General features: G+C 42.9%; 58 protein-coding genes, 1 pseudogene and 1 riboswitch (1 of these 60 running past the window's edge). Of the genes and pseudogenes, 52 read left to right on the forward strand and 7 right to left on the reverse strand.

What is annotated here, in order from left to right; genetic code table 11:
* Positions 1 to 154: 154 nt before the first annotated feature.
* The gene (locus AB5706_RS12775) at positions 155 to 751 is read right to left on the reverse strand and encodes a cytidylate kinase-like family protein (protein WP_173735170.1); all 597 of its coding nucleotides are present in this window, start codon (positions 749 to 751) and stop codon (positions 155 to 157) included.
* A gap of 318 nt (positions 752 to 1,069) precedes the next feature.
* On the opposite strand from AB5706_RS12775, the gene AB5706_RS12780 reads away from it, so the two are divergent.
* From AB5706_RS12780 to AB5706_RS12865, 18 genes and pseudogenes are all read left to right on the forward strand, one after another.
* Positions 1,070 to 1,888, forward strand: coding sequence for an FAD binding domain-containing protein (locus AB5706_RS12780; protein ID WP_173735169.1), 819 nt, complete (start codon positions 1,070 to 1,072; stop codon positions 1,886 to 1,888).
* A complete protein-coding gene (locus AB5706_RS12785) occupies positions 1,878 to 2,363 on the forward strand; it encodes a (2Fe-2S)-binding protein (protein ID WP_173735168.1) in 486 nt (161 codons plus the stop codon). Before AB5706_RS12780 ends, AB5706_RS12785 begins: the two co-directional genes overlap by 11 nt.
* Positions 2,360 to 4,648: a xanthine dehydrogenase family protein molybdopterin-binding subunit gene (locus tag AB5706_RS12790; protein ID WP_173735167.1), complete on the forward strand. Its 2,289-nt coding sequence runs from the start codon at positions 2,360 to 2,362 to the stop codon at positions 4,646 to 4,648. Before AB5706_RS12785 ends, AB5706_RS12790 begins: the two co-directional genes overlap by 4 nt.
* A 3-nt stretch (positions 4,649 to 4,651) precedes the next feature.
* Positions 4,652 to 5,659: a DUF6077 domain-containing protein gene (locus AB5706_RS12795; RefSeq protein WP_173735166.1), complete on the forward strand. Its 1,008-nt coding sequence runs from the start codon at positions 4,652 to 4,654 to the stop codon at positions 5,657 to 5,659.
* 11 nt (positions 5,660 to 5,670) lie between these two features.
* A complete protein-coding gene (locus AB5706_RS12800) occupies positions 5,671 to 6,447 on the forward strand; it encodes a hypothetical protein (RefSeq protein ID WP_148462282.1) in 777 nt (258 codons plus the stop codon).
* A 61-nt stretch (positions 6,448 to 6,508) separates the two neighbouring features.
* Positions 6,509 to 6,727: riboswitch (Lysine riboswitch) on the forward strand.
* Positions 6,728 to 6,885: 158 nt separating this feature from the next.
* Entirely contained in the window at positions 6,886 to 8,508 is a 1,623-nt protein-coding gene (locus AB5706_RS12805; protein WP_368366121.1) for a Na+/H+ antiporter NhaC family protein, read from the forward strand.
* A gap of 316 nt (positions 8,509 to 8,824) precedes the next feature.
* Positions 8,825 to 9,478 (forward strand): annotated as a pseudogene (locus AB5706_RS12810) (pseudouridine synthase); the annotation flags it as partial.
* 259 nt (positions 9,479 to 9,737) lie between these two features.
* The gene (ligA, locus tag AB5706_RS12815; protein ID WP_368366122.1) at positions 9,738 to 11,693 is read left to right on the forward strand and encodes an NAD-dependent DNA ligase LigA; all 1,956 of its coding nucleotides are present in this window, start codon (positions 9,738 to 9,740) and stop codon (positions 11,691 to 11,693) included.
* Between the two features lie 190 nt (positions 11,694 to 11,883).
* The gene (gene metA, locus AB5706_RS12820; RefSeq protein ID WP_118584044.1) at positions 11,884 to 12,825 is read left to right on the forward strand and encodes a homoserine O-acetyltransferase MetA; all 942 of its coding nucleotides are present in this window, start codon (positions 11,884 to 11,886) and stop codon (positions 12,823 to 12,825) included.
* A gap of 435 nt (positions 12,826 to 13,260) precedes the next feature.
* Entirely contained in the window at positions 13,261 to 13,434 is a 174-nt protein-coding gene (locus tag AB5706_RS12825; RefSeq protein ID WP_173719018.1) for a hypothetical protein, read from the forward strand.
* Entirely contained in the window at positions 13,410 to 13,973 is a 564-nt protein-coding gene (locus AB5706_RS12830) for a hypothetical protein (RefSeq protein ID WP_215661302.1), read from the forward strand. The genes AB5706_RS12825 and AB5706_RS12830 overlap by 25 nt, the downstream gene beginning before the upstream one ends.
* A 114-nt stretch (positions 13,974 to 14,087) precedes the next feature.
* Entirely contained in the window at positions 14,088 to 15,035 is a 948-nt protein-coding gene (locus AB5706_RS12835; RefSeq protein ID WP_177968944.1) for a ParM/StbA family protein, read from the forward strand.
* Positions 15,032 to 15,382 (forward strand): hypothetical protein, encoded by a 351-nt coding sequence (locus tag AB5706_RS12840; RefSeq protein ID WP_177968943.1) that lies wholly within the window; start codon positions 15,032 to 15,034, stop codon positions 15,380 to 15,382. Before AB5706_RS12835 ends, AB5706_RS12840 begins: the two co-directional genes overlap by 4 nt.
* A 17-nt stretch (positions 15,383 to 15,399) precedes the next feature.
* Positions 15,400 to 15,795, forward strand: coding sequence for a zinc ribbon domain-containing protein (locus tag AB5706_RS12845; RefSeq protein WP_347161073.1), 396 nt, complete (start codon positions 15,400 to 15,402; stop codon positions 15,793 to 15,795).
* A 382-nt stretch (positions 15,796 to 16,177) separates the two neighbouring features.
* Complete coding sequence (locus tag AB5706_RS12850) at positions 16,178 to 16,609, forward strand: sigma factor-like helix-turn-helix DNA-binding protein (protein WP_173719708.1); 432 nt, start codon at positions 16,178 to 16,180, stop codon at positions 16,607 to 16,609.
* A 2-nt stretch (positions 16,610 to 16,611) separates the two neighbouring features.
* On the forward strand, positions 16,612 to 16,794 hold the full coding sequence (locus AB5706_RS12855) for a helix-turn-helix domain-containing protein (RefSeq protein ID WP_173719710.1): 183 nt from the start codon (positions 16,612 to 16,614) through the stop codon (positions 16,792 to 16,794).
* A gap of 272 nt (positions 16,795 to 17,066) precedes the next feature.
* Entirely contained in the window at positions 17,067 to 17,288 is a 222-nt protein-coding gene (locus AB5706_RS12860) for a hypothetical protein (RefSeq protein WP_347161074.1), read from the forward strand.
* A gap of 76 nt (positions 17,289 to 17,364) precedes the next feature.
* Positions 17,365 to 18,372 carry a phosphoadenosine phosphosulfate reductase domain-containing protein gene (locus AB5706_RS12865; protein WP_368366123.1) on the forward strand — a complete coding sequence of 336 codons (1,008 nt, stop codon included), beginning with the start codon at positions 17,365 to 17,367 and terminating at the stop codon, positions 18,370 to 18,372.
* Positions 18,373 to 18,405: 33 nt separating this feature from the next.
* Here AB5706_RS12865 and AB5706_RS12870 read toward each other — a convergent pair whose 3' ends face one another.
* Positions 18,406 to 18,654 carry a helix-turn-helix domain-containing protein gene (locus AB5706_RS12870; protein WP_173719716.1) on the reverse strand — a complete coding sequence of 83 codons (249 nt, stop codon included), beginning with the start codon at positions 18,652 to 18,654 and terminating at the stop codon, positions 18,406 to 18,408.
* A gap of 172 nt (positions 18,655 to 18,826) precedes the next feature.
* Between AB5706_RS12870 and AB5706_RS12875 the strand changes: the two genes are divergently transcribed.
* From AB5706_RS12875 to AB5706_RS12940, 14 genes are all read left to right on the forward strand, one after another.
* On the forward strand, positions 18,827 to 19,327 hold the full coding sequence (locus tag AB5706_RS12875; protein WP_347161076.1) for a hypothetical protein: 501 nt from the start codon (positions 18,827 to 18,829) through the stop codon (positions 19,325 to 19,327).
* Between the two features lie 246 nt (positions 19,328 to 19,573).
* Complete coding sequence (locus AB5706_RS12880; RefSeq protein WP_227199209.1) at positions 19,574 to 19,957, forward strand: hypothetical protein; 384 nt, start codon at positions 19,574 to 19,576, stop codon at positions 19,955 to 19,957.
* Positions 19,958 to 20,029: 72 nt separating this feature from the next.
* Positions 20,030 to 22,402, forward strand: coding sequence for a hypothetical protein (locus AB5706_RS12885; RefSeq protein WP_347161077.1), 2,373 nt, complete (start codon positions 20,030 to 20,032; stop codon positions 22,400 to 22,402).
* A 3-nt stretch (positions 22,403 to 22,405) separates the two neighbouring features.
* Entirely contained in the window at positions 22,406 to 24,469 is a 2,064-nt protein-coding gene (locus AB5706_RS12890) for a transglycosylase SLT domain-containing protein (RefSeq protein WP_347161078.1), read from the forward strand.
* A gap of 11 nt (positions 24,470 to 24,480) precedes the next feature.
* Positions 24,481 to 25,305, forward strand: coding sequence for a hypothetical protein (locus AB5706_RS12895; protein ID WP_347161079.1), 825 nt, complete (start codon positions 24,481 to 24,483; stop codon positions 25,303 to 25,305).
* A 22-nt stretch (positions 25,306 to 25,327) separates the two neighbouring features.
* The gene (locus AB5706_RS12900) at positions 25,328 to 25,822 is read left to right on the forward strand and encodes a hypothetical protein (RefSeq protein WP_177968933.1); all 495 of its coding nucleotides are present in this window, start codon (positions 25,328 to 25,330) and stop codon (positions 25,820 to 25,822) included.
* Positions 25,719 to 28,544 carry a TraG/VirB4 family ATPase gene (locus AB5706_RS12905; RefSeq protein WP_347161080.1) on the forward strand — a complete coding sequence of 942 codons (2,826 nt, stop codon included), beginning with the start codon at positions 25,719 to 25,721 and terminating at the stop codon, positions 28,542 to 28,544. The genes AB5706_RS12900 and AB5706_RS12905 overlap by 104 nt, the downstream gene beginning before the upstream one ends.
* A 211-nt stretch (positions 28,545 to 28,755) precedes the next feature.
* Positions 28,756 to 29,313, forward strand: coding sequence for a DUF5697 family protein (locus tag AB5706_RS12910; protein ID WP_118580531.1), 558 nt, complete (start codon positions 28,756 to 28,758; stop codon positions 29,311 to 29,313).
* 73 nt (positions 29,314 to 29,386) lie between these two features.
* Complete coding sequence (locus AB5706_RS12915; protein WP_347161081.1) at positions 29,387 to 30,025, forward strand: DUF6100 family protein; 639 nt, start codon at positions 29,387 to 29,389, stop codon at positions 30,023 to 30,025.
* 141 nt (positions 30,026 to 30,166) lie between these two features.
* Entirely contained in the window at positions 30,167 to 31,237 is a 1,071-nt protein-coding gene (locus tag AB5706_RS12920) for a hypothetical protein (RefSeq protein WP_347161082.1), read from the forward strand.
* Between the two features lie 27 nt (positions 31,238 to 31,264).
* Positions 31,265 to 32,281: a DUF6017 domain-containing protein gene (locus AB5706_RS12925; protein ID WP_347161083.1), complete on the forward strand. Its 1,017-nt coding sequence runs from the start codon at positions 31,265 to 31,267 to the stop codon at positions 32,279 to 32,281.
* Positions 32,274 to 34,190, forward strand: coding sequence for a VirD4-like conjugal transfer protein, CD1115 family (locus tag AB5706_RS12930; RefSeq protein WP_347161084.1), 1,917 nt, complete (start codon positions 32,274 to 32,276; stop codon positions 34,188 to 34,190). The genes AB5706_RS12925 and AB5706_RS12930 overlap by 8 nt, the downstream gene beginning before the upstream one ends.
* The gene (locus tag AB5706_RS12935; RefSeq protein ID WP_215661291.1) at positions 34,180 to 34,476 is read left to right on the forward strand and encodes a hypothetical protein; all 297 of its coding nucleotides are present in this window, start codon (positions 34,180 to 34,182) and stop codon (positions 34,474 to 34,476) included. Before AB5706_RS12930 ends, AB5706_RS12935 begins: the two co-directional genes overlap by 11 nt.
* A gap of 598 nt (positions 34,477 to 35,074) precedes the next feature.
* Positions 35,075 to 35,437, forward strand: coding sequence for an MmcQ/YjbR family DNA-binding protein (locus AB5706_RS12940; protein ID WP_118580540.1), 363 nt, complete (start codon positions 35,075 to 35,077; stop codon positions 35,435 to 35,437).
* Positions 35,438 to 35,522: 85 nt separating this feature from the next.
* Here the strand turns inward: AB5706_RS12940 and AB5706_RS12945 are convergent, their stop codons facing one another.
* The 3 genes from AB5706_RS12945 to AB5706_RS12955 are packed head-to-tail and all read right to left on the reverse strand — an operon-like array spanning position 35,523 to position 38,187.
* Positions 35,523 to 35,948 carry an aspartate carbamoyltransferase regulatory subunit gene (locus tag AB5706_RS12945; RefSeq protein ID WP_118580543.1) on the reverse strand — a complete coding sequence of 142 codons (426 nt, stop codon included), beginning with the start codon at positions 35,946 to 35,948 and terminating at the stop codon, positions 35,523 to 35,525.
* Positions 35,948 to 36,889 (reverse strand): aspartate carbamoyltransferase, encoded by a 942-nt coding sequence (pyrB, locus tag AB5706_RS12950; protein WP_173718695.1) that lies wholly within the window; start codon positions 36,887 to 36,889, stop codon positions 35,948 to 35,950. Before pyrB ends, AB5706_RS12945 begins: the two co-directional genes overlap by 1 nt.
* Entirely contained in the window at positions 36,886 to 38,187 is a 1,302-nt protein-coding gene (locus tag AB5706_RS12955; protein ID WP_173718696.1) for an adenylosuccinate synthase, read from the reverse strand. The genes pyrB and AB5706_RS12955 overlap by 4 nt, the downstream gene beginning before the upstream one ends.
* A 139-nt stretch (positions 38,188 to 38,326) precedes the next feature.
* Here AB5706_RS12955 and AB5706_RS12960 point away from each other — a divergent pair, with 139 nt between their 5' ends.
* The 8 genes from AB5706_RS12960 to AB5706_RS12995 all read left to right on the forward strand — a co-directional run bounded on the left by AB5706_RS12960 (position 38,327) and on the right by AB5706_RS12995 (position 44,495).
* The gene (locus tag AB5706_RS12960) at positions 38,327 to 39,220 is read left to right on the forward strand and encodes a LysR family transcriptional regulator (protein WP_118580549.1); all 894 of its coding nucleotides are present in this window, start codon (positions 38,327 to 38,329) and stop codon (positions 39,218 to 39,220) included.
* Positions 39,221 to 39,276: 56 nt separating this feature from the next.
* Positions 39,277 to 39,750 carry a DUF2284 domain-containing protein gene (locus AB5706_RS12965; RefSeq protein WP_117849756.1) on the forward strand — a complete coding sequence of 158 codons (474 nt, stop codon included), beginning with the start codon at positions 39,277 to 39,279 and terminating at the stop codon, positions 39,748 to 39,750.
* A 166-nt stretch (positions 39,751 to 39,916) separates the two neighbouring features.
* A complete protein-coding gene (locus AB5706_RS12970) occupies positions 39,917 to 40,723 on the forward strand; it encodes a DUF4866 domain-containing protein (protein ID WP_215661288.1) in 807 nt (268 codons plus the stop codon).
* Positions 40,724 to 40,750: 27 nt separating this feature from the next.
* Positions 40,751 to 42,082, forward strand: coding sequence for a threonine/serine exporter family protein (locus AB5706_RS12975; protein WP_118580555.1), 1,332 nt, complete (start codon positions 40,751 to 40,753; stop codon positions 42,080 to 42,082).
* Positions 42,083 to 42,276: 194 nt separating this feature from the next.
* Positions 42,277 to 42,786, forward strand: a complete 510-nt coding sequence (locus AB5706_RS12980; protein WP_118580558.1) for a Uma2 family endonuclease — start codon at positions 42,277 to 42,279, stop codon at positions 42,784 to 42,786.
* Between the two features lie 212 nt (positions 42,787 to 42,998).
* On the forward strand, positions 42,999 to 43,784 hold the full coding sequence (locus AB5706_RS12985) for a transglutaminase-like domain-containing protein (RefSeq protein ID WP_215661282.1): 786 nt from the start codon (positions 42,999 to 43,001) through the stop codon (positions 43,782 to 43,784).
* A 124-nt stretch (positions 43,785 to 43,908) separates the two neighbouring features.
* Positions 43,909 to 44,175: a type II toxin-antitoxin system prevent-host-death family antitoxin gene (locus AB5706_RS12990; RefSeq protein WP_173718699.1), complete on the forward strand. Its 267-nt coding sequence runs from the start codon at positions 43,909 to 43,911 to the stop codon at positions 44,173 to 44,175.
* Positions 44,176 to 44,177: 2 nt separating this feature from the next.
* The gene (locus AB5706_RS12995; RefSeq protein ID WP_118580564.1) at positions 44,178 to 44,495 is read left to right on the forward strand and encodes a type II toxin-antitoxin system RelE/ParE family toxin; all 318 of its coding nucleotides are present in this window, start codon (positions 44,178 to 44,180) and stop codon (positions 44,493 to 44,495) included.
* A 228-nt stretch (positions 44,496 to 44,723) separates the two neighbouring features.
* Here the strand turns inward: AB5706_RS12995 and AB5706_RS13000 are convergent, their stop codons facing one another.
* Both AB5706_RS13000 and AB5706_RS13005 read right to left on the reverse strand, forming a co-directional pair.
* A complete protein-coding gene (locus AB5706_RS13000) occupies positions 44,724 to 45,059 on the reverse strand; it encodes a type II toxin-antitoxin system RelE family toxin (protein WP_118580567.1) in 336 nt (111 codons plus the stop codon).
* The gene (locus AB5706_RS13005) at positions 45,056 to 45,379 is read right to left on the reverse strand and encodes a type II toxin-antitoxin system Phd/YefM family antitoxin (RefSeq protein WP_173718701.1); all 324 of its coding nucleotides are present in this window, start codon (positions 45,377 to 45,379) and stop codon (positions 45,056 to 45,058) included. The genes AB5706_RS13000 and AB5706_RS13005 overlap by 4 nt, the downstream gene beginning before the upstream one ends.
* A gap of 451 nt (positions 45,380 to 45,830) precedes the next feature.
* On the opposite strand from AB5706_RS13005, the gene AB5706_RS13010 reads away from it, so the two are divergent.
* From AB5706_RS13010 to AB5706_RS13065, 12 genes are all read left to right on the forward strand, one after another.
* Positions 45,831 to 46,790, forward strand: coding sequence for a S1 RNA-binding domain-containing protein (locus tag AB5706_RS13010; RefSeq protein WP_118580573.1), 960 nt, complete (start codon positions 45,831 to 45,833; stop codon positions 46,788 to 46,790).
* An 83-nt stretch (positions 46,791 to 46,873) separates the two neighbouring features.
* Positions 46,874 to 47,335, forward strand: a complete 462-nt coding sequence (locus AB5706_RS13015) for a zinc-finger-containing protein (RefSeq protein ID WP_215661278.1) — start codon at positions 46,874 to 46,876, stop codon at positions 47,333 to 47,335.
* Complete coding sequence (locus tag AB5706_RS13020) at positions 47,332 to 48,006, forward strand: hypothetical protein (protein WP_252210595.1); 675 nt, start codon at positions 47,332 to 47,334, stop codon at positions 48,004 to 48,006. Before AB5706_RS13015 ends, AB5706_RS13020 begins: the two co-directional genes overlap by 4 nt.
* A 13-nt stretch (positions 48,007 to 48,019) precedes the next feature.
* Complete coding sequence (locus AB5706_RS13025) at positions 48,020 to 48,712, forward strand: hypothetical protein (protein ID WP_195700036.1); 693 nt, start codon at positions 48,020 to 48,022, stop codon at positions 48,710 to 48,712.
* Positions 48,675 to 49,181 carry a hypothetical protein gene (locus AB5706_RS13030; RefSeq protein ID WP_195700035.1) on the forward strand — a complete coding sequence of 169 codons (507 nt, stop codon included), beginning with the start codon at positions 48,675 to 48,677 and terminating at the stop codon, positions 49,179 to 49,181. The genes AB5706_RS13025 and AB5706_RS13030 overlap by 38 nt, the downstream gene beginning before the upstream one ends.
* A 94-nt stretch (positions 49,182 to 49,275) precedes the next feature.
* A complete protein-coding gene (locus tag AB5706_RS13035) occupies positions 49,276 to 49,506 on the forward strand; it encodes a cold-shock protein (RefSeq protein WP_173718706.1) in 231 nt (76 codons plus the stop codon).
* Between the two features lie 355 nt (positions 49,507 to 49,861).
* The gene (locus AB5706_RS13040; protein WP_255610563.1) at positions 49,862 to 49,993 is read left to right on the forward strand and encodes a hypothetical protein; all 132 of its coding nucleotides are present in this window, start codon (positions 49,862 to 49,864) and stop codon (positions 49,991 to 49,993) included.
* A 17-nt stretch (positions 49,994 to 50,010) separates the two neighbouring features.
* Positions 50,011 to 51,126, forward strand: a complete 1,116-nt coding sequence (locus AB5706_RS13045; protein ID WP_118580588.1) for a hypothetical protein — start codon at positions 50,011 to 50,013, stop codon at positions 51,124 to 51,126.
* Positions 51,127 to 51,175: 49 nt separating this feature from the next.
* On the forward strand, positions 51,176 to 51,859 hold the full coding sequence (locus AB5706_RS13050) for a hypothetical protein (RefSeq protein WP_215661276.1): 684 nt from the start codon (positions 51,176 to 51,178) through the stop codon (positions 51,857 to 51,859).
* A 20-nt stretch (positions 51,860 to 51,879) separates the two neighbouring features.
* Positions 51,880 to 53,160, forward strand: coding sequence for an ERF family protein (locus tag AB5706_RS13055; protein ID WP_237925507.1), 1,281 nt, complete (start codon positions 51,880 to 51,882; stop codon positions 53,158 to 53,160).
* 48 nt (positions 53,161 to 53,208) lie between these two features.
* Positions 53,209 to 54,465 carry a hypothetical protein gene (locus AB5706_RS13060; protein WP_237925508.1) on the forward strand — a complete coding sequence of 419 codons (1,257 nt, stop codon included), beginning with the start codon at positions 53,209 to 53,211 and terminating at the stop codon, positions 54,463 to 54,465.
* A gap of 156 nt (positions 54,466 to 54,621) precedes the next feature.
* Positions 54,622 to 57,671, forward strand: partial view of a SpaA isopeptide-forming pilin-related protein gene (locus AB5706_RS13065; protein ID WP_368366124.1) — the beginning only. Its footprint extends 3,337 nt past the window's final position; 3,050 of the gene's 6,387 nt are visible here — the first part of the coding sequence; its start codon is at positions 54,622 to 54,624; the stop codon falls past the right edge of the window.

Consider the following 57,671-nt stretch of genomic DNA (forward strand, 5'->3'; position numbering starts at 1 on the left):
TTAGTCGCAGTTAGCGATTAGTTCGCTGGAGCGTTGCGCCGGCGAGTGAGTAATACACATTGTCCAAATGCGTCCCTTCTGAAGAACTTTTCAACCAATTAAATAGCAAAAAATCACAGCCCCGCCAAAAACGGGGCTGCCTTTAATATACACTTTAGATCAACTTCTTCACCATCTCCACAATCTCTTCCTTCGTCACCCTGCTGCTGTTAATACACAGATCATACTGCAGCATATCCAGCCAGTTAGTATCCGTAAAATACTCATAATAAGCCCGGCGTTCCTTATCCGTACGTTTCACCAGCTTCCTTACACTCTTTTCCTCCCGGCCGGTACGTGCAATCACCGTCTTCACACGGTCCTCAAACGGAGCATAGATAAACAGACTCAGATGCTTATCCTTATTATCCTGTAAGATATAATTGCCACATCGCCCGACAATCACGCAATTCTCTTTTTCGGCTGTCTCCAAAATGATCTTCTTCTGCAGATCGTAAAGCACATCATTCATGGGAACGAAATGGTACTCCGGATTCATCTGCAGCTCGTAATCCACCGGATACAGCCACTGGCTGGCTTTTCTCTCATCTACTCTGGCAAACTCATCAAAAGGAATATTCTTCTCCTTGCTGGCCATTTCGATCAGCTCCTTATCATAGAACTTAAATCCCAGTTCCTCCGCAAGAGCCTTTCCAATAATACGTCCGTTACTTCCAAACATACGATTGATTGTTATAACACGGTTACTCATAAACGGCGCCTCCTTTTGTGGTGGATTTGTAAATAATTTTGTTATAAAATAGTTTATGAGAACTATTTTCTGTTCTTTTTAGCATTATAACACAATTGTATGAAAATATCTATATAATTTGCATAAAATCAAAATAAAAAAATATTCTGAATACGTCATTTCGCTGGAAATTTGAACCCTTTCTTGTTATACTAAAAATAGCAATACGATTGCTGTTCACTGTATGTACAGATTGCAGAAAGCCTTTTTCAAACACGCTCTGGAAAAGCGCATTTGGAAAACGATGAACAGTGATACAATATGAGAAAGGAATTGAACATGCTCAAAATAAAAAATTATATGAAAGCAGAATCTCTGGAACAGGCTTATGAGTTGAACCAGAAGCGGACTGCCTGTGTGCTTGGCGGCATGGTGTGGTTGAAAATGGGTAACCGTATTGTAACCACAGCCATTGATCTTTCCGGGCTTGGTCTGGATACCATCACAGAAACAGAAAGTGAATTTGTGATCGGCTGTATGACCCCATTGCGGGACCTGGAACTCCATCAGGGACTTCATACATATACGAAAGGTGCCATAAGAGAAAGCCTGCGCCATATTGTAGGCGTACAGTTCCGCAACTGCGCTACTGTAGGTGGAAGTATCTGGGGACGCTTTGGCTTTTCTGATGTACTCACCATGCTTCTGGCACTTGATACGGAGGTAGAACTTTTTAAAGGCGGCAGAGTCTGTCTTTCTGATTTTGTGAAAATGCCAAAAGACAGAGATATTCTGGTACGCATTATTATAAAGAAAACTCCGTTGAAGGTTGTCTATTTAAGCCAGCGTAATAGCAAGACTGATTTCCCGGTACTGGCATGCTGTATCAGGCTGTCTGAGAATGGTGTGAGAGCAGTTTACGGCGCCCGTCCGGCGAAGGCATTTCTTCTGGAAGACGAAGAAGGTCTCCTTGCAGGCATGGAAACCATGTCTTCGGAAGAGAAGAAGACAGCGGTTCAGAAATTTGCAGACTATGCAGCCCGGAAGGTTCCTACCTTTGGAAACATGCGAGGCAGCGCAGAGTACAGAACCCTTCTTGTGAAGGTTCTCACAAGAAGAGCATTAGAAGCAGTGGGAGGTATGACAGATGAAAATTAATTTCTGGCTGAACGGAGCCAAAAAGGAAGCGGAAATCAGTCCTGACACCATGCTTCTGGAGTTTCTTCGAAGCCTTGGCTGCTACAGTGTAAAAAGAGGCTGTGAAACTGCCAACTGCGGTCTTTGCACTGTTTTGGTAAATGACAAACCAATGCTGTCCTGCAGTGTCCTTGCAGCACGTATTGACGGCAAAAAGGTCATCACTATGGAGGGACTTCAGGCAGAAGCAGAAGAATTTGGAACTTTTCTTGCCAATGAAGGTGCAGAGCAGTGCGGATTCTGTAATCCGGGATTTATCATGAATGTACTTGCGATGACAAAAGAACTGGAAGATCCGACTGAAGAAGAGATTAAGGAATATCTGGCCGGCAATCTTTGCCGCTGTTCCGGTTTTGTGGGACAGACCAGAAGTATCCTGAAATATCTGAAATATAAGAAGAACGAAAACAGCCAGGAGAAGGAGGTGCAGGCATGAGCTATGTAAATAAATCTTTGCAGAAAAAGGATGCCATGGCTCTGGTGACTGGAAAGCCAGTCTACACAGACGACCTGGCACCAAAGGACTGCCTGATCATCAAGATCTTAAGGAGTCCCTATGCCAATGCCTGGGTGGAAGAAATCAAGACGGACACAGCCATGAAGGTAGAAGGAATGGCACTGATCCTTACCTGGAAAGATGTTCCCAAGAGACGTTTCGCCTCTGCCGGACAGACCTATCCGGAGTTCAGTCCATATGACAGAATGATCCTGGATCAGCATCTTCGTTTCATAGGGGATGCAGTGGCAATTGTGGCAGGAGAAACAGAAGCTGCCGTAGACCTTGCCATGAAGCGCATTAAAGTGAAATACCGCGTGGAACCTCCGGTTCTGGATATGCATACAGCAAAGGATAATCCGGTTCTGGTTCACCCGGAAGAAGACTGGGAATCCAAGTTCCCGGTTGGTGCAGATAACAAGCGGAACCTTGCAGCAAAAGGCCATGAGGAAATGGGAGATATTGACAAGGTTTTGTCAGAATGCAAATACACAGTAGATGAAGTTTATCACACAAAGGCCAATCAGCAGTGTATGATGGAGACCTTCCGCACATATTGTACCAAGGATTATTTCGGCAGGCTGAATGTGGTTTCCTCCACACAGGTACCGTTCCATCTTCGCCGAATCCTTGGAAATGCTCTTGGAATTCCATCCTCCAGGATCCGCGTGATCAAGCCTCGTATTGGCGGCGGCTTTGGAGCCAAGCAGACAGAGGTCTGCGAAATTTATCCGGCAATTGTTACCTGGATGACAGGACGTCCATCCAAAATCGTTTACAGCCGTTACGAATCCTTAATCTGCGCTTCTCCCCGTCATGAGATGGAAGTACATGTAAAAGTTGGCGCAGATGAGAAGGGAATCGTAAAAGGAATTAAAGTAGAGGCGCTTTCCAATGCTGGTGCATACGGAGATCACAGTCCTACAACCATCGGACTTACAGGTCATAAGGCAATTGCCCTGTACCGGAATCTGGAAGCCTATGCTTTTGACTATGAGGTTGTTTATACCAACGTGCAGGCATCCGGCGCATACCGTGGATATGGTGCTACACAGGGAATTTATGCAGTGGAATCCGCTGTCAATGAGCTGGCTCATAAGATGAATATGGATCCTGCAAGAATCCGTGAGTTGAATATGCCAATTGAAGGCGAGCCAATGTATGACTATGATGGAAACCTGACTCATACAGCAAGCTGTACGATGGATCGCTGCCTTGCCCGTGCCAAGGAGATGATCGGCTGGGATGAGAAATATCCATGCCGTGATATGGGAAATGGAAAAGTCCGCGGCGTAGGTCTTGCCATGGCGATGCAGGGCTCCTCTATTGCCAATGTAGACGTGGGAGGCGCAACCCTGAAGCTGAATGAGGACGCATCCTATACACTTTCCCTTGGATGTGCAGATATGGGTACAGGCTGTGATACCATTCTTTCCCAGATGGCAGCCGACTGTCTGGAAACAGAATTTGAGAATATTGTTGCATTTGGTGTGGATACGGATGTTTCTCCATATGACTCCGGTTCTTATGCATCTGCCACTACTTACGCTACAGGCAATGCAGTTATTAACGCCTGCAATGAGCTGAAAAAGAGGATTATCCGGCTGGGTGCTGAAATGCTGGGTGTAAGTCCTGAGGAAGCAGACTTTGATGGAAAGAAAGTCTACGCAGGGGAAAAAGAGGTCAGTCTTCAGGAGGTTGCTTATAAGGGAACCTGCGGAAATACCCTGGAAATGCAGGTGACTGCCTCCTATTCTTCCCAGATTTCTCCGCCGCCTTATATGGTTGGGGCAGCAGAGGTTGAAATAGACAAAGAGACAGGAAATATTGACCTGATCGATTATGTGGCAGTTGTAGATTGCGGAACTCCTATTAACCCCAATCTTGCCCGTGTGCAGACAGAGGGCGGTGTTGCCCAGGGAATCGGTATGGCACTTATGGAGAATGTACAGTATTCCAAAGAAGGTAAGATTCGTGAGAATTCTTTCATGCAGTACAAAATCCCAAGCCGTGAGGATATTGGAAATATCCGGGTTGAGTTTGAGAGCAGCTATGAAAAGAGCGGTCCTTTTGGCGCCAAGTCCATCGGTGAGCTGGTAATCGATACCCCTTGTCCTGCAATTGCAGATGCGGTTTACAATGCTTCCGGTGTCCGGGTAAGAGAGCTGCCGATCACATCGGAGAAGGTTGCCATGGGAATTCTGAAAAAAGAACTGGAGAAATAATATATGGGATTTATTTTTAAGGGGATACTGGCAGTGATCTGGCTGCTGGTGGTTCCCTGCCTGGCAGGGGGATTCTATTTCCGCAGGGAAAAAAGAACCTGCAGTGAATATCTTCTGGCCGGTTATACACTGTTGTTTGCCATTACAGAGCTGCTTTCCCTTACCATGATTTTTACAAAGCAGCCACTTCATGTGCTGACCGTTACATATGGCGTGGTAGCTGGTGTACTAGCATTTCTGGGTGCCCGGAGTTTTTATAAGAAAAGGCAGAAGAATGGAATTTCCCCGGAGCTTGTGGTGGCAGGAATTCTGATTCTGATCCAGCTTGTCGTTGTGGTGCTTTATGCCCATATGGATGAAGATGATGCTTTTTATGTAGGAACAGCCACTACCGCGGTGGAAACCGATACCCTTTATGCATATAACCCATACACCGGGGCCGCTTACAATGTATTGCCAAGCCGTTACATTCTTTCCCCGTTTCCTGCATTTCTTGCCGTGACCAGCCGGTTATGCGGAGGACTTCATCCAGCCATTGTGGCACATACTGTTTTTCCGGCGGTATTTGTTTTTCTGGCATATGTGGTGCTTTTTCAGTACAGCCGCATATTCTTCCGGGGAAAGGCAGGAGAACAGGGGATTTTTATGATCCTTTGTGCCGTGATCCTGTGGTTTTGCGGATATTCGGTATACAATTCAGAAATTTTTACAATGGGCAGGATCTGGCAGGGAAAAGCTGTGCTGGCAGGGGTATTTTTACCATTTTTATTTCTGCTCTGTATGGAGATTTTTATGCAGGAAAAACCGGAATATCCATGGAGCCTGGCTTTTCTGGCAAATGGAGCCTGCTGTCTGTTTTCCTCAATGGGAATCATGCTTGCCCCTCTTCTGATGGGAGTATTTGCTCTGCTTAGTCTGGTGAAATTCAGAGACGGAAGAAGATTCTTAAAGAGTGTAGTCTGCTGTCTGCCATCCCTGATACTTGGCGTGGTATACATTCTGGTATTTTAGGAGGTGGAGAGATGAAACGAGCACTTTTGGCTTCACTGGATGCCTGGCAGAAATACTGGGGGAACGGATTTTATGTCTATTTACTGCTGGCTGCATGTTTGTATTTCCTGGTATTCGGAAGAAAAAAAGAACGATCCAGAATTTTATCCGGCTATATTGTAGTTTTTCTTGCTGTGTTTTTCTGTCCGGTGACTGCTTATATTATACAGAAATGTATAGGACGGTCGGTTTACTGGAGAGTATTATGGATTCTTCCGGCAGTGCCGCTTATAGCTTATGCAGGAACCTGCCTGATAAAAAAGGTGGGAGCTTCCAGACCACGGCAGTACATACTTCTGATTTTTATTGCGGCAGTGCTGGCTTTTTGCGGAACTGGCCTGAATAAAGATGGTTTTTACAAAAAGGTTCAGAATGTACAGAAGATCCCTGATGAGGTAGTAAGCATCTGCAATCTGATCAATGAGCAGAAGGAAGAAAATGAAGAGATTTACCTGGCAACGGATGACAAAATAGCTTCCTATGTGAGAGTTTATGATCCGTCTATCAAAATGCCTTACGGAAGAGGCGGTAAAGGAGCCTCTGGAAAAAAAGCTGCAAGATGGCTCCATAAACAGCTTGTGGCAGAAGTACCGGTGATCAAAAAGGTAGTAAAAAATGCAAAAAGACTGAAATGCAATTACCTGGTTTTTCCGGTTCCAAGCAAAAAGAAGCAGCTGTATATGGAAACAAAAGGGTTCTACCTGATTGGTCAGGTAAATGAGTACGGTATTTTCAAATATTATGAATAAAAGGGTTGCATTTACAGGGAAAAGCTGATACATTGAGTTTGTGAATAAACTGAATATGGGAAGTTATGATAGAGGCGCAGGCTTCATCAGTAATTTCAGCTGCAGAGACAGGTTGTGTGCAGATTATGGGCATACGCAGATACACGCTCTGGGTCGTATGGCGGACTGGTTGGAATGAAAGGGGAGACTGCCGAAGGATTTTTTCTCAGCCAGGAGAGAAGTTCTGGGCTGACGCAGAATATGCGGCAGACTGTCACTGTTGTGGAGCGCTATCTAAGGTATAGATCCTGTGAAGAATAAATGCCATGAATGTGTCCCCATAATGGGAGTACATTCATGGCTTTTTGCGTTAAAGAAGAGGAGGCTTTTAAGAAAACGCTCTGACCGGTTTGTGACTGGTCATCTGGTATTCAGGAAAAAAGAGGGAGGAAATCAATAATGAAGTACAATTGTAAAAAATTATCTGTTCTTTTTGCAGCTGTTATGATGTTTGTCCTGGCATGTCCGGCGACTGTTCTGGCAGCGGCAGAAGAGGAGGCTGGCACACCTGCTGTGTACGCTACTTTCTGGTCATTGATACCGCCAGTTGTGGCAATCGTTCTGGCATTGATCACAAAAGAGGTTTACAGTTCCCTGTTCCTTGGAATTTTAGTTGGAGCACTTTTGTACTCTGGCGGTAATTTTGAGGGAACGGTTAACCATATTTTTTCAGGCGGAATGATCAGTGTGTTATCATCCAGCAGTAACGTAGGTATTCTGGTGTTCCTGGTAATTCTTGGAACTATGGTCTGCCTGATGAACCGGGCTGGAGGATCAGCCGCTTTTGGCCGCTGGGCCGGCAAACACATCAAGACAAGAGTTGGGGCAGAACTGGCAACCATTTTGCTTGGAGTGCTGATTTTTATTGATGATTACTTCAACTGTCTGACGGTAGGCAGTGTTATGAGGCCGATTACAGATCAGCACAATGTATCCCGCGCAAAGCTGGCATATCTGATCGATGCCACAGCTGCGCCGGTATGTATCATTGCACCAATCTCATCCTGGGCAGCTGCTGTTAGCGGTTTTGTTCCGGGAGAGGATGGAATGTCTGTGTTTGTAAGAGCTATTCCCTATAACTATTATGCACTTCTTACGATTGTAATGATGGTATCCATGGTTTTGATGAAAGAAGAGTTTGGTGCTATGGGTGTGCATGAGTCCAATGCGTTAAAAGGGGATCTGTTTACCACAGCAGCTCGTCCTTATGCTTCAGGCGAAGGTGATGGACCGGTGAACCCAAGAGGAAAGGTTATGGATCTTCTGATCCCTATCATCTCTCTGGTTATCTGCTGTGTAATTGGTATGATCTATACTGGAGGGTTTTTCAGCGGTACAGATTTTGTAACTGCTTTTTCACAGAGTGATGCTTCTGTCGGACTGGTGCTTGGAAGCTTCTTCGGTCTGGTGATCACCATTCTTCTTTATATGGTGCGCAGAGTGCTGTCCTTCCGCGATTGTATGGCATGTATTCCGGAGGGCTTTAAGTCCATGGTACCGGCGATCCTGATCCTCACTTTTGCATGGACCTTAAAGAGTATGACGGACAGTCTGGGCGCTGCTGAGTTTGTTGCGGAAATGGTGAAGTCTTCAGCAGAAGGACTGGTAAATATGCTTCCGGCTATTATATTCCTGGTAGCCTGCTTCCTGGCATTTGCTACTGGTACTTCATGGGGAACCTTTGGTATTCTGATCCCGATTGTGGTTCATGTATTTGAAAACACACCGGGAGACTTGATGATCATTTCCATCTCTGCCTGTATGGCTGGTGCTGTTTGCGGTGACCATTGTTCTCCGATTTCGGATACGACGATTATGGCCTCCGCGGGAGCTCAGTGTGATCATGTAAATCATGTGTCAACCCAGCTGCCTTATGCCATTGTGGCAGCAGTGGTATCCTTTGTAACTTACATTTTCGCCGGCTTTATCCAGAGCCCACTGTGCCTGGTCATCGGTGTAGCACTGATGATGGGAGCTATGTGTGTTGTGAAAATGAAGTTTTCAGATCTGAAAACGGAATAAAGAGGTTTTTCTTATTGGAAAAATAAGAAAAGAATGTGGAAGCCGGGATGGATTTTCCTGTGTAATGCCTGCGGCAGTGTGGAAGAATTTACAGTGTCTGCAGAGTATTGACGGGGAAATTGTCCTGGCTTTTTTGCATGCTTCTATCTTCTTTATTGGCTGCTTAATATTTGCTTTGGAGCGTGTGTGGAGAAGGTTTTTTGCAAGATGTGCATTACACTTTGCGGGAAAGCTTTTTTTAATGTGTTCTGGAGCTTTTGGAGCTTGGGGCAAGGTTTGCCTTGCATATGCCCGGGAAAAACTATATAATGGAAAAATGGACGAAAAAATCAGAATCAACAAATACTTAAGCGAAGCGGGATTCTGTTCAAGACGTGAGGCTGACAGCCTGATCCGGAACGGACGGGTGACTGTGGAAGGTCATAAGGCAGAACCGGGAGAAAGGATTACAGCAGATACAGTTGTATTTGTGGATGGTAAGCCTGTGAAAAAAGTAGAAGAAAAAGTTCTACTTTTATTTCACAAGCCCAGAGGTGTGGTGTGCAGCACAAAAAAACAGCGCCAGGAGACTACAGTTACGGAGTATCTGAATTATCCGGTTCGAATTTATCCCATAGGACGTCTTGATAAGGAATCCGAAGGGCTTTTGCTTTTAACAAACCAGGGAGATCTGGTAAATAAGATCATGCGTGCGGGGAACTACCACGAGAAGGAATATCTGGTAACTGTAAATAAGCAAGTTGACAGTGACTTTGTGAAAAAAATGTCATCTGGAATTCCTATTCTGGATACCATTACCCGTCCGTGTTTTGTGGAAAAAACAGGGAGAAATTCTTTTCGGATTATTCTTACCCAGGGATTGAACCGGCAGATCCGCCGAATGTGTGAATATCTGGGATATCAGGTGCTTAGTCTGAAGCGCGTACGAATCATGGAACTGACAATAGATGGCTTGAAAGAGGGCGAGTACAGAGAAGCCACCCAGGAGGAGTGGAAGAAGCTGGAACGTGGAATTGCAGATTCCTCCCAGCTTCCCGCAGCCAGAAGGCAGGACAGTGTGCCTGTATTTTCCAAAAAACAGGGAAGAGACAGCATTCCCTTTTCTTCAATTCCAGAAGAAAAAAGGCAAAATAAGCCAGCTGCTTCCCGCACTATTTCAGAAAAAAGGCAGTCTGTTTCACAGAGGAAGTCTGCTTGCAGTAATTATAACAGTAAAACAGGAGGACATCATGGAAAATTCTCTACAGCGAATGAAAGAACTGGTAGAAAAGCTGGATCAGGCCGCGAAGGCATATTACCAGGAAGACAGGGAAATCATGAGCAATCAGGAGTACGACAGCCTGTACGACCAGCTGGAGCAGCTGGAAAAAGAAACCGGCACCGTACTCACAAATAGTCCTACTGTCCGCGTAGGATACGAGGCAGTTAATGAACTTCCGAAGGAAGAACATCCAAGCCCCATGCTATCCCTTGATAAGACAAAAGACAGGGAAGTGCTTCGTGGATTTATAGGAAATCACAAATGCCTTTTATCCTGGAAACTGGACGGCCTGACCATTGTTCTTACTTATGAGAACGGTGAGCTTGTGAAAGCGGTAACAAGGGGGAATGGAATTGTAGGTGAGGTTATTACCAACAATGCCAGAGTGTTTAAGAATATTCCTCTTCGCATCCCTTATAAAGGTCAGCTGGTGCTTCGGGGTGAAGCGATTATCACTTATTCTGAGTTTGAGCGGATCAACGAGACTATAGGTGATGCAGATGCCAAATATAAGAACCCGCGGAATCTTTGCAGTGGTTCCGTGCGTCAGCTGAATAACGAGATTACGGCGAAACGAAATGTGCGTTTTTATGCCTTTGCCCTGGTAAGTGCACAGGATGTGGATTTTTCTAATTCCAGGGAGCAGCAGTTTATCTGGCTGAAGAAACAGGGCTTTGAGGTGGTGGAATATAAGGTGGTTACCTCTGAAAGTCTGGATGAAGCCATGGATTATTTTTCCAAGACAATTGTAAACAACGATTTTCCATCAGACGGACTGGTTGTGACCTATGATGACATCGCCTATGGGGAGTCTTTGGGGAGTACTGCGAAATTTCCGCGAAATTCCTTTGCTTTTAAATGGGCGGATGAAATGCGGGAAACCAGGCTGGTGGATATGGAATGGAGTCCGTCAAGAACCGGACTGATTAATCCGGTTGCAATTTTTGAACCAGTGGAGCTGGAAGGTACTACAGTAAGCCGCGCCAGCGTGCACAATATCAGCATTGTGAAGGAACTGCAGCTTGGAATTGGAGATACCATTAAAGTGTACAAAGCCAATATGATCATTCCCCAGATTGCAGAGAATCTTACAAGAAGCGGCAATCTGGTAATTCCGGATAAATGTCCGGTGTGTGGTCAGGAGGCGCGTATCCGCAAGGAAAACGATGTGGAGACATTATACTGCATGAATCCGGACTGTGTTGCCAAGAAGATTAAGTCCTTCAGCCTTTTTACCAGCCGTGATGCCATGAATATTGACGGACTTTCAGAGGCAACTCTGGAGAAGTTTATTGCAATGGGATTTATTCATAATTTTGGTGATATTTTTGAAATTGGAAAATATAAAGATCAGATCGTAGAAATGGAAGGATTTGGTCAGAAGTCTTTTGATAATCTGATGGTGAGTCTGGAGAAAGCGAAAAAAACTACTCTTGCCAAGGTGATCTACAGTCTTGGGATTACAGGTATCGGTCTTGCAAATGCCAAGGTGATCTGTAAATATTTTGACGATGATATAGAGAAAATCCGCCATGCGGATGAAGAAGAGATCAGCGCGATTGAAGGAATCGGTCCGGTAATCGCCGGAAGTATGGCTGATTATTTTAAGAGCGCAGAGAATAATCAGAAGCTGGATCATCTGCTCAGTCATCTTCATCTGGTTCATGAGGAGACTTCAGCAGAACAGGTTTTTGCAGGGAAAACCTTTGTTATTACAGGCAGTGTGGAGCATTTTTCCAACCGGTCTGAAGCAAAGGAATTTATCGAAGCCCGCGGCGGTAAGGTGACCGGCTCTGTAACAAAGAAAACAGACTATCTGATTAATAACGATAAAACATCTGCTTCTTCCAAGAACAAGAAGGCTCAGGAACTGGGAATCCCGATTTTGTCGGAGGAGGATTTCCTGGAGCTGGCGGGTGTTTAAAAGAAAATTTGGGTTTTCTGTGAACTTTGTTCACAAAAAACACCTCGCGGAACGTTACCAGTGAACTGTATTGAATATATTTTTACAGAAGAGAAGAGTGGAAGGACACAACATTTTTATAACTTGTTTGTGCCTTGAGCGAAGCGAAAGGAATGACAAAAAGTATGTATAATAGTAGGAGGAAATTGCAATGCCAATTAAAATACAAAGTGATCTCCCGGTAAAGGAGATTCTGGAAAAAGAAAACCTGTTTGTTATGGACGAGAACCGTGCTATGCACCAGGATATCCGTCCGATTTATATTCTGATCTTAAATTTAATGCCACTGAAAGAGGAAACCGAGCTTCAGCTTCTTCGCTCTCTTTCCAATACTCCTCTGCAGGTTGACGTAAGCTTTATGGCAGTGGAGTCCCATCAGGCGAAAAACACTTCCAGGAGTCATCTGAACAAATTTTATCAGACTTTTTCTGAACTGAAAGATAAGAAGTTTGATGGAATGATCATTACAGGAGCACCGGTAGAGCAGATGGAGTTTGAAGAGGTTGATTACTGGGAGGAAGTTACCCAGATCATGGACTGGTCAGAGACTCATGTGACATCTACCATTTTCCTGTGCTGGGCTGCTCAGGCTGCGCTCTACCATTTCTATGGACTGAAGAAACGCAAGCTGGATAAGAAAATGTTTGGCCTTTTCTGGCACAAGGTAATGAACCGCAAAATTCCGCTGGTCAGAGGGTTCGATGATATATTTCTGGCACCTCATTCCCGACATACAGAAGTTCCTATTGAAGCTGTACACGCCTGCAAAGACCTTACTGTCCTTGCAGAATCCGACGAAGCAGGCCTTTTTCTTGCCATGGCAGAAGACGGTCGCAAGATTTTTGTAATGGGTCACCCGGAATACGACCGTGTCACCCTGGACGGCGAGTACAAACGTGATCTTGGCAAAGGGCTCCCTATTGAAATGCCTGAAAACTACTACCGCGACAACAACCCTGAAAACGGTCCGCTTCTGATGTGGAGAGCCCATGCCAACAATCTGTATACAAACTGGCTGAATTATTACGTCTACCAGAGCACCCCGTATGACCTGTACGGAACACCTGATTTTTCCAGTATTTCCAGGGGTTAAGAGAGTTGCGCATTTCACGTAAATTATTATAATTTCACGCTATTTATTACGAAAATGGAGTAAAAATGGAGTACTAGAGGTGTGAAAATGGGGTATCAAAATAAGAATGTAAAAGGTGTGTAAATGAATATTTTTTATAAATTTTGATGAATAAAAATACATGAATAAGTCCATGGGTTATTTGATAACTTATGGGCTTATTTTAGTGTTTGGGACAATTTTTAGCCCAGATATTATTGGGCTTTGTTTTTAGAAAAAGAGAAGATGCATTATTGGTGCGATTGTATTTCAATGTGGTTCTTATTTCAAATCAAAAAAATCTTAAAAAAATCGCATTTTTTTTCCATTTTTTTACACATTTCGACAAGTAATTCCATTATTTATAATAGGAGAGTATAGTACCACTCCATAAAATTAGAAACGGAGGAATCAAAAATGTGGCATTTTTGGCTTTTTTTCTGGATCCTGCTGGCAGTGGTAATTATACTCATGTATTGCTGCCTTGTTAGAGCTGGAAAAATGGACGACGAAATGGAGAAGGCGTTTAGAAAATTAAATGAAAAGAGAAAGGATGAGACAGAGCTGTGGCAAGGGGAAGATCAGGAGTAATTTCAAAGGAATATAAGGGGGAAGAAAATACTGCCTATCATGACGTTATTAAATTATTCAAAATTTATCGGGCTGTAAACTGGCAGATGCAAATTAAAATTAATCAGGTTAAACGTCGATTCCATATGGAGTATGGTACAGACGTGGATGAATTCTTAGAAAGCATTTATCAAGCGGGAATGGACGTGGAAAGAGATTTGGCATCTGAGAAAGAGCGTGTAGAGGCCATCAACCGATCAAACCAATATTTGCGTTTAATTGATGAAGCCGTTGATCTTATGCGAAGGTACCATCCGCAGGGGGAGCGGTATTATTGGGTACTTTATTACAGTTATTTATCGTCAACAAAACCAGAGAACATTGATGAAATCCTGGACAAGCTGGAACCACATTTTCCGCAATATGCAAGAGTTCACAGGACTACATATTTTCGTTGGCGTGAACAGGCTTTTGAAGCTGTAGGAAGCATATTATGGGGCTATGAGGGAGAAAGTGAACGTGTACTGAAGCTGGTTTGTGAAGATTACGTAGAAAAATAATTATTTCCAAAATCCTATTGACACAGATTTTCCAAAATCTCTATAGTGAAATTGCAAGGACGCAAAAAAGGCGTATAGCAATACTATATTTGGATTTTGAAAGGAGAAATACATATGATTATTTCAGTGGATACCGGTAACAAACACATGAAAACAGAGAACTGTGAGTTCAATTCCGGGGTGGAAATTTTGGATACACTGCCAGGAGATATGGAAGAGGTGATTGAGTACGAGGGGAAATATTATGTGACAACCAACAGACGAATTTCGTATATGGAAGATAAAATTGCTGACGAACGATATTTCATTTTGACGTTATTTGCTATTGCAAAAGAGTTATCTTATCGAGAAAAAAACGAAGGCTTACTTTCACAAAATTTACAGGAGATTGAGCTTCTGGTAGGACTGCCGCCTGCGCATTATGGGAAACAGCGGAAAAAATTCAGGGAGTATTTTTATCGGAATGGTGAAGTGATTGAATTTGCCTATAAAGGAATTCCATACCGAATTGTTTTTAAAGAGGTAAAAGTCTACATACAGGCATATGCAGCTTATTGTCTTCTGGCGGTGAAGAAACAGTTATCGGTAGTACCGAAGGTCTTACTGATTGATATTGGTGGGTTTACCGTCGATTACATGGTTTTAAGGTTCGGACAGCTTGAAATGGAGTATGTCGATTCTTTAGAAAACGGCATAATCCGGTTGTATAACACTATAAAAGCTGCGATACGACAAAAATACAGTATTCTTTTAGATGAAGAGGACATTGATAATATCATTCTGGAAAGAGGCGGTGTCTATAAAACAGAACTAAAAGAACGTGTACGTGAGATTGCAATTGGTTACGTGACAGAATTGCTTGGCAGGTTTCGTGAGCTTGGAATTGACTTTAATACCACGCAGACCATATTTCTTGGTGGTGGCTCTATCTTAATGGCAGAATTTATTCAAATTGTATGGAAACGATATGGTGGGGAATACAGCGTTATTAATGATACAAAGGCAAATGCAAAGGGATACCGCCTACAGTATCAGGTTGAGAAAAAGGAGGAGCGTAAATGAGTAAGAAAAATGAGTACCGTTTCAATTTACGCTTTGATGAAACAGATGAAGACCATCGGAAAGTCTGCCAGTTTTTGAATGACTATTGTGGTAGCAGAAAGAAAGCGCGTTATATTGTTAAAGCGGTATTGGCTTACTGGAAATTAGAAAATAAGTCAATTGAATTGACATCAAAACCACAAGTTATCTCTGCTTTGCCAAAGGAACAGTCAGTTCCTTTGGCGGTAGAAGAGGAAAATAATAAGGAAGATCACTTTGTAAGCATAGACGGAGACTATGAAGCGGATGAAGCAGAGGTATCATTGATGCTGAAGAACTACCAGATGTTTAATAATTCGGAAGAATAAGAAAGAAGGTATGTGTAGTGCTGAATCTTAAAATATTAAGTGTTATTTGCGGTATCGAACTTGTTGGAGCAATAGGGAATGTTATGGGGGTTGTAGCAGCAAATGAAATTTTGCTTGGAGGCACCTGCTTACTGGCAGGTTATACTGTTTATTTAGGAACTGAAAATTTTCAAAAGAAAACATGCCCGGAGTGTAAAAGTAAAATTAGAAAGGCATATAGAATTTGCCCGGAATGTGGACATCTTTTTCAGAAAGGGCTGTCAGAAGAACAATTGACAGATGTTATTGAAAAGGAAAAAGAAGACGATATGAGCTCCGAGCAGATTGATAGGGTATTTGAAAAAGTAGACACTCTTTCAATAGAAGAAATCAAGGCCTATGATTCAGAACTGGATGATTTTCTAAGAAAATAGTATTTTGGGTGTTTGGCTTGGCTGTAAAAGAAAGTGTTAAATTGCATAAATTAATTATACAAAAATTGTGAAAATTCTATGAAATAATGATACCAAAGATTTTTTGAATCGTATTATATATGGAATGTAAAAGAAAATATAATTCCTGGTTTCATGTTAATGTTTGCGATTATCACTATTGCGGCATGGATCAATCAGGCAGGAGGAAACAAAAAATTCATAAAACGCAGAAGGATACTCAACATTACCTGGTTTGTGCGGACTACTGGAAAGCTATTTCAGTAGTCTGTTTTAATTGTAAAAGTCGTTGTTATTATGACAAATTGCAAAGGGCTCCGCCAGCTGAAGAAGGTTTTACATGATTACAAATTAGGGGGCAATAATGCCAGATAAAATAGATAAAGAACTAAAGAGAAAGTTTGGAGCGTATTTAAAAGTTGCAATACTGAATGCAAAAAAAGAATACCTGATAGGGCAGACTAAAATAATCAAAACAGAGACATCTTTGGATGAGGTTGATTCTATTGAGGATGAGGCTGCAGAACGTATGTTAGAGAATGTCTGTATAGATTATAAAATCGAAGATGGTGAAGAATTTCATGCAAGAGACGTATTAAATAGTATTGAGGATCCCACGCTCTATTCTGCCATTTCTGCTTTAAATACACTTCAGATTGAGATATTAGTATTGCGGTGTATTGGAAGTAAAACTTTTCGTGAAATTGGGGAACTTGTAGAAATCAGTGAGTTACATGCTAAAGATATATATTTCAATACACTTACAAAACTAAGAAAAATCATAGGAGAAAAATAAATATGGGATTTAGTGAACTTCTTAACAGGGCAAAAACGATGGATGATACTGCGATGGTTCAGATATTAGAATTATATAATCCGCTATTATATAAATATGCAAACGTAAACAGTCGATTTGATCAAGATTTATATGAGGAGTTTGTATACCGTTTGATTATATGTGTTGTGAAGTTCCCATATTAATAAATATAATAATACAATATATTGTATTATATGGTTGACAAAATAACTATATATAGATATTATAAATATGTAATCATTTTTGTTTCTGGATTCAGAAACAGATATTTTGTTCAGGCTTATGGCCTGGAGAAAAATTTTAACCAATCATATGTACAAATAAAAGCATAGAAAGACATTGATTTATTTGAAGAATGAATGTCGGTTCTGTGCTTTTTTTGTGCGCAAAAAAGGAGGTGGCTTAGTTGAAAAATTATCAGAAAGGAGGAAAGCGAATGAAATTTAAGCCCATGATAGTATTATATGGATCTGTGATGCAGCCATTGAAAGAAGGACAGAAAGCTCACTACTGTCAGAATGGATTGTGGCGTTCAACTGGAAAAATCATGCGAGTATTGGAGCAGAATGATGAACGTGTAAAGTTTGAGACAGATACAGTTTGCTACTGTATTAATTTCTATGAGGAGGGCACTGGTGTTGTAGCACTGGCTGCATAGGGACGAACCTACGGATATTTTCTTTCAATATCCGTAGGTTAATGGAGCTGAATAAATGTACATTCTTCAGGATGAATTGAAATTAAATGAGTGGCAATTTAGTCAGCGGAAATACCTGCCCTATGAAATAAAAGTGAAGCTTGCAGAAGCGAGAATACGTGAATGGTATGAAAACTGGTATGGAGAGGTATATCTAAGTTATTCTGGTGGGGTGGATAGCACAGCGCTTTTATATATGATACGAAAAGTATTAGGGGATGAGATACCAGCTGTATTTTCGAACACAGGCCTGGAATTCCCAGAAATTGTACGGCACGCACGTAAGGCAAGTGGTAACTATGTAGAAATTTATCCTAAATGGAAGTCTGGGAAACGGGCTTATTTTTCGGAAGTTGTGGATCAATTTGGTTTTCCTCTTATATCAAAGGAGACTGCGCTCAAAGTACGTAAACTTCGTCATGGTAATTTGAGTGACCGTTATCGTAACTATTTGCTATATGGGGATGAGCGTGGGAAATTTGGCGTATTAGCTAAGAAATGGCGATTTTTTCTTGCTACGGAATATGAGATAAGTGAAAAATGCTGTATTATTTTGAAAAAGGAACCATTTGCCAGATACGAAAGAGAAACTGGCAGGAAGCCTTATATTGGAATTACGCAAGATGAAAGCTTTGTAAGAGGACATTTGTACGCTAAAACAGGATGCAATGTTTATACTGGATCTACTATAAAAAGTCAGCCACTTGGTCCCTGGACAAGGCCAGATGTGTTACGTTATATTGTGGAACATGATATTGAAATCAGTTCTGCATACGGAGATATCTGGCAGGATGAGTTTGGACAGTACTATACAACTGGTGAACAAAGAACTGGTTGTATGTTCTGTGGCTTCGGCGCACATTTAGAGGCTGAACCAAACCGCTTTCAAAGGATGCTTATTACACATCCAAATCACTATAATATTTGCATGAACTTAAAAAATAATGGAGTACGGTATGAAGATGCTTTGCATGATTGCGGAATACCAACAAAAACATGGGAGCAGGCAGGACAATTAAGCCTTGATTTAAAAAATGCTGCTTAGAATGAAATCGAGCCCGGTTGGATAATACCGGGCTTATTTTGGTTCTTCCAGACCTTCAAAAAATGCGTCGAAGGAACAGTTATATATTTTTTTTAATTCTAATAGTACACTGATTTTTACATTAAGCTCTCCATTCTCATATTTGGCGTAAGTTGTGCGGCCAATGTCACAGCCATTTCGCTGGAGTATGGCACATAACTTTTCCTGGGAGATTCCGTATTTGTTGCGGAGCTTCTGAAGGTTTGGTCCAATGCTGATATCACATCTTAGTTTTTGTTCCATAAACATTCCCCTTTTTGACCAGTATAGGTGTCAATGCTGATGTTTCTATTTTATGAAAAAAGAAAAATTATATTGTCCGTTATACTGGTCAAAACAAGGAAAAAGTGATATAGTAATAAAAAATATGGAAGGAATACAGATAAGCTATTTTACCTGTATATGAAAATGAAAAATGAAATTTGAAGCATTTTATAAGGAAGCATATGATGCAGAAATGGAAGAGCTATTTTCTGATCATGCTTCAGAAACAGAAAATAAGCCATCAAAGGATTCCTGTGATTTGTTAATGAAAAAAGCAGATCTGGAGTTTTCTCAGTACAAGTTAGTGAAAAGTGAAAAATGTTATGATTATTTGCTGGGAAATCTTTATCCAAAAGCTGCCGAGATTGCAAAGATGCAGGGCGGAAATCTGATATTAGACATTGATGAAGAGAGGCACACAGGAAAGCTGGAATACTGGGGAGCTTTTTTGATGAGTACATCGGGAGACACATTTCTAATGGATTTTCTTGTATCTGCAATGACAATGGCAGATCAGTTTTCATTTGAGGTAAAAGACTCTCTTTTACATTTGGAGTTTTTCTTTGAATTATATAATCTGGTAAAGATGAAAGATTATTCCAAGGAGATTGAACAGCTGGGACTAAAAATCAAAAAGTTAAATACACGGTAGTGTTTTGCTATCCAAATGAAGCTATAATGCAACCGTTATGGAATTGACATATGATTTCGTAACGAATAGAATAATACTATAAAGTTCTGTGCATGCGGAACCTGGTGCATGAGAGAGCCAGGAACTTTATAAAAAGTATGAAAAGACAGCCATTAGAAAAGTGGTTGTCTTTTTTTTCGCCCGGATTGCACAGAAGGACCTTGTAAGAAGCTGATCTTCCGGAGTTTAGTTGAAGGGAGGAAGTCTATGGAAAAACAGAAAGTAAAAGATGAAATTGCTGCACGTTTTGGAAAGAAAAACTGGCTTGTAAAAGCGCTTCCAATTGTATACTGTGTGACAGGTGTACTTCTTATGACCGCAGTACCCGTGTATGCGGATGACATTTTTGCAACTGCGAAAAATGCAATGCAGACGGTTTATACAGACGTAGCTGGCATTGCAACTGTGGCAGCTGTGGTTTGTGCGGCAGTATGCCTTTTTCTAATGAATTTTAGCAAATCGGGACGAACTGTGGATGAATCCAGATCCTGGTTAAAAAGGATTGTTATCTGCTGGGCGGCACTTATGACATTGGGTGCGATTGTAACGTATCTGGAAAAGATCATTCCACAGAGTATGTTTACGGGATGATCTGAAGAAAAGAAAAAGCCGGAGCTCTCCCGGCACAAAAAGGAGGGTATCTATAATAGATATGAATGAAACATGAGCTGGCTGCTGGATCTTCTGGTAGATGCAGTCAAAGAAATGGTATCTCAGTTTATCATCGATATGATGGGACTGATTACGGATGTATTTACAGATTTACTATCCTGTAACCTCTCCCTGTTTGAAGAACTGTTTTCTGTAGTAGGAAGTCTGTACCAGAATGTGATTGTCCCTATGGGAATTGCTTTGTTACTTATGATCCTGATCTGGCAGCTGTTTAAATCCATGTTCGGGAAGGTTGGAATAAATGCTGAAGAACCAATCGAGTTAATTGGACGTTCTTCCATCTGCTTGTTCTTTGTGGTTGCCTCAAAGCCTGTTATTAATTACATATTGAAAATTGCGGGAACGCCATATCAATGGGTGATTGGAACCGACATCAAGGTGCAAAGTTTTTCGGAGTATGTAACTGCCTTAGAGGGGATTACAGCACCGCTAGGGCTTGGGACAGTCAGTATTGCAATTCTAATGCTTATCATGCAGTTTGTGGTGGCTTGGAACTACTTTAAAATGTTGTTCATTATTGCGGAGAGGTATGTCTTACTGGGCGTATTTTCCTATACAGCACCGCTGGCATTTGCAACCGGTGGATCTAAGTCCACGAACAACATCCTTGCATCCTGGTCGAAAATGTTTGGTGGACAGGTAGTTCTGATCATCTTAAATGCCTGGTGTTTAAAGATGTTTTTGTCTGGTTATGGAAATATGATGGCAAGCGGTTATGGTTTCACGAAGTTTTTTGTAGCAACTTTGTGTCTGGTGGGCTTTTGTAAAATTACATTCAAGCTGGATTCTTATATGGCGGCGTTAGGTGTGAATCTTGGACGGCCTTCCCCTGGCATGGGAGCACTTGGAGCAGCTATGGCGGCACAGCGTATTTTTTCACAGGCAGGAAGGGTATTTTCTGGAACGGATGGAAGTGGAAACGGTACAGGAAGATCTACGAACATGGGAAACACAGACCCCACAAATGGCTTTACCGGACCGGCGGGGCCTATCCCTATGAATCCCTCTGGTGGAAATGAAGTGGATATCGAATCTTTGTTTTGGGGTGGGGATTTTGATACGGAATATCCAGAAAAGCATGGGAATGCTGCTGGAAGTGTCAAGAGTGTGAATCATTCAAATACTGCTTCAGCAAATGTGCTGGACGAACTGGGAATTCATGCAAATGGAACGGAGTCTTCTGGTACATCTTATGTGTCTGGGACAGCCGCAACTGCTGTAACATCTGCAAGTGAAATTGAACCTGGGATGGAATCCGATGATTTCGTAGAACCGAAAGGGACTGTAATGGATCTGAATACGGGAAGCTTACCAGAATATCAGGAAGCTTTAGGCAGAGAGGCTGTTTCTTCAGAAGGTGTTACTACAAACGAAACTATGGAAGATGGATTCTCCGAAACATTATCAAGTGTAAATGGACTGGGTGAAATGGAGAATCCAGGAGAACCTGATTTCCCGGATGGAAAAACCACAGCCCGGAGTGATTCTATGTCTTTTGAAGCGCAGCAATTTGAAGGAGCATCTGCATTTAGCAGTGATAATGGCATTATGGCAGAACTTGGTGAATATCCAGCTTCGGAGACAGGCATGGGGACTTCGGATTATGCAATGGAAACGGATCTTGGAGGAGGCATTGGTAACAAAAGGCAGGAAGAAGGCAGAAATATTCCTTCTGATGGAAAAGGAGAACGATCTTATTCTGCCAGTGGTTTTGAAGCGGATGTATCTGGCCACTTAAATAGCAAGTATTCAGGTTCAGATAAAAATACTGCTGGTGAAAACGGATTTTCTTTTGATTCCAGAGCGGATTTTGGAATCCTGGACGCTGTGTCTGGAAATGAGAGTGTTCATGCAAGTCCAGATACGGAGGTAAGCTGCGCGAATAGTTTTTCAGAAGAGGTTGGAAATGCTTCTGGTAACGTGTCGGATGTTCCCAAAATGGAAACGCCTACATATTCGGATTCTGGTATTTCCGGGAATATAGAAAGTGAGCAGCAGGTTACAAACATGGGAGAGTCTTCTGCACAATCAGCAGAATCTGGTGACCTTGGAAATTATTCTACAACTGGAGATTTCGCTATAGACGGTTTAAATGGCATAAATGAACCTGAAGAAAGTTATATTCAGGAACCAGACGAATACCTGGAACAGGATAATCTGGATCCAATCGAAGAGGCAAATGACAGCTTTACACTTTCAGAGGAAATAAATGGTATGGAAGAAATCCAGACGGAGGATGCACAAATGCCTATGAATATGGAACTGCTACGCAATCCTCATAGAATCCTGGAAATTCCAAAATCAAGAAGTGAGTTAAGAGGACAGAAACAGGGTACCAGAGATACCGGAAGCTTGGAGGATTAAGCTATGGATGACGAAAGACAAGAGAGTTCCCCTCTTGATGAGGGGAGTGAAATGATCGCTCATTCGGCACAGGCTGCTTATGCGGTATCGGCAGCTGTAAAAGCTGGTGGAACTGCTTCTGGTGTGGCAGCCGGGACTGCTATGGCAGGGCCGCTTGGAACATTAGTAGGAACCTTGGCTGGCAGCAAAACAGTTTGGAAGGTGTTTGGTGCTATATTTCTATTTCTTTTTTTGTGGATGTTTATTATTGCAAACATGATCGGAATTATATTCAACTATCTGGGGTTTGCAACCGCGGATTCCTATGCAAATGAGGCACAGTCCAACCAGCTTGCAAATATCAGGAACAGAGCGGAGCAAATTCTGCAAAACGCAGATTATCAGAATGAGATTTTGCAGATCATAGGACAGCAGAGGGATTTACATTTGCAGGAAATCCAGGCAGACCAGATGAAAAAATATGCGCATGCTACTTTGGTTGTGGTGGATGAGTTTGAGACAAAACTAAAAAGAAGCTTATCCTATTATCTGTCTGTTATGCTCATGGATAAATGCGACAACAGCACCATATCTTCTTTCCTTGGATATTCAAATGTTCTGGGACTTGATATGGACACCAACCTTTCCAGCCCTTATGATGCCTATTTTCAGGAAGCTGCCAGGACCTATAATGTGCCAGTGGCACTGCTTCTTGCAATCTGTAAAACGGAGTCTGATTTTAATCCGAATGTGGTATCAGGTGCTGGGGCAATAGGCTTAATGCAGCTTATGCCGGAAACGGCGGCTTCCCTTGGAGTATCCAATCCTTATGATCCGTACCAGAATATTATGGGCGGCGCCAAATTCATCAGCCAGCTGGTAGAGCAATTTAAAGGCTATTCCAATGGCTTAGAGCTTGCAGTCGCTGGATATAATGCAGGACCTTATGCAGTTATCAAATATGGTTATCAAGTACCGCCATATTCCGAAACCCAGGCCTATGTCAAGAAAGTGTTAGGGCTTGTCGAGATTCACGATAGTACATCCGGTACTTCCACAGAAATAAAAACAGATCAGGAGTCCCTGGAGAAATCATATCAGGTGTTAAAGGAGGCTGTCGCACAAAATGTGGACAGCTTTTTTTCGTGGACTGTAACAGATGAATGGGAAGGCCAAATGGAACAGAAAGTCTACTGTCTGGATGTGAATGGAAGCCGGGCAGAAACAGATGAACAGACTTATCGGCAGGTCCTGGAGCAGGGAGGCAATGTCTGGGAAGAAAAGAGGACAGTAACGACAAAGGTTGTAGAGTACACTCTGGCATTGATCTTGAACACACAGCTGACAGGAAGCAGCGGCTATCAATATAAATATGTGACAAATGAAAGCACATTCAATTTTGTATTAAAGCTGTTGGAATACCTGCAAGGCGGTGTAGAAGCTGTCAAAAATGCCCTTTACAATGTCTTTCACTGGACGGACTTTCTGACTGGCGGAACCAGTGGGAGTGATACCTATATCGGTAATATTGATGCGACTGGGGATATTATTACCTATGACACGGTGGGAAAGGGTGTCAAAAAAGTTGTGTACTATAATCAGGGAGAAGATCCCTGGGCTACCATGTCTTATGGAGCCAGTACAATTAAAGCCTCGGGATGTGGTCCAACTTCCCTTGCCATTGTAGTTTCAACCTTAACCGGGCAGACGGTGACCCCGGAGATGACCTGCGCGTTTTCCATTGCAAACGGGGAATATATCTATGGCCTTGGGACATGCCACTCCTTCCCGATGAATGCAGCTCATCACTGGGGGCTTAACTGTGAAAGGGTAGGAAAAGACCGGATGGGGGATATTGTAAATGCCTTAAAAGATGGAAAAATGGTTGTAGAAATCTGCGAAGCCTACACCATAACGGGAAGTGGAAGCGGGCATTTTATTGTTCTGACGGGTGTTACTAAAGATGGCTATATCACCATTGCCGATTGTGCCAGTAGGGAACGTACTGGAAAAGTGTACAGCGTGGAAACGATTGCTTCTTACGGTCGTGACCTGGCAGATGGAGCCTTTTGGATCATTGGAAAATGAGAGGTGGGATTATGGACAGACATTTGAAATATTGGTTGCTTATGGGACTATATTCTTCTGTATTACTGGCAATGCCAATTACGGTACTTGCAAACACGAACACGCAGAATTCTACAGATCTTCCCCAGATTGTTTCCTGGGATGACGGACATGGATATCTGGAAAGTGGAGAAATGCTTCGGAATGGCTGGGGCTATGATACCGTCAATCCAGCTGGAAAATATGTGCTCTTTGATGAAGAGGGTGCTATCCTTAGACGCTCGGAATCCATGGAAGCAGGGGTGGAGGATAATTATACAGGTACCGAACAGGTTCCGGCAGTCATTGCATTTCGGGCACAGGTTTTTGACGGATTTGCTGGTACGATAGAGGCTATTTTAGAAGAACAAAATGGGGTAACCCAAACGGTATTCCTAAATGCGGACAACTTCTATGAGTGGAATCTGTCCACTGGAAGTGGAACTTATCGGATTCAGTCTGTAAGTGCAACGGAGGGAGATCTGTCTTTTGTAACAGAGTTTTCGAATATGTATCAGAATCTTCCAGAAGAAGGTCTCCTGGTGCAAAAGATTACAGTAACAGAGGTCGTTATAGAGAAAATCCCTGCAGCAGGGGAAGAATCTCAGGCTGCAGAGAAAAATGAAAATCCTATTGATGAAATGAATGTGCTTCCGCAGAAAGGACAGGAAGAGGAGACAGAGGGGATTTTAGAAAATCAAGCACAGGAGGTGAATATCGTGGATGCAGTAAAACAGAAGAATCCATTTATACTGCTCGGCGTAGGGGTGGCTCTAATTGCCGCAATCGGTGGCCTGATATGGTCTAAAAAGAGATAACAGGAAAGGAGCTTCACAAAAAATGACACAAAATGACCATTCAGACGTATATATCATTCCACCTAATTTTGTAAGAGATGGAACTTTGTTCTCTGGAAGGGCAGAAGCCCGAAATGTGGTAGAAGCAGCATTTTTGGCACTCGTTGGAATCCGCTTTTTAGTATTTTTAAATCTTGGAATAAAAGGGAAGATTTATGTCGGGATCATCCTGATTCTGCCGCTTGTGATATTGGCAGTAATCGGTGTCCAGGGCGAAAGTCTTTCCTCTTTTCTTATTCAGCTGTTTTCGTATATGGTGAAAAGGCGTGTTTTAACTGCACCAAGCGGTCAGTACCGTTTGAAACGAAACCGCCGTATCCGGAAACAGCAGAAGAAACGCTGCAGACGGGAACATAAAAAGAGAAAAAAGGAGGGTGGCAGAGATCGGAAGCGAAGTCGAAGAACTGAAGAGAAAACTGAAGGAGGCGAAGAAATCCGAGAAACTCGAAAAAAGGGAAAAACGGCAGCAGGAGCGTGAGCGAAAGAATACTGCCAGACTTCAAAAACGCCAGGATGTGCAGGAAGAAAAACTTCGGAAAAAAGAAGACAGATTACAGGCGCAAAAAGAAAAACGGGAAGCTGTCGCCCGGTTCCATGAACAGGAAGCAGAAGAACGCAGCCTCCGGAAAAATCTGGCTGTGCAGACAGAGGAAGAAACTGTAAAGGAAAAACAGCCTATTCCGGTGAAAGATACAGAACCGGTAGAAACAAAAGGCAGGGAAGAGAACGCCGGTGACCTGGATATTCTTCCAGTGACCTGGGCTTCGTCCTATTTGCCAATCAGTCAGATAAAAAATGGAGTGATTCAAACAAAAGATGAAAGGTACATTAAGATCATTGAGATTTTACCTATTAATTTTCTGTTGCGGTCGGCACCTGAGAAAAGAAATATCATCTATTCTTTTGCCTCTTATCTGAAAATTGCACCGCCCAATTTACAGTTCAAGATTTTATCCAAAAAGGCGGATATCAAGGATTACATAGAGAAGATACGAAGAGAAGCAGAACAGGAACCAGATGAACGATGCCGGATCTTACAGGAGGATTATACAAAGCTCCTGACACAGCTGGGAACCAGGGAAGCCATCACACGGCGTTTCTTTCTCATTTTTGAATATCCGTTAAGCGGAACCAAATCTGTAAATGAAAGAGATATGTTTTTATACTTGCAATCGGCGGTACAGACTGCGAAGAAATATCTTGCCATGTGCGGAAATGTGGTCCTGGAGCATAAAAACGAAACCCGGTTTTGTGTGGAAGTGTTTTATCAGCTCTTAAACCGGGATACGTGCCTTAAGACAACGCTGGATGAGCGGATTGAAAAAGTACGGAATCATTATATTCTGGAAAATGGGAAAGAAAGTGTGGCAAAAATTCCGGTGACAGAGCTGATTGCACCAGATTCTTTGAATTTTAAAAGCTATAAATATGTGATTCTGGATGGCATTTATCATGCCTACCTCTATATCCCATCTGGCAGATACCGTTCCAGGGTGCCGGCTGGATGGCTTTCCCTTCTCATTAACGCTGGTGAGGGAATTGATATAGATTTGTTTTTCTTTCGCCAGGATAAAAATAAAAGCATGGAGCGGATCGGGCGGCGGATCCGTTTGAACCGCTCCAAAATAAAAGATACTTTTGATTCCAACAGTGATTTTGACAGTTTAAGTGAATCCATTCAGGCAGGTTATTACCTGAAACGTGGACTCTCTGGAAGCGAAGAATTTTACTATATGAGCACCTTAATTACCGTTACAGGGCATAGTGCGCGGGAAGTTGAATGGCGCTCAAAAGAGATGATAAAGCTGTTAAATTCGCAGGATATCGGGGTGTCCAAGTGTCTATTCGGGGAAGAACAGGGATTTTTGTCCTCTCTTCCCCTGTTGTGCCTGGATAAGAAAATCTATGAAAGATCCAAACGAAATGTTCTAACATCAGGAGCTGCGGCCTGCTATCCATTTACTGCCTATGAAATGTCGGATAAAGATGGTATTTTGATGGGCGTGAATAAGGCAAACAGTTCCCTTGTTCTGGTGGATATTTTCAATACGTCTGTTTATAAAAATGCCAATATGGTTATTTTCGGGACTTCCGGTTCTGGCAAGACCTTCACCATGCAGCTTATGGCACTTCGTATGAGAAGAAAAAATATCCAGGTATTTATTATCGCCCCGGATAAGGGACACGAATTTGCCAGGGCCTGCAATAACATTGGTGGCACATTCATTCAGATTTCGCCAGCATCTTCCAATTGTATCAACGTTATGGAAATCAGGCAGTCTGATAAAGCTACCAGTGAGCTGTTGGATGGATATGTTTCGGAACGTTCAGAACTAGCCGTGAAGATCCAAAGCCTGCATATCTTTTTCAGCCTTCTGGTACCAGATATGACGCATGAGGAAAAGCAGCTTCTTGATGAGGCTATGGTGATCTGTTACCAGGAAAAGGGAATCACCCATGATAACCAGAGTCTGTTTGATCCGACAAAGCCAGGGGGTTATAGAAAAATGCCAATCCTGGGAGATTTACACGAAGTCCTTCTTCGAAAGGAAGAGTGTAAGCGGCTTGCCAATATCTTAAATCGTCTGGTGAACGGTTCCGCAGCCAGCTTTAACCAGCAGACGAATGTGGATCTGAATAATAAATATGTGGTACTTGACATTTCTGAATTATCAGGAGATCTGCTGATTGGAATGTTTGTAGCACTTGATTACGTATGGTCTCGGACGAAGGAAGACCGAACCAGAGAAAAAGCAATCTTCATTGATGAAGCCTGGAAGCTGTTGTCCTCTAATGAACTTGCAGCTGACTATATCCAGGAAATCTACAAAACCATTCGTGCTTATGGTGGAGCTGCAATCAGTGCCTCACAGGATCTTGTTGATTACTATGAGTTGAACGGAGGCAAGATTGGAAGAGGAATCTTAAGCAACGCGAAAACCAAAATCATTTTAAACCTGGAGGTGGCAGAGGCAGAGCTGATACAAAAGGAACTGGATTTATCAGAAGCGGAGTTTAATTCTATTGTTCACTTTGAGAGAGGTTGTGGACTTATTTCAACAAATAGCAATAACCTGGTTGTAGAGTTTAAGGCAAGTCAGTTAGAAAAGGATCTGATCACAACAGACCGGAAGGACCTGCAGAAATTAAAAGGCAAAATTCAAAAGTATGGGGAATCCGCTTATGGGAACACGGAATGACACATAAAGGACGTATAGAAAACGTATTGAATACAGCATTCATGACGTATTCGTGTTTGAAAAAAACAGTAAATGTTATTAATGACGTATAGAAAGACACTTATAAGACGTATTATCACAAAAAATGTGAATGTTGTTATAAATGACGTAAAGAAAACGTCCTTTATGCGTCATAGAGATAATTGAAAAGATTGGCTGGAGGTATTAAAAAATGGAGAATAAACAAAGACCTGTCATTGCTGAAACCAGAGAGCTTGTGCAGAAATACCATGTTTTGGAAAAGGCACAGATTTATGCTTATTTTGCATTAGATGGCAGGGATCATTTTGTTGGAAAAGCATTTAAGGCGTTGGAAAAAGAGCGGCAGGTTTTCATTCATCCAGAACTGGAAGTGGTGGCAGCAAGTGAGGAAGCAATTGCTGCTAAGGATCTGGGAACTATGAAGGCTGTCTGGGTACTGGTTGATGTGATGAAAAAGAAACAAGTGGAAGAACACTTTCCTGCTTCGAAGGAAGAGTATCCGGTACGGATCGTATTCTACGGAGAGGGAGAAATCTTTGATATTTTGTATATTTCAGAGGCGGAAGTTACGGTGGTAAACAATCTGTTTTCGCGGAAAAAAATTGACAGTTGCGGACATATTATTGTAGTCGAAAATCCCGATTATATATCGGCTATTCACATAGCGGATGTGATTGGGTATTGTGTTGTGAAAGAAGGTGGGGAAGTCGAGTATTACCAATATAGTCAAGGCGGATCAGAAGAATAGTACTGAGCCGTTTGGAAAAATTAAGGACCAGCTGGATGAGACTCAGGCTTTAAGCTGGCGGATGGAGCAATATATGGCGGAGTCGCGGAATGTTCTTACTTCGTGTGTCCGTTTAAAATCGGAACTTCAATATGATTATTTCACGGAGTTAGTTCTGGAAGCCGCAAAAACATCTGAAAAATTAACCGATAAGCTTCGAAGGCTTACCTTAGAAGTGACAGTTAACCCAGTTCAATACGAAAACTACAAGGCGGAGCTTGTGACCATTCATGGAATCGAGGTGGAATTTTCTGAGGGAATCCTAAAGGTGGCATTGCCGCTTCTGGTACCCCATAGAAAGGATTTTTACACGGATTTTTTGTACAAACCATTGCATACAGCACTTCAGAACTGGTGCTTAGAACGGATAAAAAAGGCGATGGAAATCCCATCTTTCGAAGAATGCCTTGTCTGTTTTGTGCATGTTTATAATAAAAATCTGCCTTTGGTGGGGCGTGTTCGAGATCACGATAACATTGAGGAGAAACATGTACTGGATATTGTATCCAGTTTCTGCATGAAGTCAGACAGTGGTTTTTATGTGGATACTTTTCATACAACTAGGCTTGGTATGGAGGATGGCACGTTGTTATATGTGATGGATTCAAGCCGATTTCCAGGCTGGCTCCGTGAAAATAGCCAGCCTTTGGATATCGAAAAAGATGCACTTTAAGATTAGAAAAATTCGATATATAGAATAGGCATTTAAGTGCTTGAAAAATAAGGCATTTTGGGATATGAGAATCTAGAAAAGATACCCAAGTATTCAACATATAGGGTACAGATTCTTGTTGATTTTGAGTGGGAGGTAGAAATGAAAAAGGAGGATGTCTTGTTAAGAATGATTGCGGTATCAGGGGAATTGCCAGCAGGCCTGGTAGGAGAGATTGTAGGATCAGAAACTTATGCAGCAGCTCTTATTACCAGGCTGAAAAAGGAAAATTACATCTCTGTGAGAAATGCAGGAGGATATAAGGGATATGTGTTGAGGAGTAAAGGGAAAAGGTATCTTCTGGAGAAGTATGAAGAGGACCTTTCCTTTTTCCTTTCTGGATCTGCACAGACCAATCATGTGAAAAGTGAGCTGGAAAAGAGGCTGCGGCTTCATCGGATGAGCGAGGTATGGGTCTTCTTTTGGAAGATGGGTATTGAGATCTTTCAAAGCCAGAAACCAGATCTGGGAAATGGGTTTGAAAAAAGTGGGAAAAAAGCAGTGTACTATGGCAGTCTGGAATACAAAGAAAGTGCAGAAGCAATCAAGGGGTCCAGAGCCTGTGGGGTACTGATTACCGGGGATACAGCTTACGTTGTATATAATACTATGAATAAAAGAATGAAGTGGGCCAAGAAAATGGAAACTGCAATGCGAACCTGGACAGAGCGCATGCTGTTAATTGGCGGTGGGTTACGACGGGCTGATTCGCTTATCTTGGGAGATAGCATGGAATTCCTTACTGAACTTTTAAATAGTGATAGCGGTGTCAGAAAAAATCTATATCAGGTAGATGATGTGTATGAACGTTATTACTACATCCCAAGGATTTCTATAGCAAGGATTCAGATGGAATTTCTATTGACTTCCTGGAAACGGGAGAAGATGAAAAAGCTGCTGGCAACATTGGTGAAATATCCAAGACGCAAAGAATACGCCATAAGCGAAGGCTTTGATAAGAATATGCAGCCAATCTATTTTTGCCACGAGCTTGATATGCGCCATTTATGCCGCATAAAGCAGGAAATTGGCTGGAAGCAGCAGGGAACAATCATCTGCATGGATTATCAGGCGAATACACTTAGAGAATACTTTGGAAAGGAGGTGAGGGTGCGTGAGCTGAATGCAGATAAAATCATGGAATATCTGACTAAGGGCAGGGACGGAGAATAAGCCCACAGTCTAAGTCAGGAGGTGTCTATGAGTAATCTATTTGACACTGGAAGTGAAACTGTAGACAGGATGTGCCGGTTGCAGTTTACAGGAAATGTGATTCCTTCTACCTGGTATCATACGATCAAAAAAGGAACCGGAAAACCAAATCTGAATGCGATCATCATATTGGCAGATATTGTGTACTGGTACCGGCCTGTGGAAATCCGGGATGAGTCTACGGGGCAATTGTGTGGCTTTAAGAAAAAATTCCAGGCCGATATTTTGCAAAGAAATTATCAGCAGCTGGCCGACCAGTTTGGAATAACCAAGCGTGATGCAGTAAATGCCATAGTAGAGCTGGAAAAGCTAGGGGTAGTAACGAGGGTATTTCGTACTGTCAGCATCAAAGGGCAACTTTACTCCAACGTTATGTTCCTAGATCTTAATGTAGATGTATTGATTCAATTAACCTATCCGGAAACATTGGAAAATGCAGGAACAGGGGTACCAGATACCCCCTATCACTCATTTGAGGGACAGCCCCCACCGAAAAAAGTGACAGGGGTCACGGATATAAGTGAGAGGGTATCCCCGAAAAAAGTGATAGCTGTCTCCGATATGGGGGAGACATATACAAAGAATACATACAAAGATTACAACACAGATTTCTCTATCCCTTCGTATCGGCAGGTAGAGCAACAGGTAAAGCAGCAGATTGCGTATGAAAATTTGATATTGGATCATCCGCATGACGGCAGAGTCGGGGAAATATTGGGATTGATCGTGGATGTGATGACTTCCTCAGCAGAGGTAATCCGGGTGAACCGGGAAGAGAAGCCTGCAAATGTTGTAAAAGCCCAGTTTGCAAAGCTGACGAAAGAGCATGTGGATTTTGTGTTGTTCAGTATGGACTCCAATACTACAAAAGCCAGAAATATCCGGGCGGTACTTCTTACGGCATTATATAATGCGGTAAATACCATGAGCATCTATTACGACAATCTATATCAGTACCATATGGCAGAAGAAATGAGAGGGGATGAGAGGAAAAAGGATGTTTAGAAGATTTGACAAATGGAAATTATTGACTGTTGTTTGCGGGGCGGTATTATTAGCAGGATATCTGGGTGGATTTTTAAAAATCCTTTTTGGTGATGCAGATGTTGACTTAAATCCCATTCACTGTATGGCGGCAGGATGGACCAGCACCGGGGGCAGGATGTGGATTTGGTTCTCGGTTCTGGTACTCTTTTTTCTTACGGCACTTGTGATTTACCGGGGAAGTGAAAACCCATTGCAGGATGAACGAGGTTTTGAGTTGTCCGATCAGGGAACCTATGGAACCGCTGGCTTTATGAAAGAAGAGGAACAGGCGGAGATCTTAAGAGCAGATAAAACAATGGACGGCGTAAACGGAATCATATTTGGTCGGGAGCTTGGAACCGGTAAGGTTCTAAGCCTTCCGGTGGATTCCAGGCTGAACCGGAATATTGCTGTCTGTGGCTCCCAGGGTTCTATGAAATCCAGGGCATTTGCAAGGGTGATGGCATTACAATGCGTACGCCGTGGGGAGAGCATGTATATCACGGATCCAAAGTCTGAACTTTATGAGGATTTATGTGCTTATCTGAAGGAGTCAGGATATGTGGTAAAACAGTTAAATCTGATTCAGCTGACACATTCAGATGCCTGGAACTGTCTGGCGGAAATTGATGAGGGAGAGCTGATCGATGTATTCTGTGATGTTGTCATTCGTAACACCACAGACAAATTTGATCATTTTTACGACAACGTGGAGATGGATTTATTAAAAGCGCTTTGCCTGTATGTGTATGAGGAATATCCATCAGAGAGGCGGACATTTGCAGAGGCCTATAAACTCTTGCTCAATAAAAGTGTCGATATGTTGGATTCCATTTTTGAAAGACTGCCAACGAACCATCCGGCCAAAGGACCATACCAGCTTTTTGCAAAAGCGGAGAAAGTAAAAGGAAATGCGGTTCTTGGCCTTGGAACCAGGTTGCAGATTTTGCAAAATAAGCTGGTGCAGCAGATCACCAGCCACACCGATATTGACCTCTCTCTGCCAGGAAAACAAAAATGTGCGTATTTTTGTATTACTTCGGATCAGGATTCTACATTTGATATGTTGGCAACGCTTTTCACCTCATTTCTAATCATCAAATTGGTTCGTCTGGCTGATCGGACTGAAGAGCGCGTGCTGCCGGTTTCAGTAAGTTTCATCCTTGATGAGTTCCCCAACATCGGCGTGGTTCCTGATTTCAAAAAGAAGCTTGCAACAGCCAGATCCAGACGGATCGGGATGAGTATATTGTTTCAGAATATCCCACAGCTTCAGAACCGTTATCCAGATAACCAGTGGGAGGAAATCCTTGGAGGATGTGATTTCTCAATCTTCCTGGGCTGTAATGATATGACAACTGCGACCTACTACAGTGACCGTACAGGGGAGATTACCGTATCGGTGGCTTCTGTCCGGAAAAATTTCTATACCATCCGGGCAACCGATTATGTACCAGAATATTCAGAATCAAGATCCCTTGGAAAAAGGCAGTTACTTCTTCCTGATGAGGTGCTTCGTTATCCACTAAACCAAGGGATTTTAATTATCCGAGGGCATAACGTGTTGAAATTCCAGAAAATGGACTATACCGAGCATGAAGATGCAAAGAAGCTCCGATTGGAAAAAGTAGTGGAACACATTCCAGACTGGTACAAGGAATGGGAAAAGGAAAAAACACAGGAACCGCCTTTTTCACATCTGGGGCAGGATAATGAGGCATCTATTTCACTTCCACCTAAATCCAGTACGGATGAAGCGTGTGAAGAACCGCTCGCAGTAGATGCAAAGCCCAAAAGAAAACCAGGCAAAAAAACGGAGTCCAGGCAGGGTGTAACAAGAGTAGAAGATTTGTTCGTCAGAAAGGAGGTGGAAGCAGATGACAATTGACCTGTCACAGATCAAAGAGAATTCCATGGTACGGTATGGTTTTAAGATCCTTCTCATGCGGGAATTTGATATCCATATCAAAGAGAATGATTATAACAGGCTCATAGCAGCGGCAGGCTGTATTGAAATATATGATTCCATGGAAGAGTTCTTGGAAAAGAGTGGCTGGAAAAGAGATAACCCGGAACTGGACGAAAAAAGCTATTTATTGGATAACCATATTTGCAGGTATATCCAGGGAAAAGTCTGGTATTTTTCCAGGCTTCGGTACGAGAACCAAGCGTAGGAAAGAAAAGGGAAGAAAAAGTCGAATTGTTTTATAAAGCTATTGATTTTTACAATAAATCGTGCTAACATAAATAATCATAATTTGTTTTTATCTTTTAATATTTAGGTCTATCGACCGAAAAATTCAGGGTTATTTGCAGAAGAGATTGTTCGGATTTTGCAGATGGCTCTGAATTTTTTTGTAAAAAGGGCAGCAAAAAAGGAGACTTCAGAAGGAAGTAAAAGTCTCCTTTTTTGAGGTTCCTATTTGGGGACCAAAGGCCATACTTAAAATAACAAGTTGCAGCTGCGATTAGGGGCGCTGCTAAAAAACACTGTTTTTAAGTAGGAGAAAATAATGAAACAAGTATGAAAAAAACTTTTAAAAAATTTAGCATCTTAATTATAGTTGAAAAATGAAAACAAGTCAATGGACTTTGAATGAAAATTGTTAAAAATGTGAAAATTATAATCAAAAATCAGAAAATTAAAACAAAATACTTTAGGAAATATGGGAATATCCTTTGCGCCAAAAATCTTGACACGGTTTATTAGGCTCTCTATAATGATGGTGTATTTCGTTTTTTGATTTCTAAGAGTAAACTGGGGGAAGGATTTTGACAAAAGAGGCAATTTATCAGTATGTAAAAGAGCAATATGGAACAACACCGGAGCATCTTTGGAAGCGGGATCCTAAGTCAGCGGTGCTTCGGCATAAAAACGGAAAATGGTATGCAGTTTTTATGAATGTAGATAAGAATAAATTAGGAATTCCGGAAGAGGGAAGCGTAGACATTATGAATGTGAAATGCAATCCGGAGTTAAATGGGTTTATTGCACGAACCTATGGGATTAGGCCAGGGTACCACATGAATAAGGAGCATTGGATATCTGTAGTATTGGATGGCTCTGTTGGAGATGGTAAAACACTGGATTTTTTGGATATGAGTTATGATTTAATTGATACGGGAAGAAAATAATTTTTTTAAATACCCTTTAGGAATAGAAATAAACCTAAAGGGTATTTTCCTCTTAAGCGATATACAAGGGAGGATGTATTATTCTTTATCTTAAGAGGGAAGCTTCCTGGTTGCAGTAAATACATCTATATTTTCCACTGGAGGACAGTTTGAAGATGTGCTCACAGTTTGCTTCCGTACTGGTAATGCAGCGGGGATTTTTGCATTTGATTACATTCTTTAACGTTTTTGGCGGAACAGGGTGGTATTTTTTTACCACTTTTCCATCACGGATCACGATCAGCGTGACACCCTCATTTAAGTAACCAAGGACTTCCAGACGCTCAGGCTCTGTAAGCCCCTCTATTTTAATCAGGTCTTTACAGCCGTATTTTTCACTTCTTACAGACTGCAAAAGGGCAACGGACTGTTTCTGGGAGTCCAGTTCCAGAAGCTTGTAAATATCCATTCCTTTTCCAGCCGGGATATGATCGATCACAATTCCGTTTTGGATAGATTCAATCTTTAACATTACAGCACCGTCCTTCCTGTCAGCGGATCCGGGATTTCAAGCAGAGCCATGATCAATGCCATACGGATATATTTTCCGTTCTGCACCTGGTCAAAATAAGCGGCTCTTGGATCCTGGTCCACGTCTGTGGCAATTTCGTCCACCCTTGGGAGAGGATGGAGAACCGGCATATCCGGCTGTGCCAGATTTAATTTTTCCCGGTTTAAAATATAGGTATCCTTTAACCGGACATAATCTTCCTCGTTAAAGAAACGTTCTTTCTGAACTCTTGTCATATAGAGCACGTCCAGCTTGGGAAGGGTTTCCTCCAGGCTGGTGACTTCTTTGTAAAAAGAATGGTTTGGCTTTAAGGTCTCTTCCATCACGTAATCCGGGATCTTAAGTTCCTCCGGGGAGATGAAGTAAAACTCGTTTCCAGGATGACGTACCAGGCTGTTTACCAGGGAATGTACGGTGCGTCCAAATTTCAGATCCCCGCAAAAGCCAACTGTCAGATGATCCAGATGACCTTTCCTCTGACGGATAGTCATAAGGTCAATCAGTGTCTGGGTTGGATGGTTATGACCGCCATCCCCGGCATTAATTACTGGCACTGTGGCATACATGGAGGCACGAAGGGGAGCGCCTTCCTTGGGATGCCGCATTGCAATGATATCTGCATAGCAGCTTACCACCCGGGCGGTATCAGCTACCGTTTCTCCTTTTGTGGCACTGGACTGCTCAGCACCAGCAAAGCCAAGGGCCTTTCCTCCAAGGCTTAGCATGGCAGATTCAAAGGAAAGACGTGTTCTGGTACTTGGCTCGTAAAAAAGAGTAGCAATCTTTTTCCCATCCGCCACATGGCTGTACACTTCCGGATTTTCTGCAATGCGGTCTGCCAGATCCAGAACTTTTGTAGTTTCTTCAAGGGTAAAATCAAGTGGATCGATCAAATGTCTCATAACCAGGCTCCTTTTGTTAAAAACTGATCCCGTCTGGCTCCGACGGAAATAAACTGGATCTCATGGTTCAAAAGCTGCTCCAGGATACGGATGTAGGCTTTGGCATTCTCCGGAAGCTCTTCATACGTCCGGCAGCCGGAAATATCGCATTCCCAGCCCGGGAGCATTTCTACTACAGGGACAAAGCTGTCCAGTTCATCCATAGGGTCAAAATCCATGGTCACAACACCGTCACGTTTGTAGCCTGTGATCACGGGAATCTCTTTCATGGAACTTAAGACATCCATTTTGGTAAGTGCGATCTGATCTGCATTCTGGCATTTTAATCCATAACGGCTGGCTACGGCATCAAACGGTCCCACCCTGCGGGGACGGCCTGTGGCAGCACCATATTCACCGCCCGCTTTTCGAAGCTCTTCTTCCCAGGCATCGGACATTGCCTTTTCTGCTACAAAAGGACCGGCACCAACACAGGTAGAATATGCTTTTAAAACGCCCACCACATGATCCAGGGATTTTCCCGGAATTCCGGCACCGATCGGGCCATAGGCAGAAATGGTAGAGGAACTTGAGGTATAGGGGAAAATACCATAATCAATATCCCTCATGGCGCCAAGCTGGGCTTCCAGCACTACCTTTTTGCCCTCTGACAGTGCCTGTTCCAGAAACTCACCCGTGTCTGCAATATAGGAGCCAAAGAGTTCTGCCTGTTCCTCACACCAGGTGAGAAGAGCAGGGTAAGACATTGGCTCCTGATGATAGCAGCCTGCAAGCTCCAGGTTTTTTGCCTCCAGCATGGTTTTTAATCTGGCTTTTACGGAATCCTCTTTTAAATGAAGCAGATCCCCAAGACGAAGGGTTTTCTTACGGTACTTGTCACTGTAGGCGTAGGCGATTCCACGGCGGGTAGAGCCAAAGGCGCTGCCGGTTTTTGCCAGCCGGTTTTCTTCTAACTCATCCTGTACCTTGTGCCATGGCATGGAGATCGTGGCACGCTTTGAAAGCTTCAGATGATCCGGTGTAACCCGGATTCCTTTTTTCTCTATTTCATGGATTTCCCGGGAAAGATGTTCCAGATCGACTACCATTCCGTCCCCGAGGACACATACCACACCTGGATGTAAGATACCAGATGGGAGAAGATTTAAGACAAATTTACCCTGGTCGGTGACCACTGTGTGACCTGCGTTGTTGCCGCCCTGGTAGCGGACTACCACATCTGCCTGCTCCGCTAAAAGATCGATCACACGGCCTTTTCCTTCATCGCCCCAGTTTATACCGGTTACTGCTGTAAGCATTTGTTCCTCCTTTGAAAACACGTTCCTGTTTCCCTTTTTTATTCGGGTACATAATACGCTTGACGTAGGAATAAGTAAAAACTATAATTGATATAATTGGAATAAATATATGATATGCCAAAAGAAAAGGAAAAATATTATGGACGTAAATTTCGAGTATTACAAGATCTTTTATTATGTGGCAAAATACCACAACTTTACCAAGGCCGCCCAGGCGTTAAACAACAGCCAGCCTAACATCACCCGGGCCATGAACTGTCTGGAACAGCAGCTGAATACCACTTTATTTATCCGTACTAACCGCGGTGTACAGCTTACCCCGGAAGGAGAGCGGCTTTATACCCATGTGCTTGGTGCAATGGAGCAGTTTCAGGCTGCAGAAGAGGAGCTGGCGGACAGCTCCGGGCTTTCCCACGGAAGTATAGCAATTGGCGCCAGCGAAACTGCCTTGAATATTTTCCTGCTTGATAAATTAAAAAATTTCCATATGACTTATCCGGGAATCCGGCTGAAGCTTTATAACCATTCCACCCCGGAAGCCATTGAATCCGTAAAAAGCGGAAAGATCGATTTTGCAGTAGTTTCCACTCCGGCAGAGGTGGATTCCCCATTGAAACAGATCATGCTCATGCCCTTCCAGGAGATTCTGGTTGGTGGTACCACTTTTACAGCGCTTGGAAGCCAGGAGCTTTCCCTTCGGGAGGTAAAGAACTATCCGCTGATTTCTCTTGGACGGGAAACTATGACCTATAAATTTTACAACAGTGTATTTTTATCCCATGGCCTGGATCTTTCCCCGGATACGGAAGCTGCCACTGCGGACCAGATCCTGCCGCTTGTAAAATGCGAGCTTGGCCTTGCCTTTTTGCCCCAGCCAATGGCAGCGCCCTCCCTTCTGAAAAAAGAAATCGTACAGATCCCACTAAAAGACGAAATCCCGGAGCGTCAGATCTGTCTGGTGTATGACAGCCAGCATCCTATGGGCGCTGCGGCAAGGGAATTAAAAAACACAATTGTAGCTGGGCGGGTTTAAAACCAGCGTATGGAGAAAATTTTAGTGAGTTGTAAAAAACTTGGAGGAGGTATTCTATGGATTACATCAAAGAAGCAAAAAAACTTGGGTTTTCAAATGCGGCAATCATGGATACACAAAAACTTGTGTTCAAACCGGAATACCGAAAGTTTTGTGAAGAAAATCAGTGTGGATGTTACAACGTGAATCCCGCCTGTCCACCTGAATGCGGAACAGTAGAATCTATGAAACAAAGGGTATTCGCCTATGAAAAAGCGCTTATTCTCCAGACGATACAAAACAAGGATATGGACTACAAAATGGCGAAGCTTGCGCACAATAAACTCACCGAACAGCTGGCCTCTAAAATAATGGAATCTGGAAATACCGACCTGCTGATCATGTCCGCTGGTCCTTACAGGCACCATTCCTGCATGTCCGCCTACTGTGTTGATGCCCAGGAAATGGCAGATGCGGTGGGAATGATCTGCTGGGGGACCGATGATAAGATACGGTATTTTTCACAAATTTTATTTCATGGAAACTTGTAATGGAAAACACATACAACGGTCAATGATATGGCAGACATAAAAATATGATATGAAAGAGAAACCTTTCATCCTATTGCGGTATGACTATAACAATGCTATAATCCCTCCCGAAAAGAGACAAGTACAGCTCTCATCATGATCCAAACAGAAAAAGAGGCGTTTTAGTATGAAAACAGTTTTACCAAGAGAACAGGCTGTAGAAGATATTTTTTCCAAAATCCTGGCTTCCCCGGAGGCATCAAGAAGACTTCGTGAAGTGTTTTACCAGTATCTGGATGATGAACATATGCTGGTGGATGAGGATCCGGACCACTTTTTGCAGGTACTCTTTCACGCTTACCAGAACGGGGATGTAAGTGCCCTTCTTCTGGAATTGTGCGGAAAAAGTATGTTTGATCTGCTCCGCGAAGCCTATCTGATCCCAAGAAAATTCCATGGAAAGGCAGGAGAGAATCCGGTCCTTCTTACCAATGTGGAAGGGAAGCTTCTTAAAGATGTTGGAAAGATGGTTTCCGCCCATGACTATGGAAAATTTAAGGAAACCTTTGACCGGCATGAATGCGTACCAAGATCCAGACTTTATCTGGCAGATGGATATGACATTGTACGCTCTTACACGGATGGATTGGAAATTAAAGAGGAAAAAGAAGAGTGCCAGCGTGGGATTTTAATCCTCTATGCACTTCCGGATACCTGTAAGCTGGGGCTTACAGAAGCGCAGGCTTATGCGGTTGTATGGAAGACTTTCCAGGAGATCCAGCAGGCAGCACCCCATGCAGTGGTCTTTTACGGACAGGAGACCGGTGTAAAAAAGGAAAATCCTGAGAAACCCTTTGATGAACTTGGCGTTCTGCTTCCCATCCATGAGTTTGAAAAGAAAATGCTCCAGCATATGGAGGAAATTGACGGGATCGTCCTTGCCTGCAGGGAGCGGATGATGGAACTAGCTGGAAATGACAGCCTGAAATTATAAAGGGACTTTTCGGAAGGAAGTGGGCTTATGCAGCCAGAAATGATCAGAAAAAATCACATGGACGTGGAGTGGCATGAATACACCGATGAAAATGGCCAAAATACTCCCGTTATAAATGCAAGCATCACCGAAAAGGCTTCCATTATCGGACGTGTGGGGATCATGTTTTTATCCTGTGGGACTGGAGCCTGGAGGGTCCGAAGCTCCATGAATGCCCTGGCCGAAGCAATGGGAATTACCTGTACCGCAGATATCGGACTGATGTCCATTGAGTACACCTGTTTTGATGGGGAAAATGGCTTTACCCAGTCTTTATGCCTTACCAATACAGGGGTGAATACGTCAAAGCTGAACCGGCTGGAGCATTTTATCCGCAATTTTGAAACAGAGGGAAAAAACATGTCCGGGGAAGAGCTTCACAGCTATCTGGATGAAATTGAAAGGATCCATGGCCTTTATTCCCCGGCTGCCCTGGGACTGGCTGCCGCCATTGCATGCTGTGGATTTACCTTTCTTTTAGGCGGAGGACCAGTAGAGATGTTTTGTGCTTTTATTGGAGCAGGACTTGGAAATTTCCTTCGCTGCAAGCTGACCAAGCATCATTTTACCCTGTTCCTTGGCATTGTTTCCTCTGTCTCCCTGGCATGCTTTGTATATGCAGGATTATTAAAATTAGGGGAAATCCTGTTTGGGATTTCCATTCAGCATGAAGCAGGATATATCTGTGCCATGCTTTTTATCATCCCTGGTTTTCCCTTTATTACCAGCGGAATCGACCTGGCAAAACTGGATATGCGTTCTGGTATGGAACGGCTTACTTATGCACTGATTATTGTTCTGGTAGCCACTATGTCTGCCTGGATCATGGCTATGCTTCTTCACTTACAGCCGGTGGATTTCATAAAGATCCATATGCCTGTTGCAATGTGGATCCTCACACGGCTTATTGCAAGCTTTTTCGGCGTGTTCGGTTTCTCCATCATGTTTAACAGTCCGGTAAGGCTTGCCTGTTCTGCAGCAGTGCTTGGGGCGGTTGCAAATACCCTGCGGCTGGAGCTTGTGGATCTTGCCGCCTTACCTCCGGCAGTGACCGCATTTATCGGAGCTCTGACAGCCGGGCTTCTGGCCTCCCTTCTGAAAAATAAGGTGGGCTACCCAAGGATTTCCGTTACCGTTCCTTCTATTGTGATCATGGTACCGGGGCTTTATTTATACCGTGGATTTTATAATCTTGGAATCATGTCCTTATCTGTGTCTGCCTCCTGGTTTGCAGCTGCACTTCTGATCATTGCAGCGCTTCCGCTTGGACTAATCTTTGCAAGGATTTTAACAGATAAGGCGTTTCGGTATTGTACCTGACAGGTGCAAAAAGCGAGTCACGGAGGGCCAACACCCCTGTTTATGCACCAATCTTAAAAAAAATTACTTTTCCAATCTACAGGGAGGATGCTATAATGGAGGAGACAAAAATAATTCTTTTCTTTTAATAGAGAAGAGTGGAATTTAGAGAAAACAAGAAGTTCTTTATATTGTAAAATGCAGGAGGGTGAAATATGGATTGGGATCTTAAAATAACAGATCTGGAAGGATCTACACCAGAGCACTCTGCTGTAATTGTAAATTTTGTTGCAGCGGTCAGGCACCAGTTAAAAAATAGTACTTGCTATGTATATTCGGATAATGTGCAATACCGTTTCAAAGATAACCAGGGCAATAACAAGATTGTGATTCCGGATGCTTCCATAAACTGCCGTACGAAATCAAGGCGTGGAAACACTTTTACAGATGCGCCACGTTTTGTTATGGAGGTTTTGTCACCATCAACAGAAAATTATGACCGGACAGAGAAAATGCAGCTGTATTGTGAGCAGGAGATTGAAGAGTATTGGATCGTTGACTGGCGTAAAAAAACAGTTGAAATCTATGAACTGGATTATGAGGGGGAGATTCCCAAATACTATCTTTTAAAAACAGTCACAGAAGAAAATAAGGATGAGTTACAACTGCTTCATTTTCCAAAGATAAAGATTACCTTTGACGAATTATTTGAAGAAATTGATTAGTGCTTGTAACCAAGACCGCAATAAATGTGATAGGTGAAATTGCGAAAAAAGGATATTTGATTATAAATAAGAATTGTAAAAGTGATTTGCAAAATAGTGAATCACTTTTTTATTTGAAAATATTTTTTTCAAAAATCCTATTGACACAGAAAAAATCAAATTGCTACATTGGAACTGCAACAGGAAATGGTTTCGAAAATGGAGGGTTTGCGATGAGAAAAGCAAAAAAATGTAACACAGGAAAGAAGAAATTCGTAGTTGTTTGGCTGGCATTGGTAGTTTTGTTCCTTGGAAGCTTTATAAGGCCAGTGGATGTCCAGGCTGCAAAAGTGAAACTGAACAAATCGGCGGTTACCATCTATCGGGGAGCTTCCACGTCGCTGAAAGTATCGGGAAGCAAAAAGAAAGTAAAATGGAGTTCTTCTAAAAAATCCGTTGCATCTGTTTCGGCTTCTGGAAAAGTAACTGGAAAAAAGGGTGGATCAGCATACATCTGTGCAAAAGTGGGAAAACGTACCCTGAAATGTAAAGTGACCGTAAAAGAGCCGAATAAATCCAAACGCCTTAATCTGGCCAAGAAAGAAGCAAAGAAAATCGTAAAAAAATATGTGACTGCGGATCTGAATACGAAGGAGCGGGCCTTTGTGCTATTCAGGTATCTGACTGAGCACTGCTCCTGGCAGTTAAACCAGTCTTCAGAAGCATACCAGAAAAACTATGGCAATGAAGCTTATGCAGCTCTGGTTATGAAGAAAGCTGCCTGCTCCGGATATGCAAAAGCGTATACTCTACTTTGTGAGACAGCGAATGTTCCGGTTCGGCATGTAAATGCCGGCAGCTGGACACACCAGTGGAATGAAATCAAAGCAAATGGAAAGTGGATCAAAGTGGATGCTTACGGTGGAACTTTTGCAGATACAACCGGAATTCGAAGATCCTTAAGAACCTCAGCTGAGGATCAGGAACAGCTGGTATTTCATTTTACGATTGAAAGATGATTTCAGAATGAAAATAGAGAAGCTGGTGCAGAAATGGAATAGGTCTGTAATTGGTATTGACAAATATAGCATAATAAAATTATAATATGTATATAATATTACTATGAAAGCGAGAGGTGATCTTATGAACATTCGTCCATCAGCTGCTATTAGACAAAATTATAATGAGATTGCAGATCTTTGCCGTAAATCTTCAGAGCCTGTTTTTCTGACAAAAAATGGAGAAGGTGATCTTGTGGTGATGGATATTGAATCCTTTAACCGACGGGAGAAAATGTTGAAATTAAGAGAAGAACTGCTTGCTGTTGAAGAGGATCGTCTGGCAGGAAGAACAGGATGCAGTCTTGATGAATTGGACAGTTATCTTGATAATATAATAGAAGAGGGATGAAAATGTCAGAAAGAAGAAAATACAAAGTTATCGTATCGGACCGGGCGAAGCAAATGCTTGGAGTACATATTCGCTTTCTGGCACAGGTAGATAAGGATGCCGCAAGAAATAAGAAAAAAGAATTAATGGAAGCAATGCGTTCATTAGCGTATAGTCCAAATCGTTTTCCTTTTTTGAATGAACCTTATATTCCATGTAATAAATATCACAAAATGTTTGTGAAAAACTGGTATTTGATTTTATATCAAATTGAGGATGATACAGTTTATGTGGATTACATTTTAGACTGTAGAAAAGAGTATAATTGGCTCATCCGTTGAACCAGCAGTTGTACTTATTTGCAACTAAAATGTGACATGATTGCAACATATCTAAAAATGCAGAGATGTATCGCTGGAGGTGAGCATCCCTGCATTTTTTATGGGTACATTGTGATTCAATTGAAATAGTATGAAAGAACTATAAGGGGTATCGGTGGTTCACGGTAATTGCTTGTGTATTAACAAAAGCTTTATACAGATGAATGTAATCACTTAAAAAGGTGCAGGTTAATCAAAAAGATTGTGTTTATTCGCTCTTTTCTGAGCAATTTCATATACTTCTTCGTCTGCTCGGACGCCGATTACAATAATCATCATAGACGATTCGGTACGGCGAAGCTGATATACAACACGCAAACCAGCAGAGCGGAGTTTGATTTTCAGAAGTCCGGCAAGATTAGTACTGCTGTGATTACCAAGCGGTTTTCCATAACCTTGTTCTTCAACAGGCAGTGGATTTTGCTGAACTTTTTTGATGGCCTTCAGAACAAGAATACGCTGACTTCCATCTAGGTCTTTTAAGTCTTTTTCTGCTTCAGGAAGGTATTCTAGTTTCCAATTCATTCAATGTCTACCTCGTCAAAACCGGTAAGATTGTCTTCTGTAATACCAAGACGGCGGTTCATTTCTTCCTCAGAAATTAAAGTGGCAGGATTAAAGTGTGCCATACGTTCAGAAGCAACGGCAAGAAGACGAGCATCATTTACCTCATCCATTAGACGGACGTATTCTTCAGGGGAAATGAGAACACATTCTGCAACGTTGTTTTTCATTACGACTTTAGCACCACTCTGCTTCACATCTTCAAAAATTTTTCCAGCAAGGCCACGGTTAAATTGGCTGATTGGAACCGTATTTTTAATTGCACTCATAACAGATGCCATAATCGTCAACTCCTTTCTTTACTTGTATTATAGCAGATACCTGCAAAATATCAACTAATTAATCAATATATTTACTGACAAATATACGCGAAATGGAATCCTTTAGGTATTGCCTTTCGGGTGATGGTGATTTTATCTCCTAATGATTGAAATATCTTCTAAAAAATAGTGAAATTTAGGAGATAAATAATTACCTGGGAGATTGGTTATAAGAATTTACTGGAATAAAAAATTTATTAGGCTTGAACTTTTGAAGATTTTTGCAGCCAATATTAGCAAGTGTATTTATTTGCAACTAAAATGCGACACGATTGCAACATCCATAATATTGACTTCAGATTCTCTTTATAATAGAATGGTACTCGTAAAAAGAAGGCACGAAAAAGCAGTTTGTTTATGCAGGCTGCTTTTTTTGTGCCTTCTTGTCGTATAAATAATAGGAGGGCAACACATGGCGAACACAAAAAAAGCAATTGAAGAAGTAACGGAAAAAGAAATTCCACGCGCAGCCTATGAAGGTGTCTTAACAATCGACGTTGACGCACAGGTGGAGAGCGCACAGGAGCAGGAGGATACCAGATGGCACCAGCTACTTAATGCACACCGTACCAGAAAGGTACTCACAGGCCAGCTTGGTGGTATTGAGAAGCTGGAAAGCGGCTGGATGGTTGCAGTAACTTATTACAACGGTTTTCGTATTATCATCCCGATGAATGAAATGATGATTAACTTAAGCGGAGACGGCCGGGAGAACGCAGACACCTTAAACCGCCAGGTTCGTATTGCCAACAACATGCTTGGCTGTGACATTGATTTCATTATCAAGGATCTGGATACCAAAAGCCGGAGTGTGGTAGCCTCACGAAAGGATGCCATGCTGAAAAAGCGTCAGACTTTCTACATTGGAGAAGAAGGGGAGAAGCCGCTCCTGTATCCCGGAAGAATCGCAGAAGCCAGGGTGATCGCAGTAGCACCAAAAGCAGTACGCCTGGAGGTGTTTGGTGTGGAAGTATCCGTCCGGGCGCGTGATATGGCCTGGGAGTGGATGCTGGATGCCAGTGAAAAATTCCAGGTTGGTGACCTTGTCCAGGTTATGGTTAATAAAGTAGATGGTCAGGAACCAGAACAGATTAGCGTGGAAGTGGATGCCAAAACCCCGACGGCCAATCTCAATAAAGATAATCTTCGGAAATGCCACCGTCAGGGCAAGTACACAGGTGTGATCACAGAAGTTTATAAAGGCACGTATTTTATGAGGCTTGATATCGGGGTGAATGCCGTGGCACATTCGTGCAACATGCCAACCCTTCCGGGAAAGGGAGATAAAATCGGAATTGTAGTGACCAGAATTAACGATAATTACGAAGTCGCAGAAGGGATTATCACAAGGCTGATTAAAAGATATAAATAAAAATTAAAACTAACGAAAATCCTATTGACACAGAAAATGCGATTTTTTTAAAATCGGGACAAACAGGAAAGGAGACGAATGAAATGGCAAAAATGAAGAAAAAACAGCAGAATGAAAAACTGTATTGTCCCTACTGTGGCGGGCTGGCGGTGCTGCGTCCAGCAGAGTATGTTTATGGTGAGCGTAATTTAAATCCTGATAACTATTTGTATGTTTGCAGTGGTTACCCATCCTGTGATTCTTATATTGGAGTCCATAAAAAGAGTATGCGGCCTATGGGAACTCTGGCAAATGGGGATCTTCGCCATAAACGGATTGAAGCACACCGGGCGTTAAATAAGGTGGTACAGGCTGGCATCATGACCAAACATGGTGCTTATATCTGGCTGCAGAACCGCCTGTGCCTGCGGGAAAAGGACATGCACATTGGAATGTTCTCCGAGTACCGGTGTGAGGAAACTATCCGGGAGTGTAATATACTTATGGAACAATATGCAAAAACGAACCGAAGTTCTTCCTGCGAGAAGAAAATAATGGCAGCATGAGAAATGGAAAAAATATCCTGCGTATGCAGGCGGATGAGGAAGATGTCTACCACCTGATGGATCTAAGGGAACGGTATTTTGTACTGATCGGAGCAAGCTCCCTTATAGAGGGAATCGCGGCTTATTTTCTGTTTTTCCAGATCCGATGCTGGGATCTCATATATCTGTGTGCGGCACTTTTCCTTGGGATTTTTCTTCTTCTAAGGCAGTCAAACAAAATCAGTAAAAGAATCATGGAAGCGGAAGTCTGTTACATGGAGCTGGATGAATTCAGCCTGGCAGTCTGCCAGCCGGAAAAAAACGGGCATTATGAGTGCTGCCGGATCTTTTATGAGGAGATTGATAGAATCGTAGAAGGCAGTCGCAGAGGAATCCCGGAATTTTACATTGTGTTGGACGAAAACGAAAACCGGGAGAGCTTTTTCCTTCTGGACGAGGAAGAGCAGGACCGGACGATCTTCCTTGTCCGCTCGTTTGGATTTAATCATCAGAGGTTTACGGAGTTTTATAGGAAGCTCCGCTGGAATGTTCCTGGAAAAACCAGAATCATTGGAACGAAGAACCAGGAGGTATGGAACCTTCGAAAACCAAATATCGAAGTCTGCATTGTGGCAGGAATGATTGCCTGTTATGTGATTCCGAAACTCCTGGAAGTTATGAAGCTACACTAGGAGGAACTGGATTATGAAATGGTACACAGCCATTGGATGCAAAATGGAAGATGATGAGGGCAGGCTTCTGGTAAAGATTGGCGGTCAGGAAAAGGTGCTCACAGAGATGGAAGCTATGCTGTGGGCGGCCCTTACCTGGAGCCTCTGTGCGGAAAATAAAATTTATTCCCAGATGTACCGTGTCTTATGTATTACATTTGGGGAAGCACATGCAACTGAGTGGGCGGATGAAGAGGATTTTTTGTTTTGCTTAAGGCGCCTGAAAAAACGTGGTCTGGTAGCGGAGTGTGATGGCGAGAGTAAGGAGGAAGCCTTGTGGCTCCTTCTTAGTAAATCTGTGATATCGCCTGTCACGGATTCGTTTTCAGAGCGGTTAGGCGCATTTGCAGACGATCTGGCACTTGGAAAAGGACTGAAAATCGCATTGCGGGCTTTTAAAAGGCCCGTGTTTACCTATGAAGAGCGAATGGTTCTACAGCAGCTTGCAGGTGGTGGCTATATTCCTTATCATCTGGCAGAGTTAACCAGACAGGCGGGTGCCGTTCCCCTGTCTGTGGAAGAACGAAAGATCGTTCAGAAACAGGTCTTGCAGGAATTCATGCAGATCCTGGTTTCCCTATTTAAGAAGAAACAGTTTGTAATCAGCTGCATCCAAGAAGGAGGTCTCCTTGAAGAAAAAGAAGAAATGGAAAACATGGCTGTCTGAGCAGTACCTAAAATACAGAGAACATTATACCGGGATACCGGGCTTTTTTAAAAAGAGAATTGTGAATACCTTACTGTTATCGTTTCTCTTATTGTATGGAGGCTGTGCCCTTGGTCTGGCGCAAAAATCAGCTGGATTTGTGGGATGGACAGTTTTTTTGGCAGTCTGTGGAATTGGGTATGCGGGGTATATTTATTACCTGGCAGTTACAAAATCCTATGAGGTGGTGGAAGGAACTGTGACAGAGATCCATGCGGAACTTCTTTTTGATGGTTTTAAGAGGGTTCTGGTGCAAGGGGATGATGGGATTACCACAGAGCTGCTGTTAAATAAAGAGACAGTTGTCATGTATGGAAAAGACTACCGCTTTTATTTTAACCAGAATGCACATGCATTCTCAGGAATTCGAAGGTTGGATGCAGCTTTTGATTTTGGAAATTTTTTTGGAGTGGAGGAAGTAAAAGAGTAATCCGGGGCAGGGAGTACCAGGCATGGTTCGAGTCCATGCCGCCCTGTTTCCATGTAAACGCATGGAAAATATGTATAAAGGAGAGCTATGCAATATGGCGGAAACAAAATGTGGAACCGTGAAATGGTTCAGCGCAAAAAAAGGTTACGGATTTGTAACCGGGGAGGATGGCGAGGATTACTTCGCACATTTCTCCCAGATCAAGATGGAAGGCTTTAAAATGCTTTCCGGCAAGCAGCCTGTACAGTTTGAAGTTGGAACGGACGAAAATGGAAGGGCACTTGCAATGAATATCCTTCCCCTTTCGGTAGAGGAAGAGGCATAAAAGAAAACAAATTTTGAAACACAAAACACAAAATATATAAAAAATGTGTTTGACAGCCACAACATGTTGTGGTAACCTTTAAATGAAATCATATTTTATCAGTCATCTATGGCTGATCTTATATTTTAGATCCGGACATTCCGGATGAATCTCTTTTGGGCGGTTCGCCCTAAACTCAGCAAATAAGTTAGAACATTGGAAGATACGAAAAGATAGGAATTCTTTTGGTGTCTTTTTTTGTTGCAAAATGAAGAAAAGGAGGAAGCAGAATGAGAAAAATCAAAGAGACCGTACTGGTCAAAATGGAAAAAAGGAATGCCAGATAACAGAAAAAGAAAGAAGAGGAGAACATTTTATGCAGGAAGTAAATTGGGATGCTGTAAATTTGTTAGAACTGGGAATGCTGCTTGATATGGCAAAAGATGGATATGAATTCCAGATTGCGGATGGAAGAATTAAGTCCATTGAAGTAAAGCTCCTGTCCTGAATGCAAAAGGAGGGGCTATGTACTATAAGGATGATTTTAATGTAACGTTTGAAGAGGAATCCGCTTTTTACAAGTATCTGGATGATGTGGAAAAACGGGCCGAATGGTTCCGGGCACAAAGCAAGGATCTGACAGTGGAAGCGGTTACGAAGGACAGTACCTGCACCCCGATTGGGAATATCAATCTGGAATATTTAAAAGAGGATACCATAAATAATTCCGGGCTGCTGATTAAAACCCCAGACCGCAGCTGTTTTCTTGGCATATCTGCCATCAAAAGCTTAAAAGGCAGGGCCAGGATAGACGGAAAGGCGCTTGCAGAATTAGACAAAGAAACACTTGCCTATATCCTGAACAAATGTCTGAAGGTCTCCAGGGGAAAATCCCTGCTCCGCTTTTGTGAAGGCAAGGTGCGGGCAGTCCTGTCTGGCGACGAAAAAGACTATTCTATCTTGTCCATGCCAGAGGTCTATGAAATTGCAGGGGCTTATATCTACAGCGATTTTGAATACGCGTCTTTTAAATCCGGATGTGCGGACCACAATCTGGTAAATGCGACCTGGGAGCTAAGAGACCGGCGACTGACCGAAGCCTACAAGGAACTGCTGGAACGCTATGGGAAGACTTTTAACGGAGAGCTGTATGCTTCGGTCCGGATCACCACCTCCGATGTGGGAAGTTCAGGAGCCAATATCTTCTATACGGTGTCCGTTCAGAACCAATATATTGTATTGGGAGAAAACTTGAAAGTGCGTCACAAAAACTGCAAGGGTACCGAAGACTTCAACCAGAACATGGCTTCTATTTTTGAATACTATAAGGAAGCCCTGCAGGAAGTCCTGCGGCTTAGTGAAATCTGGGTGAACCATCCTGCCAATGCCATGATCGGCGTTATGAAGCAGGCTGGTTTTTCCAAAAAGCTGATTGCAGAAACGGTAGAGCGTTTTCGGGCGGCAGCAGGGGATGTCCCCTGTAGTGCCTACGAAATCTATTGCGGGATCTGTGATGTGATTTCCATTGCAAGGCAGCAGGAAACGAATGCGAGAGGACTACTTCTTTTGGAGGAAAAAGTGGCAGCCTGTGTAAGCAAACGCTGGCATGAGCTTGATATGCCAGGTGAAATTAAATATTAAATAATGACAAAGGCAGGAACCCCTGTCTTTTTGTATGAAGGAGGAACATATGCAGTATCCGGACTGGGTTATGGAAGCAAAAAAATCCAGGGAATTACTTTCGTGGATACAGGATCCGGTACACAGTATTAAAAAGTTTCATAGCCAGCTATTCATAAAGTGCCAGGAAGAAAACTGCATGTTATTTTATGCAGCTTCTCCTTGGAGGGATTGTTTACAGCTTCGGAAACCAAAGCTTTGCAGCATACTTTATCTGCCGGATTATTCTTTGTATGAGGCAGATTCTGTATTCTATCAGGCGGTCGGGATACCTGCCGATTTTCTTTTTCCGACGAAAGAAAGTCTGAAGAAAGAGGTGGAAATGAAGGTTACCCATTTGGTGAAAAACATGATGGATACAAACTGGGATCAGCTTTTGCTTAAGTACCAGCACCAGAAGGGCAGCCTTGTTCCAAATATAAACCGGATACAGGTAGAGGAAACTTCCAAGAGATTCCTGGAGGCTGGAATAAAGCCTGAGGAGCTGTTTTACAGTCCAAGCTTTACCTTTGAAAAAGCGCAGATGGAATATACGGATGTGATGTTTCTTTACACCTTGAACCATGCGAAGAAGGCTGTAAAAATGATCGCAGATAAGTGGCTTTCGGAATCTTTTTGGGAGATTTCGCAAAAAAGAATCTACATTGGCTGTGTGCGGGAAGAAATGAAAGAGCTGCAAAAAGGTGCAGCATAAAATAAGGAGGAACTGAATTTATGGGTAAATATGCGTATCTGAACCTGACTCAGAAAATGATTAAAATAAGAAAGATGGTGCCAAAGCTGTTAAGAAAACGTTACAGCGAAGAGGTGCCCTATGATTTTGTGAGATTGGATGATGTCTATGAATACCTCACCCCTGCCTTAAATAAATACGGCGTGGATTTTGAGGTCCTTGGTGAAGCATCCACGCAGCTGGATGCTTCTGGAAATCCAGCCTATCTGACACCGTTTGGCAATATGTGGCGTTATGAAGCGGATTTAAAGCTTTGCTGGACAAATGCAGATCATCCTGAAGAAAAAAATTACAGTGATATTCATGTAGTCGGAACCAATGAGGTTCCGGACAAAGCCAAAGGTGCAGCCTGGAGCTACGGACTGAAGTATTATTTATTAAATAAATTCAACATCGTCCAGGCGACCACCGAGGATCCGGATATGCGAGGCCCAGCTCCGGACGGCGATAAAACAAAAAAGAAAGAGGAAAAGAGTGAGGAACCAAAGAAACCTGTAAAAAAACAGGACCAAAATGCGGTGCAGACAGAGCCAAAGAAGAAGGAAGCCAAAGAAGAGTCTGAAAATCCCCCGAAATCTGACTCTGCTTTCGCTTCTACAAAAGAAACCGGGCAGTCTTTGAAGCAAAAAGAAACTACCTTGAAGACCGTTCGTAATGGAAACAGCAGAAGCAGCAAAAAGGCTGTTACGGTTTCGGATGATTCTTTTGATCTTGAAATCAGTCCTGACGAGATCCGGGATGCACGCAAAGAGGAGGATGAAAATCTGCCTGGCCAGATGCAGTTTGGCATGGAAGAAAAAGATATGGAAGAGAGTTTCCTGGAGGAAAACGAGTCTGAAGAAGAAAAGCTTGGTACAAATGAGGAACCCTTAGAGGAAACAGTAGATGAGATGCCGGACGAAGCGTTCGAAGATACAGAGCGTTTTGAAGCAGAAGAGGAAGAAATTTCTGGTGAAACCGAGGAAGAAGAGTTTCATTTTGTCCGTGCAGAAGACGAAAACCCCTTTGCAGATGATGAGGAAGAGGGAACAGACGAAGAATCCAGTATGGAATCAGAGGAAGACAAGCTGGAACGTGCCAGAAAGGTAATGTGTAACTTTGGCCTTTTTAGCGGAAAGACGCTGGGTGAGATGATGGAAACCCCAAAAGGGGCAGACACGGTCAGATGGATGGCAACCGGTTATTACGGCAGCAACGTGGAAATGGTAAATGCTGCGAAGATGATTGTGGCACATGAAAAACAGAACAGACTTGCAGCGTAAACGTATTGTGGCTCCGGGAGAATGGAGCCACATTTTTTAGGAGGGATTATGTACGAACATCCATTTACCATAAAAGAAGTGGCGTGGTTACTGTCCATCCGGTGCCTGGATGGAGGATCGGATCAGGAGTTTCCGGTGGAATGTCCCTATTGTGGCGATACCAGAGGAAAATGCAGCTTTTGCATCAGTAAAAATGGGGAGATCAAAAACGTTTTTCATTGTTTCCACTGCGGGCAGGGCGGAAATATGCTTACCCTGTATGCGGACATTATGGGGCTTTATGGAGAAGATCGGTGTAAGGTGGCCTATCAGGATATTGTAAACCGCCTGGAAACTGGCAGTCAGGGAGCTGGAAACAAACCCAAAAAGATAACCAGCCGCTATAAAGGAAAACCATCTGTCCCCAAACGATCCCCGGAGTATGTTGATTTTGTGTACCGTCAGATGATTGCCCTTATGCAGCTTCAGGATCTGCATAAAGCTGACTTTAAAAGACGCGGTGCTACGGATTTTGAAATCAAGGAACTGGAGAAAAAAGGATATAAAAGCGTGGAACCTAAAAATGCAAGGCTCCTTGCCAAAAAACTGGAAGAAAAAGGAATCCGGCTGGATGGAATTCCAGGCTTTTACCGGAACCGGGATGGCAAGTGGGAAGCCTCTTTTTATGAAGGAAACAAAGGCTACCTGTGCCCTGTGTATTCCCTGAATCAAAAAATAAAAGGGTTTCAGATCCGGGTTGACCATCCGGTGAACAAAAGAAAATACATCTGGTTTACCAGCAGCGGATTTGAGGGTGGAACTTCAAGCGGCAGTCCGGCCGGGATATCCGGTTATATCAGCCCGGTTCAGAAGAACATCCGGGTGACAGAAGGAATTTTAAAGGCTGAACTTGCCAGCATGAGAAGTGGATATCCCTATATTGGAATCCCCGGTGTGGGAAATTACAAAAGCCTGCAGCTGGTGTTGATGGAATTAAAAAGCAGGGGCTTACAAACCGTGTATGAGTGTATGGACATGGATAAGATGATGAATCTTACCTGTCGTTGTGACTGCAAGGAAAAGTGTATCTGGTGTGAGAAGCCGGAACGACTCTTAAAAAAACAGGAGTGTTCCCATAAGCGAAGAAAGCGGGATACCATCCGTAAAGGCTGTCTGAAGCTATATGAGATGTGTGAAACAATGAACCTAAACTGTATGAGAATCAGCTGGGATACAGATGAAAAAGGCTTGTGGCTTGGAAATTATAAAGGTGTGGATGACTGGCTTTATAGGAAACCACCACAGGAAAAAGAGCGGTTTTCCTGATTTAATCAGATAAAAAAGGGTCTGAAAATATTCAGATCCTTTTTTATCTGGCTAAATAAGCCAGAGGAAAGGAGAAACACAGATGGGAATTCGAGACAGACCATACCTCATAAGTACCAGGGACAGACCATTACCAAGCAGGAGAGGAGAAAAACATTGGGTAAATTTAAGAGAAAAAGATGGCTTGCGGGTGCAATGGCTTTTGTGCTGTGCTGCAGCAGCCTCACTTCGACAGGTACTTTTGCAGTATCCGCAGAGGCAGAGGAAGAGGTGGCGCAGGAAGCCGTATCCGAACAGATGGTAGAAAAATCAGAGGAAGAGTTGATTGCGGAAACGACCTCCGATCCTTCCCTTGCCCTTGAAATCGAGCAGGGAGCAGCCTTTGATGTCCAGAAAGATTTTACCGGACTGGGATTAAAGGACGGGGATAAAGCGGAGCTGAAAAAAGCAGCTATGGAGGACGGAACCAATTTTGATCCGGCAAGACCAGGAACCTATAAATGTGTCTACCGGATTACGCCAAAAGAGGGGGATTCTTATCTGGTTGCCAGGACCATCACAGTAACGGAAAAAGAGCCGGAGACTCAGGCAGCAGGAGATTCTGGTACAGAAGAGTCAGGGGACAGCGAGGATCCCGATCCTTTGCCAGAACAGCCGGTCGTGGTCGGGGAAGCTCGTTCGGAAGAGGAAAGCCAGGAGTCTGATCTGACAGAGGTACCAGAAGAAGGAGAAATTTCCGATGAAACTGTGAACCCAAGTGAGAATCCAGATAGTAACACTACAGAGTCCGAAGAGACTATATCCGAAGACGATGGCTTTGCCTCTGACATTTTACCAGAAGAGGAGTTTGATTCGGAACTGGAGCGTGCCGAGGAAGAGGTTACCGTAGATCCGGAAACTGGCCTGACGCTTGGCGAAGTGTTAGAGCAGGCAGAGGAACAGGAAATTGATTTTTTAAGCCTGGAAGAGGGCGAAACGGTTTCTTTTATTGCTACCTATGCCAGCACCAGAACCGATGTGGATGTGACAAGGGGAACCTGCTATTACTACAGTGATTATGGGCTTGGCAGTTATCTGACCTATAAATATACGGTCAAATTTGACAATGTCAGTGCAACCGCTTATTGTATTCAGCCCTCGAAAAACAGCCCTGGGGATGGTGTGTATAAGATTACCAAACTTGGGGATGGTAAAAAGCTTGCAAAAGTGTGCTACTACGGAACCAAAGCTTCTGGTGTAAATGGCTTTTTCAAACAGGAGCATCCGGATTTTTCCGCAGGAAAACAGTTTGTCATTACCCATCTTGCGGTTTCTTATGCAAGCGGAGGTGACGATGCTTTTTCCGGGGCAAACTCTACCGGACAGGCTCTTGCCATGGAACTTTATGAATATTGTATGGCACAGCCGGATATCCCAGATGTTGCCATGGAGTTTTCCAATGACAACGTAACTGCTTATATAGATGGAAATGAGCAGCGTACCGAAGAAATCAAGTTTAAAGCGGATTCCTTACAGAACATTACCATGAAGCTTCCATCTGGCGTGGTTTTCCATAACGTGGATACAGGAGAAGCAAGTGCTGCCGGAGTCAGTATAAAATTATATGGTGGAACAACGTTTTATTTATCCGCACCCTTGAATCAGGCCACAGCCGTTGCAGGTTCCTGGAAATCCACTATGAAGGGTTATATTACGAAGGATTTTTCCGCATATAAAGTAACCACAGGTACTGAAACCCAGAACCTGGCCCTGGTATTCGGCGAGGGTGTGGACGATGAGAAATACGTTGATTTTTCCGTTACCTGGCTTCAGCAGGCAACTATTGAAATCATAAAAAAAGACAGAGGTTCCAATGCCCTTTTAGCTGGCGCGGTTTATGGCGTGTATGGTGATGAAGCCTGCCAGAACCTGATTGTGGAAATGCCTCCGACAGATGAAAACGGTGTTTCTTCTGTTACCATTGATAAAACCCAGGATGTGGTTTATTTAAAAGAAATCACAAGCCCTGTCGGCTATCTTGTGGATGCCACTGCCCATGATGTGACCCTTGTCATGGGAAGCAAAGTTACCAAGGAACTGCTGGACGATGAAAAAAAGGCTTCTCTTACCGTTTATAAAGAGGGTGAAGTTTTAACCGGTGCAGATGTAACGGATGAAAAGGTAACCTTCCGTTATGAAACAAGAAGGCAAAAAGGTGCGGTATATAATGTCTATGCAGGAGCAGACATTGTGGCTGCAGATGGAACTACCATTTATCAGAATGGTGCCCTTGTAAAAGAAGGTCTGACAACCGGTGAAGACGGAAGTGCAACCCTTGATAACTTAAACATAGGAACCTACGTGGTAACCGAAACACAGGCACCGGATAAGCTGGTCTGCACAGGCGAATCCAAAACCGTAACCTTGTCAGCTGCCGGTGAAAACGAAGAAGTATCTTTTAGCACGGTTACCTTTACCAACGACAGACAAAAAGCCTCCGTATCTTTGGTAAAACAGGATGGGGAAACCAGACAGCCGCTTGCAGGTGCTGTTTTTGGAATGTATGCAGGGAATGATATTGTATCTGCAGACGGGAATGTGATCGTCAGAAAAGACACCCTGATTGAAAAGGTGGCTACTGGTACGGATGGAAAAGCAGGCTATACCGCAGACCTTCCGGTTAACAATTCCTACTATATCAAAGAACTTCAGGCACCCCAGATGTACGTGTTAAATACTTCTGATGTTTATTCCTTTGCATTTAATTATGCAGGGGATAAAGAGAAAAAAGTAGAATTTACACATACTTTTACAGATGAGCGCGTCCGTGTGAATATCCATCTTACAAAGGAAGACAGTGAGACGGGAAAGAACGCACAGGGAGATGCAACTTTAGAAGGTGCTGTTTATGGCCTATATGCAAGGGAAGCAATTGGTTACCCAGATGGCAGCAGCGGGGTTCTTTATCCAAAAGACGCCCAGGTTGCGACACTTACCACCGACAAAGCTGGAAATGCAAGTGTATCCGGTCTCTATCTTGGAAAATACTATGTAAAAGAGATTACTCCGCCTGCAGGTTATGTCCTGGATGAAGAAGAGCATGATGTGGAAGGCAGCTATGAAGGTGACCAGGTGAAAGAAATCGAGTGTACCATTACAGTTGCCGAGAATGTAAAAAAACAGCCGTTCCAGTTGATTAAGGCTGCAAATAACGGAAAAACAGATGC

The organism is Ruminococcus sp. RTP21484sp1_RTP21277st1_D2_RTP21277_210401, from assembly GCF_040924225.1.
Lineage (GTDB): Bacteria > Bacillota > Clostridia > Lachnospirales > Lachnospiraceae > Blautia_A > Blautia_A faecis.

Excerpts from the sequence above, each read along its gene's own strand:
- AB5706_RS12775 (WP_173735170.1), bottom strand. The coding sequence starts at position 751 with ATGAGTAACCGTGTTATAACAATCAATCGTATGTTTGGAAGTAACGGA.
- AB5706_RS12780 (WP_173735169.1), top strand. The coding sequence starts at position 1,070 with ATGCTCAAAATAAAAAATTATATGAAAGCAGAATCTCTGGAACAGGCT.
- AB5706_RS12785 (WP_173735168.1), top strand. The coding sequence starts at position 1,878 with ATGAAAATTAATTTCTGGCTGAACGGAGCCAAAAAGGAAGCGGAAATC.
- AB5706_RS12790 (WP_173735167.1), top strand. The coding sequence starts at position 2,360 with ATGAGCTATGTAAATAAATCTTTGCAGAAAAAGGATGCCATGGCTCTG.
- AB5706_RS12795 (WP_173735166.1), top strand. The coding sequence starts at position 4,652 with ATGGGATTTATTTTTAAGGGGATACTGGCAGTGATCTGGCTGCTGGTG.
- AB5706_RS12800 (WP_148462282.1), top strand. The coding sequence starts at position 5,671 with ATGAAACGAGCACTTTTGGCTTCACTGGATGCCTGGCAGAAATACTGG.
- AB5706_RS12805 (WP_368366121.1), top strand. The coding sequence starts at position 6,886 with ATGAAGTACAATTGTAAAAAATTATCTGTTCTTTTTGCAGCTGTTATG.
- ligA (WP_368366122.1), top strand. The coding sequence starts at position 9,738 with ATGGAAAATTCTCTACAGCGAATGAAAGAACTGGTAGAAAAGCTGGAT.
- metA (WP_118584044.1), top strand. The coding sequence starts at position 11,884 with ATGCCAATTAAAATACAAAGTGATCTCCCGGTAAAGGAGATTCTGGAA.
- AB5706_RS12825 (WP_173719018.1), top strand. The coding sequence starts at position 13,261 with ATGTGGCATTTTTGGCTTTTTTTCTGGATCCTGCTGGCAGTGGTAATT.
- AB5706_RS12835 (WP_177968944.1), top strand. The coding sequence starts at position 14,088 with ATGATTATTTCAGTGGATACCGGTAACAAACACATGAAAACAGAGAAC.
- AB5706_RS12840 (WP_177968943.1), top strand. The coding sequence starts at position 15,032 with ATGAGTAAGAAAAATGAGTACCGTTTCAATTTACGCTTTGATGAAACA.
- AB5706_RS12850 (WP_173719708.1), top strand. The coding sequence starts at position 16,178 with ATGCCAGATAAAATAGATAAAGAACTAAAGAGAAAGTTTGGAGCGTAT.
- AB5706_RS12855 (WP_173719710.1), top strand. The coding sequence starts at position 16,612 with ATGGGATTTAGTGAACTTCTTAACAGGGCAAAAACGATGGATGATACT.
- AB5706_RS12860 (WP_347161074.1), top strand. The coding sequence starts at position 17,067 with ATGAAATTTAAGCCCATGATAGTATTATATGGATCTGTGATGCAGCCA.
- AB5706_RS12870 (WP_173719716.1), bottom strand. The coding sequence starts at position 18,654 with ATGGAACAAAAACTAAGATGTGATATCAGCATTGGACCAAACCTTCAG.
- AB5706_RS12875 (WP_347161076.1), top strand. The coding sequence starts at position 18,827 with ATGAAATTTGAAGCATTTTATAAGGAAGCATATGATGCAGAAATGGAA.
- AB5706_RS12880 (WP_227199209.1), top strand. The coding sequence starts at position 19,574 with ATGGAAAAACAGAAAGTAAAAGATGAAATTGCTGCACGTTTTGGAAAG.
- AB5706_RS12885 (WP_347161077.1), top strand. The coding sequence starts at position 20,030 with ATGAGCTGGCTGCTGGATCTTCTGGTAGATGCAGTCAAAGAAATGGTA.
- AB5706_RS12890 (WP_347161078.1), top strand. The coding sequence starts at position 22,406 with ATGGATGACGAAAGACAAGAGAGTTCCCCTCTTGATGAGGGGAGTGAA.
- AB5706_RS12895 (WP_347161079.1), top strand. The coding sequence starts at position 24,481 with ATGGACAGACATTTGAAATATTGGTTGCTTATGGGACTATATTCTTCT.
- AB5706_RS12900 (WP_177968933.1), top strand. The coding sequence starts at position 25,328 with ATGACACAAAATGACCATTCAGACGTATATATCATTCCACCTAATTTT.
- AB5706_RS12910 (WP_118580531.1), top strand. The coding sequence starts at position 28,756 with ATGGAGAATAAACAAAGACCTGTCATTGCTGAAACCAGAGAGCTTGTG.
- AB5706_RS12915 (WP_347161081.1), top strand. The coding sequence starts at position 29,387 with ATGGCGGAGTCGCGGAATGTTCTTACTTCGTGTGTCCGTTTAAAATCG.
- AB5706_RS12920 (WP_347161082.1), top strand. The coding sequence starts at position 30,167 with ATGAAAAAGGAGGATGTCTTGTTAAGAATGATTGCGGTATCAGGGGAA.
- AB5706_RS12925 (WP_347161083.1), top strand. The coding sequence starts at position 31,265 with ATGAGTAATCTATTTGACACTGGAAGTGAAACTGTAGACAGGATGTGC.
- AB5706_RS12930 (WP_347161084.1), top strand. The coding sequence starts at position 32,274 with ATGTTTAGAAGATTTGACAAATGGAAATTATTGACTGTTGTTTGCGGG.
- AB5706_RS12935 (WP_215661291.1), top strand. The coding sequence starts at position 34,180 with ATGACAATTGACCTGTCACAGATCAAAGAGAATTCCATGGTACGGTAT.
- AB5706_RS12945 (WP_118580543.1), bottom strand. The coding sequence starts at position 35,948 with ATGTTAAAGATTGAATCTATCCAAAACGGAATTGTGATCGATCATATC.
- pyrB (WP_173718695.1), bottom strand. The coding sequence starts at position 36,889 with ATGAGACATTTGATCGATCCACTTGATTTTACCCTTGAAGAAACTACA.
- AB5706_RS12955 (WP_173718696.1), bottom strand. The coding sequence starts at position 38,187 with ATGCTTACAGCAGTAACCGGTATAAACTGGGGCGATGAAGGAAAAGGC.
- AB5706_RS12960 (WP_118580549.1), top strand. The coding sequence starts at position 38,327 with ATGGACGTAAATTTCGAGTATTACAAGATCTTTTATTATGTGGCAAAA.
- AB5706_RS12965 (WP_117849756.1), top strand. The coding sequence starts at position 39,277 with ATGGATTACATCAAAGAAGCAAAAAAACTTGGGTTTTCAAATGCGGCA.
- AB5706_RS12970 (WP_215661288.1), top strand. The coding sequence starts at position 39,917 with ATGAAAACAGTTTTACCAAGAGAACAGGCTGTAGAAGATATTTTTTCC.
- AB5706_RS12975 (WP_118580555.1), top strand. The coding sequence starts at position 40,751 with ATGCAGCCAGAAATGATCAGAAAAAATCACATGGACGTGGAGTGGCAT.
- AB5706_RS12980 (WP_118580558.1), top strand. The coding sequence starts at position 42,277 with ATGGATTGGGATCTTAAAATAACAGATCTGGAAGGATCTACACCAGAG.
- AB5706_RS12985 (WP_215661282.1), top strand. The coding sequence starts at position 42,999 with ATGAGAAAAGCAAAAAAATGTAACACAGGAAAGAAGAAATTCGTAGTT.
- AB5706_RS12990 (WP_173718699.1), top strand. The coding sequence starts at position 43,909 with ATGAACATTCGTCCATCAGCTGCTATTAGACAAAATTATAATGAGATT.
- AB5706_RS12995 (WP_118580564.1), top strand. The coding sequence starts at position 44,178 with ATGTCAGAAAGAAGAAAATACAAAGTTATCGTATCGGACCGGGCGAAG.
- AB5706_RS13000 (WP_118580567.1), bottom strand. The coding sequence starts at position 45,059 with ATGAATTGGAAACTAGAATACCTTCCTGAAGCAGAAAAAGACTTAAAA.
- AB5706_RS13005 (WP_173718701.1), bottom strand. The coding sequence starts at position 45,379 with ATGGCATCTGTTATGAGTGCAATTAAAAATACGGTTCCAATCAGCCAA.
- AB5706_RS13010 (WP_118580573.1), top strand. The coding sequence starts at position 45,831 with ATGGCGAACACAAAAAAAGCAATTGAAGAAGTAACGGAAAAAGAAATT.
- AB5706_RS13015 (WP_215661278.1), top strand. The coding sequence starts at position 46,874 with ATGGCAAAAATGAAGAAAAAACAGCAGAATGAAAAACTGTATTGTCCC.
- AB5706_RS13020 (WP_252210595.1), top strand. The coding sequence starts at position 47,332 with ATGAGAAATGGAAAAAATATCCTGCGTATGCAGGCGGATGAGGAAGAT.
- AB5706_RS13025 (WP_195700036.1), top strand. The coding sequence starts at position 48,020 with ATGAAATGGTACACAGCCATTGGATGCAAAATGGAAGATGATGAGGGC.
- AB5706_RS13035 (WP_173718706.1), top strand. The coding sequence starts at position 49,276 with ATGGCGGAAACAAAATGTGGAACCGTGAAATGGTTCAGCGCAAAAAAA.
- AB5706_RS13040 (WP_255610563.1), top strand. The coding sequence starts at position 49,862 with ATGCAGGAAGTAAATTGGGATGCTGTAAATTTGTTAGAACTGGGAATG.
- AB5706_RS13045 (WP_118580588.1), top strand. The coding sequence starts at position 50,011 with ATGTACTATAAGGATGATTTTAATGTAACGTTTGAAGAGGAATCCGCT.
- AB5706_RS13050 (WP_215661276.1), top strand. The coding sequence starts at position 51,176 with ATGCAGTATCCGGACTGGGTTATGGAAGCAAAAAAATCCAGGGAATTA.
- AB5706_RS13055 (WP_237925507.1), top strand. The coding sequence starts at position 51,880 with ATGGGTAAATATGCGTATCTGAACCTGACTCAGAAAATGATTAAAATA.
- AB5706_RS13060 (WP_237925508.1), top strand. The coding sequence starts at position 53,209 with ATGTACGAACATCCATTTACCATAAAAGAAGTGGCGTGGTTACTGTCC.